Annotated in this window: 51 protein-coding genes and 2 pseudogenes (1 of these 53 only partly in view); 25 read left to right on the forward strand and 28 right to left on the reverse strand. The window is 58.1% G+C overall.

Going from position 1 to position 57,408, the window contains the following annotated elements; translation table 11 throughout:
- Positions 1–195: 195 nt before the first annotated feature.
- Positions 196–1,233 (reverse strand): ferrochelatase, encoded by a 1,038-nt coding sequence (gene hemH, locus GGQ85_RS13485; protein ID WP_309774936.1) that lies wholly within the window; start codon positions 1,231–1,233, stop codon positions 196–198.
- An 86-nt stretch (positions 1,234–1,319) separates the two neighbouring features.
- Between hemH and GGQ85_RS13490 the strand changes: the two genes are divergently transcribed.
- Entirely contained in the window at positions 1,320–1,718 is a 399-nt protein-coding gene (locus tag GGQ85_RS13490) for an MAPEG family protein (RefSeq protein WP_309774937.1), read from the forward strand.
- Between the two features lie 21 nt (positions 1,719–1,739).
- On the opposite strand, the gene GGQ85_RS13495 is transcribed toward GGQ85_RS13490, so the two are convergent.
- Positions 1,740–3,836 (reverse strand): M3 family metallopeptidase, encoded by a 2,097-nt coding sequence (locus tag GGQ85_RS13495; protein ID WP_309774938.1) that lies wholly within the window; start codon positions 3,834–3,836, stop codon positions 1,740–1,742.
- A 149-nt stretch (positions 3,837–3,985) separates the two neighbouring features.
- Here GGQ85_RS13495 and GGQ85_RS13500 point away from each other — a divergent pair, with 149 nt between their 5' ends.
- The 6 genes from GGQ85_RS13500 to GGQ85_RS13525 all read left to right on the forward strand — a co-directional run bounded on the left by GGQ85_RS13500 (position 3,986) and on the right by GGQ85_RS13525 (position 10,339).
- Entirely contained in the window at positions 3,986–4,246 is a 261-nt protein-coding gene (locus tag GGQ85_RS13500) for a hypothetical protein (protein ID WP_309774939.1), read from the forward strand.
- 646 nt (positions 4,247–4,892) lie between these two features.
- On the forward strand, positions 4,893–6,035 hold the full coding sequence (locus GGQ85_RS13505) for a type III PLP-dependent enzyme (protein ID WP_079447762.1): 1,143 nt from the start codon (positions 4,893–4,895) through the stop codon (positions 6,033–6,035).
- Positions 6,036–6,170: 135 nt separating this feature from the next.
- Positions 6,171–6,770 carry a GNAT family N-acetyltransferase gene (locus GGQ85_RS13510; RefSeq protein WP_309774940.1) on the forward strand — a complete coding sequence of 200 codons (600 nt, stop codon included), beginning with the start codon at positions 6,171–6,173 and terminating at the stop codon, positions 6,768–6,770.
- A gap of 398 nt (positions 6,771–7,168) precedes the next feature.
- Positions 7,169–7,621: a nucleoside diphosphate kinase regulator gene (gene rnk, locus GGQ85_RS13515; protein ID WP_079447764.1), complete on the forward strand. Its 453-nt coding sequence runs from the start codon at positions 7,169–7,171 to the stop codon at positions 7,619–7,621.
- Between the two features lie 181 nt (positions 7,622–7,802).
- Positions 7,803–8,759, forward strand: coding sequence for a cation diffusion facilitator family transporter (locus GGQ85_RS13520; protein WP_309774941.1), 957 nt, complete (start codon positions 7,803–7,805; stop codon positions 8,757–8,759).
- A gap of 143 nt (positions 8,760–8,902) precedes the next feature.
- A complete protein-coding gene (locus GGQ85_RS13525) occupies positions 8,903–10,339 on the forward strand; it encodes a homospermidine synthase (RefSeq protein ID WP_309774942.1) in 1,437 nt (478 codons plus the stop codon).
- A gap of 69 nt (positions 10,340–10,408) precedes the next feature.
- On the opposite strand, the gene GGQ85_RS13530 is transcribed toward GGQ85_RS13525, so the two are convergent.
- From GGQ85_RS13530 to GGQ85_RS13565, 7 genes are all read right to left on the reverse strand, one after another.
- Complete coding sequence (locus tag GGQ85_RS13530) at positions 10,409–10,750, reverse strand: hypothetical protein (RefSeq protein WP_309774943.1); 342 nt, start codon at positions 10,748–10,750, stop codon at positions 10,409–10,411.
- A gap of 197 nt (positions 10,751–10,947) precedes the next feature.
- Positions 10,948–11,961, reverse strand: a complete 1,014-nt coding sequence (locus GGQ85_RS13535) for a WD40 repeat domain-containing protein (protein WP_079447766.1) — start codon at positions 11,959–11,961, stop codon at positions 10,948–10,950.
- Entirely contained in the window at positions 11,961–13,037 is a 1,077-nt protein-coding gene (locus tag GGQ85_RS13540; RefSeq protein WP_309774944.1) for a CobW family GTP-binding protein, read from the reverse strand. Before GGQ85_RS13540 ends, GGQ85_RS13535 begins: the two co-directional genes overlap by 1 nt.
- A 120-nt stretch (positions 13,038–13,157) precedes the next feature.
- Positions 13,158–14,087 (reverse strand): metal ABC transporter solute-binding protein, Zn/Mn family, encoded by a 930-nt coding sequence (locus tag GGQ85_RS13545; protein ID WP_309774945.1) that lies wholly within the window; start codon positions 14,085–14,087, stop codon positions 13,158–13,160.
- Positions 14,088–14,098: 11 nt separating this feature from the next.
- Positions 14,099–14,968: a metal ABC transporter permease gene (locus GGQ85_RS13550; protein ID WP_309774946.1), complete on the reverse strand. Its 870-nt coding sequence runs from the start codon at positions 14,966–14,968 to the stop codon at positions 14,099–14,101.
- A 6-nt stretch (positions 14,969–14,974) separates the two neighbouring features.
- Positions 14,975–15,730, reverse strand: coding sequence for a metal ABC transporter ATP-binding protein (locus tag GGQ85_RS13555; protein WP_309774947.1), 756 nt, complete (start codon positions 15,728–15,730; stop codon positions 14,975–14,977).
- 585 nt (positions 15,731–16,315) lie between these two features.
- Positions 16,316–16,921: a superoxide dismutase gene (locus GGQ85_RS13565; RefSeq protein WP_309774949.1), complete on the reverse strand. Its 606-nt coding sequence runs from the start codon at positions 16,919–16,921 to the stop codon at positions 16,316–16,318.
- Positions 16,922–17,203: 282 nt separating this feature from the next.
- On the opposite strand from GGQ85_RS13565, the gene GGQ85_RS13570 reads away from it, so the two are divergent.
- On the forward strand, positions 17,204–17,641 hold the full coding sequence (locus tag GGQ85_RS13570) for a DUF2147 domain-containing protein (RefSeq protein WP_309774950.1): 438 nt from the start codon (positions 17,204–17,206) through the stop codon (positions 17,639–17,641).
- A 28-nt stretch (positions 17,642–17,669) separates the two neighbouring features.
- Here the strand turns inward: GGQ85_RS13570 and GGQ85_RS13575 are convergent, their stop codons facing one another.
- Complete coding sequence (locus GGQ85_RS13575) at positions 17,670–20,147, reverse strand: heavy metal translocating P-type ATPase (RefSeq protein ID WP_309774951.1); 2,478 nt, start codon at positions 20,145–20,147, stop codon at positions 17,670–17,672.
- A 54-nt stretch (positions 20,148–20,201) separates the two neighbouring features.
- On the opposite strand from GGQ85_RS13575, the gene GGQ85_RS13580 reads away from it, so the two are divergent.
- Positions 20,202–20,477, forward strand: coding sequence for a metal-sensitive transcriptional regulator (locus GGQ85_RS13580; RefSeq protein ID WP_079447773.1), 276 nt, complete (start codon positions 20,202–20,204; stop codon positions 20,475–20,477).
- Positions 20,478–21,161: 684 nt separating this feature from the next.
- Here GGQ85_RS13580 and GGQ85_RS13585 read toward each other — a convergent pair.
- From GGQ85_RS13585 to GGQ85_RS13600, 4 genes are all read right to left on the reverse strand, one after another.
- Entirely contained in the window at positions 21,162–22,469 is a 1,308-nt protein-coding gene (locus GGQ85_RS13585) for a type II toxin-antitoxin system HipA family toxin (protein WP_309774952.1), read from the reverse strand.
- On the reverse strand, positions 22,469–22,720 hold the full coding sequence (locus tag GGQ85_RS13590) for a helix-turn-helix transcriptional regulator (RefSeq protein ID WP_079447776.1): 252 nt from the start codon (positions 22,718–22,720) through the stop codon (positions 22,469–22,471). The genes GGQ85_RS13585 and GGQ85_RS13590 overlap by 1 nt, the downstream gene beginning before the upstream one ends.
- A gap of 409 nt (positions 22,721–23,129) precedes the next feature.
- Entirely contained in the window at positions 23,130–25,970 is a 2,841-nt protein-coding gene (locus tag GGQ85_RS13595) for a cation-translocating P-type ATPase (protein WP_309774953.1), read from the reverse strand.
- 137 nt (positions 25,971–26,107) lie between these two features.
- On the reverse strand, positions 26,108–26,947 hold the full coding sequence (locus GGQ85_RS13600) for a universal stress protein (RefSeq protein WP_309774954.1): 840 nt from the start codon (positions 26,945–26,947) through the stop codon (positions 26,108–26,110).
- Between the two features lie 423 nt (positions 26,948–27,370).
- Between GGQ85_RS13600 and GGQ85_RS13605 the strand changes: the two genes are divergently transcribed.
- Positions 27,371–28,066 (forward strand): CBS domain-containing protein, encoded by a 696-nt coding sequence (locus GGQ85_RS13605; RefSeq protein WP_309774956.1) that lies wholly within the window; start codon positions 27,371–27,373, stop codon positions 28,064–28,066.
- A 150-nt stretch (positions 28,067–28,216) separates the two neighbouring features.
- On the opposite strand, the gene GGQ85_RS13610 is transcribed toward GGQ85_RS13605, so the two are convergent.
- Complete coding sequence (locus GGQ85_RS13610; RefSeq protein ID WP_309774957.1) at positions 28,217–28,468, reverse strand: hypothetical protein; 252 nt, start codon at positions 28,466–28,468, stop codon at positions 28,217–28,219.
- 104 nt (positions 28,469–28,572) lie between these two features.
- Between GGQ85_RS13610 and GGQ85_RS13615 the strand changes: the two genes are divergently transcribed.
- The 4 genes and pseudogenes from GGQ85_RS13615 to GGQ85_RS13630 all read left to right on the forward strand — a co-directional run bounded on the left by GGQ85_RS13615 (position 28,573) and on the right by GGQ85_RS13630 (position 31,294).
- Positions 28,573–29,259: a helix-turn-helix domain-containing protein gene (locus GGQ85_RS13615; RefSeq protein ID WP_079447780.1), complete on the forward strand. Its 687-nt coding sequence runs from the start codon at positions 28,573–28,575 to the stop codon at positions 29,257–29,259.
- Positions 29,260–29,293: 34 nt separating this feature from the next.
- A complete protein-coding gene (locus GGQ85_RS13620; protein WP_309774959.1) occupies positions 29,294–29,563 on the forward strand; it encodes a hypothetical protein in 270 nt (89 codons plus the stop codon).
- A gap of 380 nt (positions 29,564–29,943) precedes the next feature.
- A pseudogene (locus GGQ85_RS13625) lies at positions 29,944–30,113 on the forward strand (IS630 family transposase); the annotation flags it as partial.
- A gap of 144 nt (positions 30,114–30,257) precedes the next feature.
- Positions 30,258–31,294 (forward strand): annotated as a pseudogene (locus GGQ85_RS13630) (zinc-dependent alcohol dehydrogenase family protein).
- 215 nt (positions 31,295–31,509) lie between these two features.
- Here GGQ85_RS13630 and GGQ85_RS13635 read toward each other — a convergent pair.
- The 3 genes from GGQ85_RS13635 to GGQ85_RS20880 all read right to left on the reverse strand — a co-directional run bounded on the left by GGQ85_RS13635 (position 31,510) and on the right by GGQ85_RS20880 (position 33,850).
- On the reverse strand, positions 31,510–32,343 hold the full coding sequence (locus GGQ85_RS13635; protein ID WP_309774960.1) for a universal stress protein: 834 nt from the start codon (positions 32,341–32,343) through the stop codon (positions 31,510–31,512).
- Between the two features lie 410 nt (positions 32,344–32,753).
- A complete protein-coding gene (locus GGQ85_RS13640) occupies positions 32,754–33,530 on the reverse strand; it encodes a ZIP family metal transporter (protein ID WP_309774978.1) in 777 nt (258 codons plus the stop codon).
- Between the two features lie 83 nt (positions 33,531–33,613).
- Positions 33,614–33,850, reverse strand: a complete 237-nt coding sequence (locus GGQ85_RS20880; RefSeq protein ID WP_374708892.1) for a hypothetical protein — start codon at positions 33,848–33,850, stop codon at positions 33,614–33,616.
- Between the two features lie 166 nt (positions 33,851–34,016).
- On the opposite strand from GGQ85_RS20880, the gene GGQ85_RS13650 reads away from it, so the two are divergent.
- Positions 34,017–34,343, forward strand: coding sequence for a c-type cytochrome (locus tag GGQ85_RS13650; protein ID WP_079447784.1), 327 nt, complete (start codon positions 34,017–34,019; stop codon positions 34,341–34,343).
- A gap of 223 nt (positions 34,344–34,566) precedes the next feature.
- Here the strand turns inward: GGQ85_RS13650 and GGQ85_RS13655 are convergent, their stop codons facing one another.
- From GGQ85_RS13655 to GGQ85_RS13670, 4 genes are all read right to left on the reverse strand, one after another.
- Complete coding sequence (locus tag GGQ85_RS13655; protein ID WP_079447785.1) at positions 34,567–35,034, reverse strand: hypothetical protein; 468 nt, start codon at positions 35,032–35,034, stop codon at positions 34,567–34,569.
- A 591-nt stretch (positions 35,035–35,625) separates the two neighbouring features.
- Positions 35,626–36,735 (reverse strand): ABC-type transport auxiliary lipoprotein family protein, encoded by a 1,110-nt coding sequence (locus tag GGQ85_RS13660; protein WP_079447787.1) that lies wholly within the window; start codon positions 36,733–36,735, stop codon positions 35,626–35,628.
- Positions 36,736–36,738: 3 nt separating this feature from the next.
- Positions 36,739–37,518: an ABC transporter ATP-binding protein gene (locus GGQ85_RS13665; protein ID WP_079447788.1), complete on the reverse strand. Its 780-nt coding sequence runs from the start codon at positions 37,516–37,518 to the stop codon at positions 36,739–36,741.
- 2 nt (positions 37,519–37,520) lie between these two features.
- The gene (locus tag GGQ85_RS13670) at positions 37,521–38,651 is read right to left on the reverse strand and encodes an ABC transporter permease (RefSeq protein WP_309774961.1); all 1,131 of its coding nucleotides are present in this window, start codon (positions 38,649–38,651) and stop codon (positions 37,521–37,523) included.
- A 161-nt stretch (positions 38,652–38,812) separates the two neighbouring features.
- On the opposite strand from GGQ85_RS13670, the gene GGQ85_RS13675 reads away from it, so the two are divergent.
- Entirely contained in the window at positions 38,813–39,220 is a 408-nt protein-coding gene (locus GGQ85_RS13675) for a hypothetical protein (protein WP_309774962.1), read from the forward strand.
- A gap of 30 nt (positions 39,221–39,250) precedes the next feature.
- On the opposite strand, the gene GGQ85_RS13680 is transcribed toward GGQ85_RS13675, so the two are convergent.
- From GGQ85_RS13680 to GGQ85_RS13690, 3 genes are all read right to left on the reverse strand, one after another.
- The gene (locus GGQ85_RS13680; RefSeq protein WP_309774963.1) at positions 39,251–41,944 is read right to left on the reverse strand and encodes a bifunctional acetate--CoA ligase family protein/GNAT family N-acetyltransferase; all 2,694 of its coding nucleotides are present in this window, start codon (positions 41,942–41,944) and stop codon (positions 39,251–39,253) included.
- A 178-nt stretch (positions 41,945–42,122) separates the two neighbouring features.
- Positions 42,123–42,566: a CBS domain-containing protein gene (locus tag GGQ85_RS13685; RefSeq protein WP_309774979.1), complete on the reverse strand. Its 444-nt coding sequence runs from the start codon at positions 42,564–42,566 to the stop codon at positions 42,123–42,125.
- Between the two features lie 82 nt (positions 42,567–42,648).
- Positions 42,649–43,278 (reverse strand): Hsp20/alpha crystallin family protein, encoded by a 630-nt coding sequence (locus GGQ85_RS13690; protein ID WP_309774964.1) that lies wholly within the window; start codon positions 43,276–43,278, stop codon positions 42,649–42,651.
- 3 nt (positions 43,279–43,281) lie between these two features.
- On the opposite strand from GGQ85_RS13690, the gene GGQ85_RS13695 reads away from it, so the two are divergent.
- Both GGQ85_RS13695 and GGQ85_RS13700 read left to right on the forward strand, forming a co-directional pair.
- Complete coding sequence (locus GGQ85_RS13695) at positions 43,282–44,265, forward strand: zinc-dependent alcohol dehydrogenase family protein (RefSeq protein WP_309774965.1); 984 nt, start codon at positions 43,282–43,284, stop codon at positions 44,263–44,265.
- Positions 44,266–44,277: 12 nt separating this feature from the next.
- Complete coding sequence (locus GGQ85_RS13700) at positions 44,278–45,849, forward strand: bifunctional aminoglycoside phosphotransferase/ATP-binding protein (RefSeq protein ID WP_309774966.1); 1,572 nt, start codon at positions 44,278–44,280, stop codon at positions 45,847–45,849.
- Positions 45,850–45,978: 129 nt separating this feature from the next.
- On the opposite strand, the gene GGQ85_RS13705 is transcribed toward GGQ85_RS13700, so the two are convergent.
- The gene (locus GGQ85_RS13705; RefSeq protein ID WP_309774967.1) at positions 45,979–46,806 is read right to left on the reverse strand and encodes a putative universal stress family protein; all 828 of its coding nucleotides are present in this window, start codon (positions 46,804–46,806) and stop codon (positions 45,979–45,981) included.
- A gap of 220 nt (positions 46,807–47,026) precedes the next feature.
- Here GGQ85_RS13705 and GGQ85_RS13710 point away from each other — a divergent pair, with 220 nt between their 5' ends.
- The 4 genes from GGQ85_RS13710 (at position 47,027) to GGQ85_RS13725 (ending at position 51,141) form a co-directional block, all read left to right on the forward strand.
- A complete protein-coding gene (locus tag GGQ85_RS13710; RefSeq protein ID WP_309774969.1) occupies positions 47,027–47,755 on the forward strand; it encodes a CBS domain-containing protein in 729 nt (242 codons plus the stop codon).
- 785 nt (positions 47,756–48,540) lie between these two features.
- Positions 48,541–50,073, forward strand: a complete 1,533-nt coding sequence (fixL, locus tag GGQ85_RS13715; RefSeq protein ID WP_309774970.1) for a sensor protein FixL — start codon at positions 48,541–48,543, stop codon at positions 50,071–50,073.
- On the forward strand, positions 50,063–50,680 hold the full coding sequence (gene fixJ / locus GGQ85_RS13720; RefSeq protein ID WP_079447798.1) for a response regulator FixJ: 618 nt from the start codon (positions 50,063–50,065) through the stop codon (positions 50,678–50,680). Before fixL ends, fixJ begins: the two co-directional genes overlap by 11 nt.
- Positions 50,681–50,745: 65 nt before the next feature.
- Entirely contained in the window at positions 50,746–51,141 is a 396-nt protein-coding gene (locus GGQ85_RS13725; protein WP_079447799.1) for a response regulator transcription factor, read from the forward strand.
- A 332-nt stretch (positions 51,142–51,473) separates the two neighbouring features.
- Here GGQ85_RS13725 and GGQ85_RS13730 read toward each other — a convergent pair whose 3' ends face one another.
- Together GGQ85_RS13730 and GGQ85_RS13735 are read right to left on the reverse strand one after the other, a co-directional pair.
- On the reverse strand, positions 51,474–52,724 hold the full coding sequence (locus GGQ85_RS13730; RefSeq protein WP_079447800.1) for an MgtC/SapB family protein: 1,251 nt from the start codon (positions 52,722–52,724) through the stop codon (positions 51,474–51,476).
- Between the two features lie 463 nt (positions 52,725–53,187).
- On the reverse strand, positions 53,188–53,472 hold the full coding sequence (locus tag GGQ85_RS13735; protein WP_309774971.1) for a CBS domain-containing protein: 285 nt from the start codon (positions 53,470–53,472) through the stop codon (positions 53,188–53,190).
- 889 nt (positions 53,473–54,361) lie between these two features.
- Between GGQ85_RS13735 and GGQ85_RS13740 the strand changes: the two genes are divergently transcribed.
- The 3 genes from GGQ85_RS13740 to GGQ85_RS13750 all read left to right on the forward strand — a co-directional run.
- Positions 54,362–54,868, forward strand: coding sequence for a sigma-70 family RNA polymerase sigma factor (locus tag GGQ85_RS13740; protein ID WP_309774972.1), 507 nt, complete (start codon positions 54,362–54,364; stop codon positions 54,866–54,868).
- Positions 54,869–54,988: 120 nt separating this feature from the next.
- Positions 54,989–55,993 (forward strand): FecR family protein, encoded by a 1,005-nt coding sequence (locus GGQ85_RS13745; RefSeq protein WP_309774980.1) that lies wholly within the window; start codon positions 54,989–54,991, stop codon positions 55,991–55,993.
- Between the two features lie 209 nt (positions 55,994–56,202).
- On the forward strand, positions 56,203–57,408 hold the 5' portion of the coding sequence (locus GGQ85_RS13750; RefSeq protein ID WP_374708893.1) for a TonB-dependent siderophore receptor. Its footprint extends 1,203 nt past the window's final position; 1,206 of the gene's 2,409 nt are visible here — the first part of the coding sequence; the start codon lies at positions 56,203–56,205; its stop codon lies beyond the right edge, outside the window.

A 57,408-nucleotide genomic window follows, 5' to 3' on the forward strand; every position in this document is an offset into this window, starting at 1 on the left:
CTTCGCCGCCATGATCTGCTCCGTGACGAATCACGGAGCTCTATGAATCAGCGATCAAACCGATTGGGAATCCTGAATGTCGATCGGTTCTAGAGACTTAACACCGTCGTTCCCGAATCCGGCTGCCGAGAACCGCAAAGACCAGTGGTCAGGATCAGCGCTCTGTGTCTTCGGAATGAAGAGCAGTGATGTGGCCTAGATCCAGCCCTGAAGCTCGCGCAGCACCAGTTTCCGGATAACATCCATGCCTGGATCGCTGTCGTTCAGGCAGGGAATCGCACTAAACTCCTCACCGCCATTGTGGCGGAAGATTTCCGCATTCTCCTGCGCGATTTCCTCCAGCGTTTCCAGACAGTCCGCCGAGAAGCCAGGCGTGACAATGGCGATACGCTTAACGCCGTCCTTCGCCAGTTTCTCAACGGTCTTGTCGGTGTAGGGCTGCAGCCATTGATCGAAGCCGAAGCGCGACTGGAACGTCAGCATCAACTTTTTCGCATCAAGCCCCATGCGTTTACGCAGGGCCTCCGTGGTCGCCACGCATTGCGCCTGATAAGGATCGCCCTTGTCGACATACGCCTGCGGCATTCCGTGGAATGACGCCATGATGATCTCGGGCGTGAACGAGAGCGAGGCGATATGCTTCTCGATTGAAACCGCCAGCGCGTCGACATAGTCGGGATCGTCGTAATAGGGCGGCGTCACCCGCAGTGTCGGCTGCGCGCGCATCTCGCCGAGCACGCGAAACGCCTCGTCGCATACGGTGGCCGTCGTCGCGGCCGAATACTGTGGATAGAGCGGCACCACAAGTAACCTGTCGCAGCCCTGTGCCGTCAGCGCTGCGATGCGCGAGTGCATCGACGGATTACCATAACGCATCGCCCAATCGACGACGACGTGCTCGTGGTCCGTGATCGCAGCCCCGAGCTTGTCGGACTGCGCGCGCGTGATGGTCTTGAGCGGCGACTCGTTCCGCTCGGTATTCCAGATCTTCAGGTAGTCGCGCGCCTTGCGGCGCGGACGGGTATTCAGAATGACGCCGTTCAGCGCCAGCTTCCAGATCAGGCCTTGCTTCTCGATCACGCGCGGATCGGACAGGAATTCCTTCAGATAGACCCGCAAGCCGCGCGCATCGGCGGTGTCGGGTGTACCGAGATTGACGAGCAAAACGCCGACGCGCTCGCGCGGCGCACCCGCCGCGGTCCGACCCTTACCAATAGGAATAACGACCGTCATACCGTCTGGATTCGCGCGCCTGCCCGTTCTTGTCAAGCCCGCGCATCTGCCGATACTGTTGCGAATTGACCGCGAAGGGGATTGCCATGACGGTTGCCGAATGGTGCATCTTCGGTACGGTCATTCTGTACCTGCTGACGATCGTACCGTTCAAGGCGCTGGGCTCTCCCGGTTTCGACAACGGCCGCCCGCGCGATCCGGGATTTTACGACGATCCGCTGCGTGCCCGAGCGCTCGGGGCGCACCTCAACGGCATCGAAACCTTTCCGTTTTTCGCGGTAGCCGTGCTGTTTTCGGAGTTTCGCGCCGCGCCTCAGCATCTGGTCGATGAACTGGCGGTCCTGTTCCTGATCGTCCGCGCCGCTTACGTTGTGACCTATATCGGCGACCGACCGACGCTGCGGTCGATCCTCTGGAGCATCGGCTTTGCCATCAACACCGCGATCTTCTTCCTGCCGGCGATCCGGCACTGGCTGCCTTCATGACACGCGCGCAAGTTAGCTCCTCTAAGCCGCCTGCGGCGTTTCCAGCAACCCACGTCGCCGCAACAGCGCCTCCGGCTCCGGTTTGCGGCCGCGGAAGGCGATGTAGGCTTCTGCCGGATCGCGGGAACCGCCCGACGAATAAATATCATCGTGCAGCCGCTTAGCCGTCTGCTGATCGAAGATGTCTCCGGTCTCCTCGAAGGCTCCGAACGCATCGGCGTCCATCACCTCCGACCACATATAGCTGTAATAGCCGGCCGCGTAGTGATCTCCGGAGAAGATGTGGCCGAACTGGGTCGGCCGGTGCCGCATCGCGATTTCCGCCGGCATCCCGATCTTTTCCAGCCCGGCCCGTTCGAACGCTCCGACATCGGAAATCGTCGAGGCCGGCTGGCTGTGAAACTCCAGATCCATCAGCGCCGAGGCGACGAATTCGATGGTGGCAAACCCCTGATTGAACTGGCGCGCCGCAAGGAAGCGCTCAAGCAGATCGTCCGGAAGCGGCTCTCCGGTCTGGTAGTGTTTTGCGAACTGTCGCAGCACTTGCGGCTGTTCCTGCCAGTGTTCGTAGAGCTGTGAGGGCAGTTCTACGAAATCAGTAAACACGCTGGTGCCCGACAGCGAGGGATAAGTGACGTTTGAAAGCATGCCGTGCAGGCCGTGTCCGAACTCATGGAACAGCGTGCGCGCATCGTCCGGCGACAGCAGCGCAGGCTGGCCATCCGTACCCTTGGCGAAATTGCAGACGTTGATCACCAGCGGCGCGATGTCGCCGTCGAGCGTCTGCTGGTCGCGCAGCGTCGTCATCCAGGCGCCGGACCGCTTCGAGGCTCGTGCGAAGTAGTCGCCATAGAACAGCGCCTGATGCTTGCCGGCCGCGTCCATCACTTCCCAAACTTGGACGTCCGGATGCCAGGTCGGAATGTCCTTGCGCTCTGAGAAAGAGAGCCCGAACAGCCGATGCGCGCAATCGAAGGCCGCGGCGATCATGCCCTCCAGTGTCAGATAGGGCTTGATCGCGGCATCGTCGAAATCAGCGCGGATCTGGCGCAGCTTTTCAGCGTAGTAGCGCCAATCCCAAGGCGCGAGGGTGAAGTTGCCGCCCTCCTCCGCGATCAAGCCCTGCAAGGCATCGCGGTCGGCAAGCGCCCGCGCGCGGGCCGGCTTCCAGACCCGCTCCAGAAGACCACGGGCGGCTTCCGGCGTCTTGGCCATCGAATCCTCAAGCCGATAGACGGCGAAGCTAGGGTAGCCCAGGAGTTGTGCGGCTTCCTCGCGAAGCGCGAGGATCTCCACGATGGTTGCGTTGTTGTCGTTGGCGTTGCCGTTGTCGCCGCGGGCGGTGAATGCCTTGTAGACTTTCTCGCGCAGATCGCGGCGGCGCGAGCTCTTGAGAAACGTCTCCACCGAGGAGCGCGAGGTGGTCACGATGGCCTTGCCGGGCAGCACGCGTTCCTCCGCCGCGGCGCGCGCCGCTGCAATGAAGCTGTCCGGCAGGCCGTCTAGATCATCTTCGCCGAGTTCGAGGAACCACTCCTGTTCGTCGCGGAGGAGATGGTGGCTGAAGGTGGTGCCGAGATGAGCCTGCCTTTCGTTGATCGCGGCCATCCGCGCCTTCGCGGCCTCGTCGAGACCGGCGCCAGCCCGGTGGAAGCGCGTGTAGGTGCGCTCCAGCAGCCGTAACTGTTCGGCCGTCAGTCCGAGCGCGGTGCGATTCTCGTGGAGTTGCGCGATGCGGCCGAACAGCACCGCGTTCATCATGATCGGGTTCCAATGCCGCGCCAAACGCGAGGAGACATCCTTGTCGATCTCGAGCAGCTCCGGATTGGAGTGCGCCGACACCAGATTGTAAAATATTGCCGAGACCTTCGCGAGCAGCCTGCCGGAGCGTTCCAGCGCGATGATGGTGTTGGCGAAGTCCGGCGCCGACGGATCGTGGGTGATAGCGGCAACCTCGGCGGCATGGTCGATGAACGCCTGTTCGAAGGCGGGCAAAAAGTGTTCAGGCCCGATCTCGCCGAACGGCGCGGTCTGGAAAGGCGTCTGCCACGCCTTCAGCAGCGGGTTGTCCGGACCTGAGGCGGAAACGATAGGCGACGATTGAGGCGTGTCTGACATGGCGGTCCTGCTTTCGCCCGTTGCTGCACATTTTTGCCGCGATCCAAAGGCACCAAAACTATAACACGCGATGGGGCTCTTTGGGGCCTTTGGCGCTTGCCGCGGCAGGCATTTTCGGAGACATTGCGGTCGCAACGGGATTCTCCGACATGAGCTCTCAACCAACCCCTTCCGCCACACGCCAGATCATCTGGCCCAGCGTCATCACCGTCATTTCGGCTGCGATACTGATCGGCGCGGAAGTGTTCGGCGCAGCGTTCGCTGGCGGCTGGGCGCTCGCGATTCTGTTCGGACTGAGCGAGACGGAGGGCCATATTCTGCAAGCGGTGCTGTTCGTGATCGGCGTGTTCGTCATGATCAATTTCATCCGCGCCGCCCAACGCGTCGAGCCCTTCGTACGGCGAGTCTGAGACAAACCGCTGCGGCACAGGGTCAACCCGCATCCTTCGTACGCATCATCCGACGTTTCATTAAACAACTTTAAACTCTTCATCATCGGCGCACGAACGCGTCTATCGACGACGGCGTGGAGAAACAGCTTCGTTCCAAGAAAAATGTTGCGAAGCCTGATCAAAAGACTTATCTCTGTTCCTGCCCAATTTCGCACGTGCCTGTGGTCGTGTGTCAGTCGGTGGGTATCCGGACAAGAGGCCGGACAGCCGCCAAGGGTGAAGTGGCCGAGGGTCGCTCAGTCGATCGAGACTGAGAGGCCAGCATCTCTCTCCAGGGATGCCATTGAAGGCGCTTTATTCCTTGCAACCGTGACTGGCAGCCGGAGGCGAACCGGTGCACCCCGCTCTCAACGGGGGACGCGACTTAAAGCAACGACGGATCGGGCTTTTTTGGTCTCTACCGGCTTTCCACCGCCGGCGCGGGCTACTGAAAAGGCTTGTCCTTCATTGCCAGGTGTGCGGGCGGGATCATCCCAACCAATCCACGGCAGCACAGTTGATCTGAGCTCAAGGCGTTGTCGCGTCTCCATCGTGCGACGACGCCAGAACGTTCAGGCCGACGTCATTTTGAACGAGTCCGTCGCTGGACCGTTTGGAGGGTGCTATGACCGAACGCATTCGGGAATTCCTGCGCGACCGTCGCAGCAAAGGAGACGATACCGAGCCCTGCCTCGTGGTCGATCTCGACATCGTGCGCGACAACTACCAGACCTTCGCGAAGGCGTTGCCGGACTCGCGCGTGTTCTACGCCGTGAAGGCAAACCCTGCACCCGAGGTGTTGAGCCTGCTTGCCTCGCTCGGGTCGTGCTTCGACACCGCGACCGTCGCCGAAATCGAAATGGCGCTTGCTGCCGGCGCGACGCCGGATCGCATCTCCTTTGGCAACACCATCAAGAAGGAGCGCGATATCGCGCGCGCCTATGCGCTCGGCATTCGTTTGTTCGCGGTGGATTGCAATGCGGAGGTCGAGAAGATCGCCCGCGCCGCTCCGGGGGCGAAGGTGTTCTGCCGTATCCTCTATGATTGTGCGGGTGCCGAGTGGCCGCTGTCGCGCAAGTTCGGCTGCGATCCGGAGATGGCGGTCGAGGTGCTCGATCTCGCTAAACGCCTAAGTCTCGAGCCGGTCGGCATTTCGTTCCATGTCGGTTCGCAGCAGCGCAAGGTGAAAGCTTGGGATCGTGCTCTGACGATGGCCTCGCAAGTGTTCCGCGACTGCGGCGAACGTGGCATCAACCTGACCATGGTCAACATGGGCGGGGGCTTCCCGACGAGGTACCTGAAGGAAGTTCCGCCGGTCGTGCAGTACGGCCGGTCGATTTTCCGCGCACTGCGCAAGCACTTCGGCAATCAGATCCCTGAGACCATCATCGAGCCGGGCCGCGGCATGGTCGGCAACGCCGGCGTGATCGAGGCTGAGGTTGTTCTGATCTCAAAGAAGAGCGTCGGTGACGAGAACCGCTGGGTCTATCTCGACATCGGTAAGTTCGGCGGCCTCGCAGAGACCATGGACGAATCGATTCGCTACGCAATCAGGACGCCGCATGATGGCGCCGAGATGACACCGTGCGTGCTGGCAGGCCCGACCTGCGACTCCGCCGACGTGCTCTACGAGAAGCAGCCGTATCCATTGCCCGTGACGCTCGAGATCGGCGACAAGCTGCTGATCGAAGGCACCGGCGCTTATACGTCGACCTACTCTTCGGTGGCCTTTAACGGCTTTCCGCCGCTGAAGACCTATCACATCTGAGCGCAAGCTCTTCCTCTCCGTTCGCGGAGAGCTGAAAGAGAAACCGGAAGCCGGTCCACCGGCTTCCCCCCATCACAATGATTGCTGACAAACTCCGCGCGGCTATTCGAGTCGCCAGAGTGGGGATGACGCGCCATGAATGCTGTTCTCAAGAAAATCGCCGCCCACTGCGAAATTTCTTCCTTCGCGATCCGCGCCGAGCGCCCTTCCGACGTCGCCGCGCGCGAAACATTGCTCGACGCAAGCTTCGGCGACGGCCGCCATGCGCGGACCTGCCAGCGTCTGCGTGACGGACGGAAACCGGCCGAGGACCTCGCTTTAGCGGCGGTTAATAACGGCAAGCTGATTGGAACCGTGCGGTTGTGGCACGTCAGCGCCGGGGGCGTCGCCGCGCTGGCGCTCGGTCCTCTCGCGGTCGCTGCGTCCCATCGCAAGCTTGGCGTGGGAGCCGCATTGATGGAGCGCGCGCTCGAGCTTGCGCAGGCGCACGGCTATGGCGCCGTGATCCTGCTTGGCGATGCGCCGTATTACGCGCGCTTCGGTTTCTCGGCATTCAAAACTGGCAACCTTCTCCTGCCCGGCCCGTTCGAGCGCGACCGGCTGCTCGCTGTCGAACTGCGCAAGGCTGCGCTTGAAGGCGCTTCTGGCCTGATCGTACCGACAGGCGCTCGGGTTTCGAAAATGCGGCGAGCTCACGCCCGGGAAATTGCGCGACCGATGCCGTGCGCGGCATGAACGCATCACGACGGACAATGCTCGTTTCAAGAGCGGGCGCGTGCAAGCAACGCTCGCGCCGAGGACGGAATTCGACAAACGCCGTGCTCTCGCCGAGGGATATAATGCCCTGGTCCAGCCGGAGTATTGACTTCCACGCGGATCACCCTACGTTGGCATGATCATGTCGAACGTTTGCAATAATCGTTTGTTGCTGCGCGCTGGTCACCTTCACGCAGGAAGGTGACCCGGGCGGACGTGTGCCGTCCGGGATTATTCAAGTTCGACCGCATTTCCACCTGACCATTTGTTTCTTAGGCACATCGAGCGATGCCTTGCATCGCATGTTGTGCCGTCGTCGTCGGTAATCGTCTAATCAACAGACGATCATTCACTACGACCAACTCGCGGTAAAAGACATGCTCGACAATCTGCAGATACGCCTCCCCGCCATCGCCATTAGCACACACGATATCGACCGCTTGCGGCACCTTGCCGAAGCTGCGATGGAGAAACATCCCACGACGGCAGAATTTCTCGCCCGGGAAATCGACCGCGCCGAAATCATTCCCGCCGATCGCTCCGTCATCGACGACATCAGCGGCCTGAGGCGCAAGGTCAATCTCGTGACGATGCAATCCGAAGTGACGTTCGTCGACGACATAAGCGGCGAAAAGCGTAAAGTCGTTCTTGTTTATCCGGAAGACGCCGACGTCGATGCCGGCAAGATCTCGATTCTCACACCTGTCGGCGCGGCCCTTATCGGCCTGTCTACGGGACAGAGCATCGAATTTCAAACCCCCTCCGGCGGATGGCGTTCGCTGACCGTGATCGCTGTCTGGTCGCACTGGCCAATGGCGGACCGTAAATAGCAGTCATGCGCCTGTCTCCACCCTGTTAGGGGCAGGCGCACGACGTTATCAGAATCAGGCCCGGTGACCATGCGCAGCCGTCAGCAGCGTGTTATTTCCGGCTTTGATGGCACTAAAACCGGAATCCAGCTTCCGATCGCCGCGTTGTCCAGTTCGCTTCAAAACGCTATAGACTTGGCGCATGACGGGCGGCCACCATAATGACCATTCCCATCGTGCTTGTCATGGTCATGGCGGGCATACTCATGGTGACCATGGTCAGATCGCAAATTTCGGTCGCGCTTTCGCGATCGGAATCGGTCTGAATGCGGCCTTCGTCCTGATTGAGGCCGGCTACGGCTTCGTTGCAAACTCCACCGCGCTGCTCGCCGATGCGGGACACAATCTGTCCGACGTGCTTGGATTGCTGGTGGCGTGGATCGCAGCCGTACTATCGCAGCGCCCGCCGACGCCGCGTCTGACCTATGGCCTTCGCAAAACATCGATCCTGGCGGCGCTCGCGAATGCGATCCTTTTGCTGATCGCATGCGGAGCGATCCTGCTCGAGGCGATCCAGCGCCTGATCCATCCCGAGCCGATTGAGAGCCTGACCGTGATCGTCGTCGCCGCCACCGGAATCATCATCAACGGCATCACCGCGTGGCTGTTCGCATCGGGCCGCAACACCGATCTCAATATTCGGGGCGCCTATCTGCATATGATGGCGGATGCCGCCGTCTCGTTCGGCGTGGTTCTGGCTGCCACCGCGATCATGGCGACGGGATGGCTTTGGCTCGATCCGGCGATGAGTCTCGTCATCGTTGCGGTCATCGTCGCGGGCACATGGAGCCTTCTGCGCGAAAGTACCGCGATGACGCTGGCCGCCGTACCTTCGGGCATCGATCCGGCCGCGGTACGCGCCTTCCTCACCGGACATTCCGGCGTTGCCTCGATTCACGACCTTCATATCTGGGCGATGAGTACCACCGAAACAGCGCTGACCGCTCACCTTGTCATGCCGGCTGGAAACCCAGGCGATGCCTTCTTGATCAAGACTTGCCATGAGTTGCAGCATCGATTTGGAATCGGCCATGCCACGCTGCAAATCGAAACATCCGTCGACGTCGAATGCGCGCTCGCGCCCGACCATGTCGTATGATTATGACATCTATAATCATATGACCGCGGCATGACATCGCGGAACCGTGCGCGGGGCCTTGATTTCATCGGCGTTTTATCGTTTTCAGGGATGCTCAGCGGCCGCTTTTGCGGGCGCGCAATTTCCCGACAATCTGGAGATATATGATGTCGTCCAATGCTTCGTCCGTGCATGCACGCATCACCGGGCCGATCGTCATGATCGGATTCGGTTCGATCGGAAAAGGCACTCTGCCGCTGATCGAGAAGCATTTCGAGTTCGACAAGTCGCGATTCGTCATCGTCGATCCGCATGCGGACGATACGCTGGCAAAAAAACACGGCGTCAGATTCATCAGGCAGGCCATTACCCGCGACAACTATCATGATGTTCTGGTTCCCCTGCTGACGGAAGGCGGCGGTCAGGGCTTCTGCGTCAATCTGTCGGTCGATACCGGCTCAGTCGATCTCATGACCATGTGTCGCGAGATCGGATCACTCTACATCGACACCGTGGTCGAGCCGTGGCTCGGATTTTATTTCGACAAGAGCGCCGGCCCCGAAAAGCGCTCCAACTACGCGCTGCGCGAAACGCTGCTCGCGGCCAAGCGCAAGAGCGAAGGCGGCACCACCGCGGTTTCCACCTGCGGCGCCAACCCCGGCATGGTGTCGTGGTTCGTCAAACAGGCGCTGCTCGACATCGCGCGCGATACCAACACACCGTTCAACGAACCGAAGAGCCGCGAAGGCTGGGGCCAGCTCGCGCACAAGCTCGGCGTCAAGGGCATTCACATCGCCGAGCGCGACACCCAGCGCTCGAAGACGCCGAGGCCGATGAATGTGTTCGTCAATACCTGGTCGGTGGAGGGATTCGTCTCCGAAGGAATGCAACCCGCCGAACTTGGCTGGGGCACACATGAAAAGTGGATGCCCGAAAACGGCCGCAAGCACGACACTGGATGTCAGGCCGCGATCTATCTGCTGCAACCCGGTGCCAACACGCGCGTACGTTCATGGTGCCCGACGCCGGAAGCCCAGTATGGTTTTCTGGTCACGCACAACGAGTCGATCTCGATCGCCGACTACTTCACGGTGCGCGACGGCCAGAAGGTGATCTATCGCCCGACCTGCCACTATGCCTATCACCCGGCGAACGACGCGGTGCTGTCGTTACACGAGATGTTCGGTGCGGAAGGCAAGATGCAGCCTGAGTGGCACATCCTCGATGAAACGGAGATCGTTGACGGCATAGACGAGCTTGGCGTGCTGGTGTACGGCCACAGCAAGAACGCCTATTGGTTCGGCTCGCAACTCTCGATCGAAGAAACGCGCCGCGTTGCGCCTTATCAGAACGCCACCGGCATGCAGGTCTCATCCGCGGTGCTGGCCGGCATGGTTTGGGCGCTGGAAAATCCGGAAGCCGGCATCGTCGAGGCCGACGAGATGGACTTCCGCCGCTGCCTCGAAATCCAGCGCCCCTATCTCGGTCTTGTAAAGGGCTATTACACCGACTGGACACCGCTGACCGATCGCCCCGGACTCTTTCCGGAGGACATCGATACAGCGGACCCGTGGCAGTTCAGAAACGTTCTGGTTCGGTAATCCGTGCGAGATACGGGAGAACAAACAGCCCATGCGCAGGCAGGAGAGGTTTCGTCCGGCCTGCGGCTCTTAATGTCCGTTAATCGGTGGAGCGACCTTCTCTGCCGGCGCGGGAGGCAGCGCCGGTTGAGGGTTTGCGTGCCCCGCCTCATCAGCATCGGGCCGTGCAGGTTCAGGCGCGGGCGTCGTCGGACGGGTACCGCCCGGCTTTGATTCAGCCGGACCATTCTCTTTGCCGGCGGGCACAGGCTGGGTTTGCGGTGGCGACGTCTGCGCGATCACTATCTCTCCCTGCGCGAACGACAGGGAGATACCGGGCACCATCAAACCGATAGCGGCGATGAGCACGGTCGCCAGACCGGCTTTCGCATCGTTGTCTTTTTTCGTATCGCCGTTGCGTTTGCTCGCCATCATGAGGCTCCCCACCGCTATGGTCAGAGACCAACAACTCGCCACGCGCAAAGTTCCCTCTCGAGACCTTAAGAGCGAGCCGGCCTCAACAAGTCTATCGCGTAGAGCGTTTAGCGAAGTGGATACCGGTTCGCGCCAAGACAACGCGTCACAGCAGAATAGCCCCGCTTCTGATCCTATCAGAAGCGGGAAGGTTCTTAGAGATCGACCAGCCCCGCGTCGCCGTTCTGCAGGGCAAAAGCCAGCATCGAGCCCTTCGCATTCCATGCCAGCGCCGTGACAGCTGCATCACCGTCGTGGCGGACGACAACCTTGGCGCCGTTTGTGATCCGCACCATCAAGATGATGCCGTTCTCGTATCCGGCGGCGAGAAAGTCCTGGGTCGGATGGCAAGCGACCGCAGTGACGCGGGTCTGCAACGGAGCCAGCATAACCGGCTCCTTGTCCATCGGGCCGTCTTTGCTGGCAAAGGGCCAAACCACCACCCGGTCCGCGCCGGATGTCGCCAGAAATTTTCCAGCCATGGCCCATGACATGGATTTGACGCGGCTGGGATAGCCGGTCATTTGCATATGCTGCGCATCGGCCAGCCGCCAACCATGCAGCGCCGGCTCGTGCATGGTGGTGACGATAAATCTGCCGTCGGGACTGAAGGTGACGCCGAGATGCGAGCCGGCCCATTCCAGCCGCTCTGGCGCAGCCGTCATGTTCGGAAACCACAGTGACACGCCGTTGTAGTGCGCAAGCGCGAGTCGTAAGCCCTTCGGCGCGAACGCAAGTCCTCCAACACTCGAAGGTGCTTCGATCGACTTTTCCTCACCCTTAAGGCCGCGCAAGAAAGCGGTCTTGCCAGCGGACCATGCAAGCGCGCCATCGTGATGGACCGCAACGTTATCGATCCAGCGGCGTTTTGCGTCGGTCACGAGAACCGAACTCTCGCCATTCATGTCGAGCGCAACAACCTTGCCGTCGTCGCCACCCGTGACGATCCGTTTACCATCCGAAACCGACGACAGGATCGCGCCGCCATGAACGGTCACCGCGACCTTCTCGCCGTCGCCGGAGACGAGCGTGATTGTTTCCTCGTCGCCGACGAACGCGGCGCGATCACCGATGAAGTAGAGGGCTGCCACCGGTGAACCGATGGTGACGGGACGCACGCGCTCGCCAATTGAGGCCATCGCGTGCTGCTGCTGAGCGGTGTCTTTCATCACGCGGCGATGCAGTTCTGAAAGCCTTCACGGATCAAGGCTTCCGGCAATTCGCGGCCAATGAAGACGAGACGACTCTCCCGCTTCTCGTCAGGCTTCCATGCACGCTGGCGGCTGCCCTCCAGCATCATGTGGACGCCCTGGAAGACGTAGCGATCGTCGTCACCGCTAAACGCCATAATACCTTTCGAGCGCAGAATCTTTTGTCCCTCCGCCGCCAGGAGCTCCTGCAGCCAAGGCATGAACTTGTCCTGCTCGAGCGGCTTGTCCGAACGCAGAGACAGCGACTGCATCTCCTCGTCGTGATAATGCTTCGAACCGTGGCCATGATCGTGATCGTGATGATCGTGACCATGATGGTCGTGGTCGTGATGGTCATGATCGTGGTGGTCATGATGGTCGTGACCGTCATTCTCGAGGAAATCCGGCTCGAGCTCGAGGATCCGGTCAAGATCGAACGCACCGCGTTCCAGAACATCCGACAACGCCACCTGGCAGCGCTCGGTACGATGCAGCTTGGCATAGGGGTTGATGCCGCGAATCCGCGCTTCCACCTCGGCCAGCTCCGGTACCGACACCAGATCGGTCTTGTTCAAAACGATGACGTCGGCGAAGGCGATCTGGTTTTTTGCCTCGGGCGCATCCTTCAGCCGCTCGCTCAGCCACTTGGCGTCGGCCACCGTCACCACGGCATCAAGGCGCGCATTGTTCTGCACGTCTTCGTCAACGAAGAAAGTCTGCGCTACCGGCGCAGGATCGGCAAGACCCGTAGTCTCGACGATGATGGCGTCAAACTTGCCCTTGCGTTTCATCAGTCCTTCGAGAATACGCACCAGGTCGCCGCGCACCGTGCAGCAGACGCAGCCATTGTTCATTTCGAACACTTCCTCGTCGGCACCGATGATCAGATCGTTGTCGATGCCGATTTCGCCGAATTCGTTGACGATCACAGCGTATTTCTTGCCGTGATTTTCAGACAGGATACGGTTCAAAAGCGTGGTTTTGCCGGCGCCGAGATAGCCTGTCAGCACGGTTACGGGAATTTTTGTCGAGGCGGAGGCGTTTATATCAGACATCAATGAACTCGGGGCTGTTCCGCACTCCTTGCGGAGGGAGGTGGGGTTCAATAGCACGCGCAGCACTCGGCGACCACACGAGCCGCTTCGCGATCCTTCCTGGGGAAGGCAAGCCCGCGACTATTCCGCCAGCGCGCTCATCAACGCCTTTATATTATGCCGGACCATGGCAATGTAAGTGGGGGCGTCGCCCTTTTCATCGCTCAAACTGTCAGAATAGAGCGTCCCCCCGACCCGTGCCCCGGCCTCAGTGGCGATTTGGCTGATCAGCCGCGGATCGCTGAGATTTTCCAGAAACACGGCCGGGATTTTTGCGGTCCTGATCTGGGTGACGGTGGCGGCGATATCGCGCGCGCTCGCCTCGCTATCGGTCGATACGCCCTGCGGAGCGATGAAAGCGATGCCATAGGCCGCCTCGAAATAGGTGAAGGCATTGTGGGCCGAGATCACTTTGCGACGCTCTGGCGGAATCCGGGCCACTGCCTCGCGAACCTCCTGATCCAGCGCATCCAATTTCGCGAGATAGTCGGCGGCGTTGTCCCGATAGACCGCTTCGCCCGCGGGGTCGGCCGCAATCAGTGCATCTCGAATATTAACGACGTATATTTTGGCATTGGCAACGGACTGCCATGCATGAGGATCTGCCGAACCCTCACCGTGCACCGTTTGACCGGCATCGGCCGCGCGAAGTGGGACACCTGTGGTCGCAAATACGATCGCCGCGTTGCCGCCAGAGGCCTGCACCAGCCGCGGCAGCCAGCCTTCGAGGCCGAGGCCGTTGACAATGACCAGTCTCGCGGCCGCGACCTTTTTGGCGTCTGCCGGCGTCGGGGTAAACACATGCACGTCGCCGCTCGTCCCGACCAGGGTTGTGACACCGGTCCGCGCGCCTCCAACAGCCCGCGCGAAATCGCCGAGAATCGAAAAACTCGCAACCACCGCAATCCGGTCATCGCTGTGGGGGTCATCGCTACGGTCTTGGGCGCGGACGGGCGCGAGCGCTGCCAACACGATCGCGACCACCCATATTCCGAGACGAGACCGCGCCATGACGTCCACCATCACGCTTCGAGATGGGGCGCGGGAAAAAGCTGTCGCAGAATCCCGCCGACGCGTCCGAACAGCACAGACGCGACATAAAACGCCGACGCCACCAGGATGATTGCCGGTCCCGAAGGCACCTTGCTGTGAAACGACAGCACCAGTCCGGCATAACCGGACAGCAGTGCGCTAACGACAGCGATCATCATCATGCCGGTGATGTCGCGCGACCAGAACCGGGCGATGCCCGCCGGCAAAATCATCAACCCGACTGCCAGCAGGGTGCCCATGGCATGGAAGCCGTTGACGAGGTTAACGACGACCAATCCGAGAAACGCCAGGTGCGCCGGCGCACCGGCGCGGCTCACCGTACGCAGAAACACGGGATCGACGCATTCGATCACCAGCGGGCGGTAGATCACCGCGAGCACCACAAGTGTCACGGTGGCATTAATCGCGATCACCATGAGCGTCTGGTTGTCCATCGCAAGGATATTGCCAAAGAGCACATGAAGCAGATCGATGTTGGTGCCTTTGACCGACACGATGGTGACACCCAACGCCAGCGACGCGAGATAGAAGGTTGCCAGCGACGAATCCTCTTTCAATTCGGTGACGCGCGATACCACCCCCGCCAGAATCGCCACTGCGAACCCAGCAATTAATCCGCCGACGGTCATCGCGAACAGATTGAGGCCCGACAGCAGGAAACCGATGGCCGCTCCCGGCAGGATCGCGTGCGCCATCGCATCGCCGACAAGACTCATCCCCCTCAACATCAGGAACACGCCGATTGGCGCCGCCCCTAGCGCAAGCGCGATCGCCGCCGCCAGCGCACGGCGCATGAATTCGAAATCAGCGAAGGGAGCGACCAGCGCGTCGTAGATCATGATGCCTCAAGCTGCGCGCGGCGGAACGTGCGCTGCGCAGGCAGCAGCGCCATCATCGAAAGCTTCACACATCTGCCGGGCCAGCGACAGGTTGTCGGCCGTCAACGCCTGCGCCGTCGGTCCCCATGCCACCGCGCCGCGCGCAAGCAGCAGGGTCTCCGGAAAATTCGCGCGCACCAGATCCATGTCGTGCAGCGCCGCGACCACCGTGCGCTTCTCCTCATGCCAACGCCGCACCAGAGCGAGCAAATCGGCCGAAGTCTTGGCGTCAATGGCGTTGAAGGGCTCGTCCAGGACGATCACGCCGGCATCTTGCAACAGCACCCGAGCGAACAGCATGCGCTGCATCTGCCCACCCGACAGCGTGCCGATGGGGCGATTTTCAAATCCGTTCAGGCCGACGACCGCAAGAGCTTCAACGATCCGCCGGCGTTCCCGCCTGCCGAGTCCGCCGAACGCGCCGGTGGTTCGCCACAACCCGGAACCGGTGAAATCGAACACCGAAATCGGAAAGCTGCGATCGATCTCTGCGCTTTGTGGCAAATAGGCAATGTCGCGGACGTCGAGGTCGCCGAAGGCGATCGATCCCGCCAGCGGCTTCAGGATGCCGACGATGCCGCGAAACAGCGTGGATTTACCCGCGCCGTTTGGACCGACCACCGCCAGCAGCGCGCCGGACGCGATCTCACCGCTCAGATGATGCACGGCCGGATGCCGCTCATACCCCAGCGTGACGTCACGAAATTGCAGTTGCGCTACCATCTCACGGTTGTCAGCAGTACGGCCGCCCAAAGCCCGGCGCTGACCGCAAGCGCCGTTCCCAGCCGAGCAACCAGCGCCATCCGCAGGATCGACCATGGCACTGTCTGGGCCGGATGCGGCGAGGATGGTCCATGGGCGTGCCCCTTTGGGTGTCCATGCTCGTGAGCTTGACCATGGACGTGAGTGTGAGGAGGAAGCACCTGATACGCTTTCCGGCCCTGGACGAGACCAGGGAGCCAAATTGAGAGGTCCATGACCGTTATATTATAACATCACGGTTGGCTAGCAGGCAAGCCGGCGGCTTCGCGAACGGGGCGTCCAGCAGTCGTCGCCCTATGTCAGGTGGACGGAGCAGCGCGAGGCCGGCAAACAGGCCGAACGACCAATCCCGACCACGTAGATGGCTAGCCAGCCGATCTCGCCGTGTTTGTACAACAGCGGTATCGAGCGATGATGCAAGAAGGTGACGCAGCAGACCCGCTGCGGTCCAACCTGAAACATTGATGAGAAATGTAACGAACGAGCATACCAACAAAAAAAGGCGGCACTGCCATGCCGCCTTTCATGAGATTCTCCGCCTATAGATCAGACGGCCTTGGAGAACAGTTCGTCGACGTAATCCCAATTCACGAGATGATCGAGGAACGCCTTGAGATAATCCGGACGGCGATTGCGGTAGTCGATGTAATAAGAGTGCTCCCAAACGTCGCAGCCAAGAATGGGAGTCGCGTTGTGAATCAGCGGATTCTCGGCGTTCGGCGTCTTGGACACTCCGAGCTTACCATTCTTCACTTGCAGCCATGCCCATCCTGAACCGAACTGCCCGGCGCCAGCTGCGGCGAAGTCAGCCTTGAATTTGTCCAGACTGCCAAAATCCTCGACGATTTTCTTCTCCAGACGACCGGGCAGTTTATTGCCACCGCCATTGGGCTTCATCCAGTTCCAGAAATGCAGGTGGTTATAGTGCTGACCGGCGTTGTTGAAGACGCCCACGGCCGCGCTCTTGCCGTATGAGCTTTTCACGATCTCCTCGAGCGATTTGCCCTCGAATTCGGTCCCCTTGATTGCGTTATTTCCGTTGGTCACATACGCCTGATGGTGCTTATCATGATGATACTCCAAGGTTTCTTTGGACATATGAGGCGCAAGCGCGTCATGGGAATACGGCAGGTTCGGAAGCGTAAAGGTCATGGGTTATTTGTCCGAATTGGTGGGAGATTGAAATTGAGACCAGAGAAAACCCCTGATCAGGAGTTTCCTTCGCCAGTACTACAATAGCCGTTACATACCATAACTTGAGAGTGGTCAACGCTGGGTATGCCGGTCTTGCAGGCCGCATATTCACGAGACGCGCAGCTCGCTGCCACTACGTCCTTTGCCTTCTCCAGGACCGGCCATAGCTCGCTGCACATATAACGTTGCATCACTCGTTTTTTTTGTTATGCACCCCAAGGGACTCTGGAGGTGGTTGTCATGCTCGTGCGATCCGGCTTTGCCATTGCGATTCTTTCCGCCATGTTATCTGTCGCCGGCGCACAGACACCGGCCGACCCCACCGGCATCTGGTTAACACAGGCGGGTGATGCCAAGGTTCGTGTCAGCAAATGCCGCAGCGGAATTTGCGGCGTCATTGTCTGGCTACGCAACCCGATCGATCCCGCGACCGGAAGACCTGCCGTCGACGACAAAAATCGCAACCCCGCGCTGTCCAAGCGACCGATGATCGGACTGCCGCTGTTCCATGGCATGTCGCAAACCGAATCTAACAAATGGTCAGGCACGATCTACAATGCCGATGACGGCAACTCCTATGCCAGCAACGTCTCTGTCGCGGGTCCCGGCGCGCTGCGCGTGGAAGGCTGCGTCGGCGCGTTGTGCAGCGGAGAGGTCTGGACGCGCACTCACCGCTGAAGAACAAACGACCGACCTACCCTCGCCTTCAAAGCCTCGCAGCACGCAGCCGCAGCGCGTTGCCGACGACGCTCACCGACGATAGCGCCATAGCCGCCGCCGCCACGACCGGGGACAACAGCAAGCCAAAAAGCGGATAGAGAACTCCGGCTGCGATCGGAATGCCTGCCGCATTGTAGATGAAGGCGAAGAACAGGTTCTGCCGAATATTGCGCATTGTCGTCTCAGAGAGACGGTGGGCGCGAGCGATACCCATGAGATCGCCCCCGAGCAGCGTCACGCCGGCGCTCTCCATTGCAATGTCCGTCCCGGTGCCCATGGCGATGCCGACATCGGCGGTAGCAAGCGCTGGTGCATCGTTGATGCCGTCGCCGGCCATCGCCACGACACGCCCCTCATCCCGAAGTCTTGCGACGATCGCGCTCTTCTGCTCGGGAAGAACATCCGCCTCGACATCGGCGATGCCAAGCTGCCTGGCGATCGCATGGGCGGTGGTGCGATTGTCGCCGGTCAGCATGATGACCTTAATGCCGTCTTCTGCCAGCGCTTTCAGAGCCGCGCGCGCTGACGCTTTCACAGGATCGGCAATCGCGAGCAGACCCGCCAGCTTGCCCTCACGTGCGATATTGATGACGGTGGCGCCGTCGGCGCGCAGATCTTCGGCCAATGCCGCCATGCCGTGAACGGCAACATTCCGGGATTCGAGAAACGCGGCTGAGCCGATCAGCACAGTTTTTCCCGCGATCTTTCCAGTCACGCCCTTTCCGGCCGGCGCGTCAAATTCCTGCACGTCGTTCAGCACCAGATTGCGGTGCTTCGCCGCAGCTACGATGGCGTCCGCCAGCGGATGCTCGCTGGATCGCTCGACGCTTGCAGCAAGACGCAGCAGATCGTCTTTCTCGACACCTTCCGCTACCTCGATGGCGACGACCTTGGGCTTGCCCTCGGTTAAGGTGCCGGTCTTGTCGACCACCAGCGTGTCGACCTTCTCCATGCGCTCGAGCGCTTCGGCGTTCTTGATCAGGACGCCGGCCTGCGCGCCGCGTCCCACGCCCACCATGATCGACATTGGCGTGGCGAGCCCGAGTGCACATGGACAGGCGATGATCAGCACGCTCACCGCAGCAACCAGACCGAACGCCAGACGCGGCTCGGGGCCAACGACGGCCCAGACCGCGAACGCGACCGCGGCCGCAGCGATGACGGCGGGCACGAACCAGCCGGCCACCCGATCGGCCAAACGCTGGATCGGAGCGCGGGACCGCTGCGCCTGCGCTACCATCTGTACGATCCGCGACAACAGCGTGTCGCGCCCGACCTTCTCGGTCCGCATGACGAAGCTGCCAGACCGGTTGATGGTGCCAGCGATCACCCGTGCGCCCGCTTCCCTGGCAACCGGCATGGATTCACCGGTCACCATAGATTCATCGAGCGACGAGCGACCCTCGACGATAACACCGTCCACCGGCACCTTTTCTCCGGGGCGAACCCGGAGCCGGTCACCGACGGCTACGTCGTCAAGCGCCACATCGTGATCCGCGCCTAGCTCATCAATGCGGCGCGCGGTCTTCGGTGCAAGATCGAGCAGCGCCTTGATGGCTCCCGACGTTGCCTCGCGAGCGCGCAACTCAAGCACCTGCCCGAGCAGCACCAGGATAGTGATAACCGCCGCCGCCTCGAAATAGACCGCGACCGCGCCGTCATGCCCGCGAAAGGCCGGCGGGAATATCGCGGGCGCGAAGGTGGCGGCAAGGCTATAGACATAGGCGACGCCAGTGCCCATCGCGATCAGCGTGAACATGTTGAGATTGCGCGTCGTCAGCGATTGCCAGCCACGCAAGAAGAACGGCCAGCCGGCCCAGATCACCACCGGCGTCGCGAACGCAAGCTGAATCCAGTTCGATAATGTTTGCCCGATCCAGCCATGCGCTCCGGCAATATGCGCACCCATGTCCAACGCGATCACAGGCAACGCGAGGATCAACCCGATCCAGAACCGGCGCAGCATATCCGCGAGTTCAGGATTAGGCGCGTCATCCAGGGACACAAATTCAGGCTCCAGCGCCATGCCGCAGATCGGACAGGCGCCGGGGCCAACCTGGCGGACTTCCGGGTGCATCGGGCAGGTGTAGATGGTGCCTTCCGGCACATCCGCCGGCGGCGCCTTGGACTTGTCAAGATATGACTGCGGCGCCGCGGCGAATTTGGTTCGGCAGCCGGCAGAGCAGAAATGATAGGTCGAACCATGATGATCGAAGCGATGTTTGCTGGTCTGCGGATCGACCGTCATGCCACAGACCGGATCCAGAACTTTTACGTCGGCCGCATGGGCGGCCTGACCATGGTGTTGCTCGTGATGATGTGCGTGCGCGTCATGAGCATGTGCCGTCGCAACTTCCTCACCGCAGCAACTCGCCTCACTCGATGCGGCGGGGGGTGATGCAGTCTGCTTCTCCGCACCGCAGCCGCAGCCATCTTGGGACTTTGCTTGCCCTGCTGTGTTCATCCCGATCTCCGCAATCCCCTTGCAGTCTATACCCCACGGGGGTATATATCCGTCATGCGCGACAATATCAAGATATCCTGCCGAAAGCGCCTCAGCCGGATCGAGGGCCAGGTACGCGGCCTATCCCGAATGGTGGACGAAGACCGCTATTGTATCGACATCGTGACGCAGATATCCGCCGTGCGCGCCGCGCTCCGGCGCGTCGAGGAGGAAGTGCTGAAGGATCATGTGGCGCATTGCGTCGAGCACGCGATCACAAGCGGCAACAAGGCCGATCAGCGGCGCAAGATCTCCGAGTTGATGGCCGTCATCGAGCGGACGAACCGATAGTTGAAGAGATACTGCCGGCGTTCACCGGGTGCGCGACATCGGATGCGCCAGATCAGATCGATGCGGTATCTGAATCTTCTCGAAGTCGCACTGCCCAATACGTTCTATGTTGCAGCGGTTGTGAGGAGTTGAAGCCAGCTTCGTCAAACTTCTCGACGAAGCATTTCGGCGCGACCGCCGAAGCGAGGGCACTCGTGCAAACCTCACCGCCCTCCGCCAGGATGACTGGAGGCAGCCGTTCTTGACCGGCTCTAGCATGAACTGATGGACCCGGCCCGCCACATCAAGCGGCCGCATGTCGAACTCAACGCTTCGATTGAAACTTTCGCACCGAAGTGGTCAAGATTCGACAGGAGATTGACGGTGATCTCCCGAATCCGAAAAGCGATCCGTCAAAAAATTTTCGCTACTGATTTCCCAGCAGAAAATCACGATCTTCTTTTGAACATCGTTTCGGACACTATCGACAACGATCGAGTGAATCATCGACAGATCAAGCACAGAAAATCGACGTACGATAGTTTGAACGGCACTCCGCAGACAGACAAGAAAAAGACCGTTAGCACCAGTATCACAAGGCATCTGTATTAGCACTGCAACTATCGCTGACAGTTCGACACTGTCTCATATCGTTTGTTGCGATGATGTTTGGTCCACGCAGAGACTGTCGACTTCACGCGCACCTCATGTTTCAGCCGAAAGAACCCCGAGACGTGCGGCGAAGGCTTTGCTGACAGAAGCATGGATCGCTTTGGGAAACCGGGGCGGCAATTCATCCGCTAACCGCTCCAGCGTCTCGCCTGCGGTGGCAGCGATTTCGTTGATCACGGTTTGAACGGTCGTCTTCGAAAATCGCGCCTTCCGTCCGGTCTCGAAGAAGTGTCGGCCTTGAATTCCATCAATCCTGTAGTGGTTCTTCGCTCCCACGGCCATGGCGAGCTTCATCTGCTTGCGTTCGATCTGGCGGGCGTCGAGACTCGGCTGGGCGGACAGAACGTCGTAAAGCGGCGTCAGGCGGAAAGTGCCGCCTGGTCCGAGGAAGATGCTGAAGTTCTTGGCGTGTCCGTCGGTGGCCCCGATAAGCCAGAACAGGATCTGGGCCTTGAGGACGGTCTTGCGATCCTCGTCGGGCGTGTCGCTGCCCTTGAGGAGGTCGAGAACCTGCACGAGGCCGGGCCCGCCGTCGCTCTGATACTTCCTGCTCGGGGGCACCGACAGCGCCTGACAGCAATCTTCCTGCGGCAAGCGCAGTAGGCGCCCGTCCTGAGTCCAACGCCGGTCGAAGCGTTCAATGACCAGCGCTCTCGTCCTCCCGAACGTCTCGATGGTGGCGTTGTTGACCGGAAGCCCAAAGACTGCGAGCAGCCTCAGGCAAAAAAACTCGTTCTCGACGCTGTTCGACAGATCGATGCCGTTTGGCAGTTCACCGATCTGGGGCTTCAGGATATGGGTCGTGGGTGTCGTCCCGAGAGGCCTGCGCCAACGCTTGCCGTCCCACAGCAGCGCGGTCTTTTCCTGCGCGCCGGCAACGGAAATCCGGAAGTCGTCGTCTTTGCTGAGGCCAAGGGGAGCCTGCTCAAGGTTCCGCAGCAGCTTTTCGATTGCCGCGTCATCGATGGGCTCTCCTTCGATCCCACTGCTGCGCTCATCGACTCCATCGGCAACAAACTGGAGAGCACCGATGCAATCCCGTCCGATGGCTACGAGCAGGCTATAGGCGTCGGCCCCTTCAGCGCCGACCCTTTCTGCGACACGTCGGCGCAGCAGTTCGGAGTCGGGGAGCAGGTTCTCGAAGACAGCAATGACCGGAGCACCGCGCCAGGAGTCCTCCCGTAACGGCAGTGAAAGCGAGACCGGGATGGCATTCTCCCAACCGAGCCAGCTTTCATCATATTGAAAGCTGACCGCGCCGCCCGGATCTTTGAGAAGATGACCGACCAGGCGGTTGTTGAGATAGACGTACAGCGGTGCGTGCTGCCGACGGCGCGCCATCAGAAAATATCCTCAATGGCGGCGGCCCTGCCCTTCGATCGTGGTCCTATCTGTACTTCGAGGTCGAGCGCGGCGAGCACGGCAAGGATCGTATCCAGCCTGGTGGCGGGATTGCCGCTTTCGATTAAGGAGACTGTCTCCTGACGGAGACCCGCCCTCTCGCCGAGCTGCGTCTGGCTCCATCTCCGCTGCTTGCGTGCGCGGCGGATGAAGTTGCCGACCTGCTTTGGACTGCGCGCCAAGTCTGCCATAGCTCAACTATGGCCTAATTCCGATAATTCTTCAATATCGTAATTAGTTCATAGATTCAAATTATGCGTCAAATGCGATAAATAAGTTTTACATGAACCAGCGCATAAAACCTCGCCTTGAGAGGCGTTCTACTTGGCGCCGCATTAGATCGTACCTGTCCACGGTGCCCCGTCCACTTCACTTTCCGGAATGTTGTGGGCACGGCTGCCATGCCGATTGGTAAGGGAACGACGCGGAGGAGATCTCAAGGGAGGTCGTTAAGGCCGTGATAATTTCCGACCCAAAAAGCAAAAGTCCTTTGCTCCGCTTTTAAATCGCCGTCTCAGGCCCACACAACTTACCGTGCTAAGAACGTAACCTAACCTTCGACAGTGCTTCGGCTCGATAATGCACATGACCGCAAAGTGTTCACGAGCGGCAGCACCGCCATGATGATGCTCCGCGCCGTGCCGATCCCTTCCTCCAAGCCGCGAACTTGCTAAGCTCACGCAACCACAATACCGAGCTCGCGACCACCGTACAGATCAACCAGTCGGCCAGACCCAGAGCTGTCGTCGAGAACGCCTCCTGAAGAAACGGCACATAGACGACAGCGATGTGGAGGATCAGGGAAAACACGACGGCCGCCGATAGCCAATTATTCCTGAACAGTCCAACAAATGCGCTCTGCTCATCGGAGCGGGCATTGAACACATTGAATAGCTGAAACATCGTCAACGTGGTGAACGCCATGGTCTGCGCATAGACGACCGATCCCTTGCCTTCGATCAGGCCGCCGGGAAGCGAAGCGTCGAGCACGAAGAGCGTTCCGGCTGCCATCACGGTGCCGATAAAAAAGATGCCTCTCCACATCCGGCGGGTGATCACGCCTTCGCCTCGAGGACGCGGCAGACGAGTCATGGTTCGAGTGTCGATCGGTTCGACCCCAAGGGCAAGCGCAGGACCGCCATCCGTCACCAGATTGATCCACAGGATCTGCGTGGCCATCAGGGGAAGGATGAGCGTGCCATCTTCCCTTCCGGGCGCTGAAAGACCGATCACGCCAGCGAGCAACACGCCAAGGAACATCGTCATGACTTCGCCGATGTTCGACGACAGCAGATAGCGCAAAAATCTTCGGATATTGGCGAAGATTGCCCGTCCCTCCTCCACTGCGGCCACAATCGTCGCGAAATTGTCGTCGGCGAGCACCATGTCGGCTGCTTCCTTGGAGACATCGGTGCCGGTGATCCCCATGGCGATACCGATATCCGCCCTCTTCAGGGCCGGTGCGTCGTTGACGCCGTCGCCTGTCATTGCCACCATCATTCCGCTCCGCTGAAGCGCCTCGACGATGCGTAGCTTGTGCTCCGGATTGACCCGGGCGTAGACTGAAGTCTCCGCGACCGCCCGGTCGAGCGCATCGTCACTCATTGCCTTCAACTCGGTGCCAGCAAGGATGCGGCCATCGGACGCGATGCCAAGTTCGGCAGCGATCACGGCGGCGGTCTTCGGATGATCGCCGGTGATCATGATCAGGCGGATACCCGCCTTTTTCGCCTTGGCGATGGCTTTTCTCGCTTCCTCGCGCGGCGGGTCCATCATTCCGATCAACCCCAGGAAGACGAGATCCTGCTCCACGCTTTCGTCAAAGCCCTCTCGGCCCTCCGGGTCGGGTGGCAGTGAGCGGAATGCCACTCCTAGCGTCCGAAGTGCGTCCGCAGCCAGCGCTCCATTGCTCATCAGGATTTCAGCCCGGCGCGCATCGGTCAGCGGCCTCGCCTCTTTACCCACAAGCTCGTGCGAACAGCGGGTAAGCAAAACGTCGGGCGCGCCCTTCGTCAGGGCGATAAGCCGCTCGCGCTTCTTGGCATCGGAGTGAATCGTGCTCATGAGCTTACGCTCCGACGAGAACGGGACCTCGGCTATGCGGGGAAAACGCTTATCCAGCGCCTCTGCCGTCAGCCCCGCCTTGCGCGCCGCGACAATCAGCGCGCCCTCGGTCGGATCGCCATGAACGGTCCATCGGCCATCGTTCTCCTGGAGAACTGCGTTGTTGGCCCTGTCGGCCGCGCGCAGCGCGCGGTTCAACTCGTACTGAAGGGCATCGTCATTCGACGGCTGATACTGCAGGTCCCCCTCGGGGACGTAGCCGGTGCCGTTCAAATTGGTGCATCCACTGGCCGTAACGATTCGGCGGACGGTCATCTCGTTCTTCGTCAGCGTTCCGGTTTTATCGGAAGCAATGACATTCGCCGAACCCAGAGCCTCGACCGCGGCGAGCTTACGAACGATGGCGTTTCGCTTGGCCATCCGCTGCACACCGAGTGCCAGCACGGCCGTCACGATGGCTGGCAAGCCTTCCGGGATCGCTGCCACGGCAAGCGCAACGCCGAAGATCAAGGCATCGAACACGTCTGACAGATCGCGAATCTCGCTGATGAGCAGGATGATCCCGATCATCGCCACCGCAATGACTATGACGATCATCGCCAGCAGCTTGCCGACGCGATCAAGCTCCTTCTGAAGGGGGGTCGTCTCTTCCGGGGCTCTTTCGAGCAGACCTGCGATGCGGCCTATCTGGGTCTGTATGCCGGTGGCTGTGATCACGGCGCGACCGTGCCCGTAAACGACGGTCGTCCCGCTGAAGACCATGTTGTGCCAGTCACCTAATTCCGCCTCGGTGGTGACGGGCAGCGTATCCTTCGAGACTGGCAGGCTTTCTCCCGTCAGCGCCCCCTCCTGGAGCTGCAGCGCGGTTGATTGAACAAGCCGCGCATCAGCGGGGATCGTGTTGCCTTCCTCGATGAGAATGATGTCGCCGGGGACCAACTCTGCTGCCGCGATCTTCTGCGGCACGCCTTCTCGGATGACATTGGCTCGTGTCGCCGCCATCTGGCGCAGCGCGGCCATGGCCTTCTGGGCTCGAGCTTCCTGGGCATAACCCAGCACCGCATTGATAAAAACGATGGCGAAGATCGCAATGGCTTCATAAGGCAGTGCGGAACGAGATTCATAGAACCAAAGGCCGGAGGAGATCACCGCCGCGACAATCAGAAGGGCCACGAGGATGTTGGCAAACTGGTCGAGGAACTTCAGCCAGGCCGCCCTTGGCGCTTCCGCTTGCAGTTCATTGCGGCCATAGCGCGCGAGGCGTCGCCTTATCTCGTCGTCGCTCAACCCGAACTGCACCGTCGTGCCGAGCGTTTTGAATACCTCATCCGCTGAGAGGCGATGCGGATCTCTTGGTTGCTGCCACTGCTGCTGCAAGAAAACCCCGCTCAGAATTTGTTCGAAATCTTCCTATCAGAACCCTGCAGCAAAGATCGCTGTCCCTCAACGAGGCCGCACGCAATTTTCGCCTGATATGGTGGCGTGGCGTCAAGGTGCGCTTGCGTGACACCTCGTCAACGCGAGAAGAAAACCGGAACAGGCGGTTTTAACAGCAAACTCCTGGTTGCACCTCCAAGTACGACCTCGCGCCATCTGGACTGCCCATAAGCCCCCATGACAAGCAGGTCGATCCCACGGGAAAGTACGTATGCTTCAAGGACCTCGCCGATCGGCCTGCCTTCGGCGTCGACCTCGTCCAAAACGACATCGATACCGTGATGGGCAAGATTTTTTGCCAGTTCTTCGGGGGAATGTTTGGAATCAAAAGATTTTTCGTTCGTGACGATAACAACGCGGACCTTCTTCGCCTTGTCAAAAAGGGGAAGCGCATCCGAAACCGCACGCGTCGCGGTGCGACTGAAATCCCAAGCCACGCCGACGGTATCGAGCTGGAACGGGCGTGATCGCGGGACAGTGGGCAGGATCAGCGTCGGCCTGCCCGATTCGAAGATAATCTCCTCCGCGCACCACAGATCATATGATGCCGGTACCGGCATGATCGTGAGATCGCGAAGCCGCGCATAGTAGACCAGCAGCGTCGGCGTCCGATGCGTTGCGCATTTCTCGAAAATGGTCTCATGCGTAACGCCGGATTTTGCAGCCGCCGCTTCAAACGCGGCAAGCAGATCTTTGGCGCTCTTTCGGCTCTTTGCCGTTTCATGGGCCGCGATTCCGGGTATGTCGATGATCGCCTTGGCAAGGAAGTTGCCCGGCACTTCCACGTGTACTTCGCAAGAAATCGCCGCCAAATGAGCACGGAGAGCGGCGGCTATCGAAACTGCATCGTTCACTATCGAGACGGGCGTTGGTTCCGGATAGCTCGTCAGCGTCAGAAGAACATCCTTGAAGGCCATGAATCCCTCCCTTCTGGAGGTTTTTAACCTAGCCTCTAGGGAACTCCGTGTTTTGATCCATCGCAATGGATCGCGCCTGGATACCTGCGGCTACTCCGTGTAGTCGAATGAATCCCGAGGCATTTCTTGCGACAACGCCTTACGGAAGAAACCAGTCAGTCAACCATCCAGCTGCGAAATTGTAGTGCCTTGGGAGCCATGAGCTTCGACGCGCACTGGACGGATCGACTTATATCCTTGTCTTCCAGACGCCAAATCGGTGTTGGGCGCTCCTTGCACGAGTCAGTTCATATCCCTCGTAGTTGATGCTCGAACATTCGTCTCAGGTCGATCGAAAGTCAGGCTTGGATGAAGGTCTTGTTTGAGGTGCGTCAATCATCCGGTTTCATTTCTGGACGAATATTCTCAAAAATGGAGGGTTGAATGCGTGCACATCAGATAATGACCCGCAAGGTGATCACAGTGTCAGCCGACACGTCCATTCTGGATGCTGCAAACCTTATGTTGCAACAGCACATCAGCGGCCTTCCCGTTGTTGACAAGAGGAGCGGGCTGATTGGAGTGGTCTCGGAGGGAGATTTTGTGCGACGCAGTGAGATCGGGACGCAGCGTCCGCGCATCAGATGGCTCGAATTTCTGATGGGGGTTTCGGGAAAAGTGGCCCAGGACTTTGTGCGAGAGCATGGTCGTAAGGTCAGCGAGATTATGACACAAGACGACCTCTGCACCGCAACCGAAGATATGCCGCTTGCGGAGCTTGTGCGTTTGATGGAGCGCCGTAGTGTCAAGCGTCTGCCCGTGGTGCGTGGACGCACGGTAATTGGGATTGTGACCCGCACCGACCTTCTTCGTGCCGTCGCAAGCCTCGCAAAGGATGTTCCGGACCCGACGGCAGATGATGATCATATTCGTGACCGTGTGATCGCCTCCATCGATAAGAATGACTGGCGACCGGCGCAATTGAGCGTCACGGTTCATGATGGAATTGTATATCTTACAGGCGTCATTACGGACGCGCGTTTCCGGCAAGCTGCGATCGTGGCGGCTGAAAACGTCCCAGGTGTCAAGGTGGTTCACGACCACCTCTACCTAGGTTCAGCATTCATCGATAATGTCTAGAAGATGACTGTTGCGACGATGCAGTTTGCGGAGAAGGTGTGGGCGCATCGGTCGTATCGTGTTGCGATGCGCCGCCAGTCTTTAAGCTTTGCGAACAGGTCTTCGACGTTATGGCGCTGGCCGTAGAGAGCCTCGCAGGCGTATGGAACTTTACGACTTCGGTTCGACGGGATGCAAGGCGCCAAGCACAAGGCGGGCGCGCTTGTGGTCGCTCATCTGGCCTTCCGAGAGGAGCACGACGATCGGCCGGCCTTCGCCATGGCAGACAGTATGGAGTTTCAAGTTCAGCTCGCCTTTGGTTCGCCCGATACGACGGGGAACATCGCCACCTTTCCAGGCTTTCACGTAGAAATGCGCTTTGAGCACCATCGGTACGTCGGCGCCACGTCCTGGAACATCCACCTCCGTAACACCCCTTAGGAGGCTCCCCTTAGGATATCGACCGAAATATTCTGGCGCGGACATCTCCGGTAAACCAAGCCATCCCGCATCGAGGAGATGGCGACATGCATACCGAGACGATCACCGGCCTCACTGCTAAGGTTCTCGACATCCCGCACGTCCTGGCGGCCGACCAATTCGGCGAGATCGTCCGCGGCTCGGGAGTGGTTCCAAGCGAATTTTCCTACAGAAAGGATGAAGAAATCTACGGCGAAGGCGAGCCTTCCGAATACCTCTACCAGACTATCGGCGGCGCAGTCCGTACCTATAAACTGCTGAGCGACGGACGACGGCAGATCGGCGCATTCCACCTGCCGGGCGATGTCTTTGGCCTCGACCCCGGCTTGGAGCACCGACTCACCGCCGAAGCAATCGTCGATACCACTGTCCGCCTGGTGCCTCGTCGCAGCCTTGAGAAGGCCGCAGCATCGAACGCCCAAGTTGCCCGCAATCTCTGGACGTTGACGGCAAGCGACCTCCGCCATGCCGAAGATCATATGCTGCTTCTTGGCCGCAAGACCGCGATTGAGCGCGTTGCCACTTTCCTCCTGGAAATGGATCGCCGGCTCGCCAAGACCGGCATGATGGCGCTTCCGATGTGTCGTCGCGACATTGGCGACTACCTCGGTTTGACTCTTGAGACTGTCTCGCGGGCGCTTTCGCAACTCAACGATCAGGGCATCCTGATGTTTTCGAGCGCTCGCCAAATCGCGCTGCGCAACCGACAGAGGCTGACCGCCATGGAGGCTTGAGGTTACCGGCCCACGGTTCACCCGGCGCATCATGATGAATGAGGAGCTTCCAATGAAAAACTATCGCGTCTCGTTCTACAAGGATCTGCTGAATTCAAACGGCCATAATTTCAGGTGCCTTCAGCGTCAGATCGATGTTGTGTCAGATGATCCCTCTCAGGCGCTGATCTTGGCAAAACAGGAAATCGGCAGCGAGCGCCTGAACATCGACTCCGTCAAGGTGGTGCACCTAGCGAATGGCTATTCGCCTCGCACCAGCAGGCAAATGTTTGTCGCCAGTAGGACTTGCGACGATGCGGCTTAAGCAATCGTGAGGGTTCGCACCCATCGAAGCGACGTAAGCGATCGATCAAGCCAGGTTCGTAGCCGTGGAGATCCGTCATCGTCGATCGTCCCTGGGTTGTCGGCAGCGGCTTGCTGCTGTTGGCACGGACCAACGATGACGGTCGTTCGCATTACGCGCGGTGTTGTTGACGACAGTCGGATCAGTCTTTGAACAGCGACGAGCGCAACCAATCGCGGGACACGCCCCGCTCGACCAACTCATTATCCTCCGTTGAAATCTCACGTTCGACGCCAACCTGCTCTTTCTCGACCTGCGCATGCCGGTTGAGAAGCTTTCTGTCGACTTGGATTATGCGTGCAACTCGTCACTTCAATGAAGCGTCCGGCCTGTCAGTTTCGACGGTGCATCGCATCTGGAGCGCATTCTCTCTGTAACCTCATCGAAGCGAGACCTTCAAACTCTCGACCGATCATAGTTCGTTGAGAAGGTACGCGACATCGTTGGCCTCTACCTTGATCCACCGGAGCGCGCTTTGGTGCTTTGCGTCGATGGTCGCTCGCCATCTCAACACGATGTCGAATGATGTTCCACAATAGCATGGCCAACTGATGATTCTCGGCACCCCGAAAGGTCGACCTTGATCAAAGTCAACATGCGACGCTGCGAACCAGATCTTACTAACATCAAGCAACGCATTGGATCGGAGCATTCCATGAAGGCGCTCGTCTACCATGGACCCGGGCATAAGACGCTCGAAGATCGTCCCAAGCCGGAAATACAGTCTGCGGGAGATGCTATCGTCAAGATCGTGAAAACGACCATCTGCGGCACGGACCTCCATATTCTGAAAGGCGACGTGCCGACCTGTACGCCGGGTCGTATTCTGGACACGAGGGTGTGGGTATCATCGATTCAATTGGCGCCGGTGTCACGACCTTCAAACCAGGCGACCATGTCCTCATTTCCTGCATTTCCTCCTGTGGCAAATGCGAATACTGCCGTCGAGGTCTCTATTCCCACTGCACCACCGGCGGCTGGATCCTCGGCAACGAAATCGATGGGACGCAAGCCGAATATGTTCGGACCCCGCACGCCGATACAAGTCTTTATCACATTCCGACTGACCCCGATGAAGAAGCGCTCGTCATGTTGAGCGATATTTTGCCGACCGGATTCGAATGCGGCGTTCTGAACGGCAAGGTGGTGCCGGGATCAACCGTCGCGATCGTGGGAGCCGGGCCGATCGGTCTTGCCGCATTGCTGACAGCGAAGTTCTATTCCCCCGCCAAACTCATCATGATCGATCTTGATGACAAGCGTCTCAAAATCGCCAAGATATTCGGCGCTTCGCAGACGATCAATAGCGCGAGCGGAAAGGTTGCCAACGAGGTGAAAGCATTAACCGATGGTAAAGGTGTCGATACGGCGATCGAGGCGGTCGGCATTCCCGCTACCTTTGTGCTTTGCCAGGACATCATCGCCCCCGGAGGCATCATCGCCAACATTGGAGTGCACGGCAGTAAAGTGGATCTGCACCTAGAGAGATTATGGTCGCATAATATTTCAATTACGACCCGACTGGTCGATACGGTCACGACGCCTATGCTTCTCAAGACGGTGCAATCTAACAAGCTCAATCCTGCCCAATTGATTACGCATCGATTCTCCCTCGACCAAATCCTTAGGGCGTATGACACATTCAGCCGCGCTGCGGACACGGGTGCGCTGAAAGTGATCATCGCGGCCTGACTCCTTTGGCAGTGGCTTGTTTCGTGCCAATCATTCCCGATGGACGCAATAGATAATCTTATCTGCTCGGGAAAGGAACGAGGCAAACGGCCTCTTTAAGATGTAGGAATTTTGTGGAACGTATCGTTCGATACGGCTGCATGCAGATCTGCTTCAAAGACCCTGCCGCTACGGGATAAACACTACTCACGCCGGCGAGCGCAGCCAACAAGATCCTAATGCGACATAAAAACAGGAACCGTCATCGCCGCCAGTATTCCGCGTGTGGCGCCGCCAAGGATAAATTCGCGCAGACGAGAATGCCCATAGCCACCCATCACAAGTAGACTCGCCGAACAGTCAACAACATGCGACAGAATCAGGCTCGGCACATCGATGTCAGCGGCGGGTGTTCTTCTCACTTCGATGTTGATATCGTGCCGGACCAGGTGCCTGCCGATGTCAATAACGCCAACACCACTTTCGTTGGCGGTCTTTTCATTCTCGACAATAAACAATTCGACGGCGTTGGCTTTCCTCAATAAAGGTAACGCATCATTGATCGCACGCACTGCGGCGCGACCTCCATCCCAACAGCACACAACCCGGTCCAGCTTCAACCCCTCGTGCTGGATGTAAGGGACAATAATGAGCGGCCGACCAGAATCAAACAGCGTCGCCTCGATCAAAGTGTCGTTATCGATGCCGTTATCATCGTCCGATTGCATGATGACGCTCAGATCGAAACACCGCGCCATCTCCGAAAAAGTTCTGGACGGTCCAAATTCAGTTTGCAGCAAAAGCCGCGGTTCAGCCAGAAGGTCGCTGCGCTTCATGGCGGACTTAAAACGATCAATTGCGCCGCGCGCTGCTGTTTCACTTTCCGCAAGTAGGTTGGCGAGAGCATCTGCGGGCAAAGTCGGAGCAATATAGTTGGGAATGCTTGCTGCAAAAGCAAAGGAGACACCCGTCAGATAGGCGGAAAACATCTCAGCTATCGAAACAGCAAAATCGCGGCCGATATCCCGGGACGGGTTGCTCTCCAAATGCAGGATAATGTCTTTTATCATAGAATCGCTCCCAATCGATATAATGAAGAATGATATATGATGACATGAAGTCACCGGCTCATTCGAGCGTTGGAATCGCAATCGCCTGTCCTTGTCGCGTGTATGTTTTCAAGTTCGAAGTTTACGATTTTGATGAGGACGGGCGCTATAGTTCTCGGTGAGCTGTCTTCTGCGTCGTGGACACGCCAAATCGTCGCCAGACGTTTCGGCTTTTCGCGAAGGAAAACTCTCTGGTATTCGGCGTGTTGAGGTCAAGTGCCGTCGGACAAGGCGGCGCGCCAAAGTGACGTTAGCTTTCTGCCGACCGCACCGTTTGACGATGTTCATTGCCCACGCTTGCAGCCAGGACAATTTCTCTTAGGGAGAAGAGCTTGAAGCGTCCCGCCTCAGGGATCAGGAGCCAAGTACGATCAGCTTTTGACGAGAATCTGAAAGGTCATCATGGCTACAAGACCAAGTACGACCGATGTGGCAACATTTGAGTGCGGCGCGTCCTTGAAGGCGTCTGATAGAAGCTCTCCGACGGCGACCCAAATCATCGCGCCCGCAGCGAAGCCAAGGCCAAAAGGAAGGACGGGCTCAAAAGCGGCAACGAACATAAAGGCAGGAACAGCAAATAGGGGTTGAGGCATGCTGGAGAAGATGCTCCAAGCTGCTGACTTCCACACGCGCACGCCCTGTGGAATAAGCACCAAGCTAATCGCAAGACCTTCCGGTATGTTGTGGATAGCAATTGCTCCCGTGACAAAAGTCGCAAGCTTTTCGTCTCCGCCGAATGACACCCCAACGCCGATTCCCTCGGCCATCGAGTGCAGCGTCATGACTGCAACGATCAATGCAGCTTTGCTAGCGCCAGCTCCTCTGAGTTCACCGACGTGGAGATCGCTGCGAACCTGTAGCAGACAAGAGCTGACGGCAACGAGCAAAGCACCGATCACGAGGCCCGCAACAGTCCAGGATGCATGGATCGCGCTTCCCTCTGTAATTAGTGCATGGCTCGCACCGAGCATAAGGCCTGCGGCAATCCCATTGGATACCCCCAGCCACCGCCGACTCATCTGCTTGATGAACAGAAACGGTAATGCGCCTAGTCCAGTGGCGATTGCCGTCACCAACGCCGCGAGAAATACAATCCCTACCGAAGCTGTCATAGATATTCCATGCAACTGGGACGATCCATAGGTCAATGCTATTCCGTTCGCATTCGCTCCGTGCCGCCGCTCAATACTGCCCCTAGATCGAGCCATTCCTGGCAGAAGGTTCTCGACAATTAGCCCGAACGGACTCGAGCGCCCCGGTTGTCGATGGCTTGTACGTAGATCTGGTTGACGGTCAACCAGTGCGGCACCGAGTAAAAGATCTTCTTCTCGGACCTCGACGGAATAATCGGGATGAACCCTTGTCGTTTCCACTCGGCATGTTCGAACGGTTCGCTCGGCAGCGGGGCCAGCGTGGTGCATTCGATTTCGTCGAACAGCCACCGGCATGATTTTTCGGTATGGCGCATTCAGCTCCTCGAGCAACCGTCGATCGCTGTATTGAGATCAGTCAGACTGAAAAAACCGCTCAAGAGAAAAGCCGCAAGTTCCTAGGCTCGACGCCTTGACACAAATCAATAAGATGGACCAGCGTTATGGTATCTACTAAATTCAGCTCTTTGCTTAGGAAAAACAATGCGGATTGCTAGCTCATTGTTGTTTTTTGCGTTGTCACTGATCTTCACCTTAGGATCATCACAACGCATAGAAGCCGCCAATGTCGAGCAAGGTCGACGCTTGGCGTTGCTTTATTGCGCAGGATGTCACGCGATTGACAAGGTGAGTCCCAGCCCACTTCGGATTGCACCGCCATTTCGGAACTTGCACCAACGCTATCCCGTCGAGACGCTTGAGGAAGCCTTGGCTGAAGGGATCATAACCGGGCATCCCAGTATGCCACAGTTCCAATTCGAAGCCGATCAGATCAATGATTTCATCGCGTTTCTTAAATCCCTGGAGTAATCTGTAACGCTCATTGCGAGTTAGCATGACGCATGTTTGCGTCTGCCCATAGACCGGGCAAGTTCGAAGACCGTTGAGCACAAATGACATCGAAAACGCGGTTTGCGTAACGGTTGGGGGGCGGTTCGTACGTTGATAGCGCATACTTATCGGCTACGACTCTGGATGGCAGAGTATTGATCGATAGAGTCAACCGCAAAACCTGCGAAGAAGGACTACCGTCTCATGGTCTGGCAGCCGGATCGAAGACTTGATTGCTGAATGGGGACGACGTTGGCACCTTAATCACGATAAATCCGCGACCGATCGATTGGTGACAACCGTTACATGCCGCTGTCATCTCACTGAAAGCGGACGCGAACTTGTTGGGTTCTTTCTTCTGAATAGCCTCGCCAAGCCGTCGAACTGGCTCCGCCATAACTGTCATATCGGAAACCGGGATTCCCGGATAAAGCGTCGCCGCATCCTGAAAACTCTCCTTAATCCGGTCCATCTCATAGGCGGCGAGCTCCCAGTTCCGCAACTTGCCCGCAAATGATAGCTTGAAGTGGCGAAGCTGCATTGTTCCCATGATGTCGCCAAGGTGAGGAATATAGTTCCCATTTGGCAATCCGCCCGTCGATTGCGCAGCAGCGAAAGATGCGAATATCGCGCCGGCGCATGAAACAATAATCAACGTACGAGATGTCATCCCGCCCCTCCATCTGCCAATGATTTTGTCGCCGGCAAAACGCCTATTCGATCGAGAGATCCGTGAAGATGATATCGTCGCTGCTCACGCGCCCAGCGAATCGTACCCGGGCTCGCGAAGCGCGCTGTCATCATAATGAACGCGAGCTCTTCGCCACTATCTGCCTCAGAAGTCGCAATCACGGAATTGCTTTGAGGCAAGCCGGAACCGTGAGCCTACCTGGATAAAATCAACGTCGAGGCATTGGTGTTCTCGTCGGAAATCGCTGAGGCCATCGCACCGAAGATATTCGAGGTGTATCCGCCAACGTCTCTCGGCTGGAGAATAGGTTCCGAAATGATGCTGCGCCTTGGCCGGTCCCTTGCAGATTGTCGCTATATAGTTACGGATCTGGGGCGGCAGTTGATCTATGTGGCGGGGATTATAGGGATGATCCGTAAAAGGGGAACTGACCGCCAGCAGCTTGCTCGCAAGGAGAAGAGAACACGACAACAAGAGGGTACGGACAATCATTCGATCTCCTCCTAACAGAACCTTTCGCCAATCGTGCGCGTACCACCATTATTGATCCAGGAACGTTTGAACCACGCTCTACAACGTCTTAACGGTCCACGCGATCATGTCCTTGGCGATTCGTTCGAATGCATTGTTGAATGCCGTGCTGGCCGCCGCCGGTTCGATTTTGTCCAGCTTCTGCGTGTCCTGGAATAATCGCGCCGCGACTACCTTGCCATTCTTGTTCAGGATACGCGCCGACAATCCGATATCTGCGACTGGTTCTGGATCGACAGTGATCTGAAAGCGCCGGACGTCGATCAGAAGTTGATAATCTGTCTGCACTCCATCCATTGAGCGCAGGGGCGCATGGGCGATGTCGTAATTTTCGAAGCTTTCGAGCAGTTTTGACTGCAGCAGCTTCGGAATGCTGTCTGCCCACATCGCTTCGGCGAAATCCGGATACTCTTTGTCCGACGAAAACAGAAAACGCTGCGTATCGAGCTTAATCACTGCAGTCGGCTCCGGAATGAAGAGCCCGTTCTTGAGAGTCCGGTCGGGCGGGCTGGGAAAGCCGCTCGCCGCACGGAGGTCGTAAGTGATTTTCCGCGCCGGTGAAGCGCTTCCTGCTGTCATGCGTTCAAGGCCGGCCACGATGCCGTCGAGCTTGCCGGTATTGCGGGCCAGGCCTTCGGAAAACACCTGCAGGTTGGCGATCGTGGTTTTCAACGGCTCCGAATTTTCCGCCAGCACGGCATCGACATGCCGCAACGCATCGCGTGCAGCCTGGGTCATGCTCTGACCCGCGCCGGCTTCGGCGATCAATGTCGGGACCGGACCCGAGGCGCCGAGTAGCTGACCACCTTCCAGCGCAATGACTGGAACGCCGGTCAGACCCTGGAATTCGAGGCCGACTTTGGTGTCGGGTCGCACCGGCGTCGTCGATGTCACAGCAATCGCCGCGTCAACGCGGCGCGGATTGTCCGGCGCGAGGCTGAGCTCCGTCACTTCGCCGACGCGAATGCCATTGAAGAGAACGGCCGCACCAACCAGCAGGCCGGGCACAGAGCCCTCGAATTGCACGTGGTAGGTTGTTCGCGGGCCCAGGCCCCCGGTGTTGTGCAGCCAATAGACGAAGCCGAAAACCGCGGCGAGGGCCGCCAGCACGAAAGCGCCGATGACGACAAATGGGGCACGGGTTTCCATCTCTCAACTCGCTTTCGGTTGCAGCATCAACGAGCGCTTGCCATGAAAATAGGCTCTCACCCACGGATGGTCGGATTGGAGCAACTCACGCATCGGCCCGATGGCGACAATTTTGCCGTCCGCCAGCGCCGCGACGCGGTCGCAGACCGTATTCAGGCTGGCGAGATCATGGGTCACCATGAACACCGTCAGGCCCAGGGTTTTCTGCAATGTCTTGATCAGGGTATCGAAGTCGCCTGCCGCGATGGGATCGAGGCCGGAGGTCGGCTCATCGAGAAAAACGATCGCCGGGTCGAGCGCCAGCGCCCGCGCCAGCGCCACGCGCTTAGTCATACCGCCCGACAGCTCGGCGGGAAACTTATCGCCGTCCTCCGGAGTCAGGCCGACCATTTCCAGCTTGGCGGTGGCGATCTCGTCCATCAACGCGCTGGACAACACAAGATTCTCGCGCAACGGAAACTGGATATTCTGCCGCACGGTCAGCGAGGAGAACAGCGCTCCCTGCTGGAACAGGATGCCCCATTTACCAGCGACCCTCTGCGTTCCGAGGTCATGGGTCGAGCCGATCCTGGCGCCCATGACCTTGATCTCACCACTCCGTCGCGGGATCAGGCCGATGATGGTGCGCATCAGCACCGACTTGCCTCCGCCCGAGGCACCGACGAGGCCGAGGATCTCGCCACGGCGTACATCGAGCGAGAGATGATCGATGACGACGCGGCGCCCGAAACCAACGACGAGATCGTTGACCCGAATTGCGAACTCTGCAACCGATGTATCCATCGCTACATTCCGATCGACGCGAAGAACACCGCGAACAACCCATCCAGAACGATCACCAGGAAGATCGACTTCACCACCGAGGTCGTCGTCTGCTTGCCGAGCGATTCGGCACTGCCCTTGACGCGCAGACCCTCGCTGCAAGCCACGATGCCGATCACCAGGGCCATAAAGGGCGCTTTGATCATGCCGACCTCGAAATGCGTCACGGACACAGCGTCGTGCAGCCGCGCGATGAATATCGCCGGACCCATGCCGCCGTAAAACCATGCGACCAGACCGCCACCGTAAAGCGCAGCCATCGATCCGATGAACGTCAGGATCGGCAGCGCAGAAACCAGTGCCAGGACGCGCGGCAGGATCAAAACGACGACGGGATCGAGACCCATAGTGGAGAGTGCGTCGATCTCCTCGCGCATCTTCATGGAGCCAAGCTCGGCGGTATAAGCGCTGCCGGATCGGCCGGCGACCATGATCGCAACGATCAGCACGCCAAGCTCGCGCAGCACGAGAATTCCAACCATATCGACGACGTAGGAATCGGCGCCGAACTTGCGAAAATGAAAAAAGCCCTGCTGAGCGATGATCGCGCCGATCAGAAGCGTGATGAGCAGGATGATGGGAATTGCCTGCCAGCCGACCCGATACAATTGATAGATCAGCGACGTGAGCCGAAGCGACCGCGGCCTGCGAATGATACCGAGCACTGCAACGCAAAGCGAACCGAGCATTTGCAAGAACACGACCACGTCTTCGCGGGAGCCCCAGGCAGCGCGACCAATCTTCTCCACCGTGGCGATCACGGGATTGCGCGCTTTGGGTGGCGGAGGATTGTGCCGGTTGACATGCCTGACCTCCTCGATCAGGCCAACGTAGTTTTCAGAAACCCCGACGACTTCGACCGGACGATCGGCTATTCGCCGCGACAACTTCTCGAGCAGCCAGGCTCCCAACGTATCGAGCTCGCTCAGGCCGCTCATATCCAATCTGAGGGATTTCGCCCGCTCAAGCTGCGGCGTGACGGCGTCTGTGAGCGATTCCAGCGTGGTCACATTCGCCGCAATCCAGGAGCCATCCGGGCGCAGTTCGAGCGCATCACCTCTTGATGAAGCCGCCAATTGAGGTGCTGTCGCCAAATACAAATCTCCAGCTCTTTACGCCATCCATATATTGCACCGAGAAATGGACATTGACCCAAGTCAACGGCACGCAGCGCCACCCGTATAGATTTTCATTCGATTCAGAAAGGCAGAGCTGAGAGCTGGCTCATCATTCGAGTCCCTCAGGCACGAGGACTATGATCATGCATCTCAAACCGATCCTGAATACGTCTCTACCGCAGCAATTTCGGCAAATCCGCCTCGAACTGGCGCGCGAACCGGCTCACCCAGAAGGAGACAGTGATTTCGGTTACATCATTATAGCCCCGCTCGCCCCCGATGGCCGCATCGACCATGAGTCATGGAAGAAGCATCGCGAGGCATGTCGCGTGACACGTCTACGGCCGGACGAGAATAGCGATATCGGCCATCTTATTCATCGTCCCGGCGGCACCTGGGCGTTCCATTACGACGACGCGACCAACCTGCCCGACGAAGCCGGCTATCACTTTGCGGACGAGCGTTTTGTGGCTGGTGAATACGTTTCAATCGAGGAAGGAGACACCATGCATACCTATCGCGTCAGGTCGGTTGCCCGTCTTTGACACAATGAACGATCGGTGGATGCGCGTGGGCTAAAGCATAAGCCTGACATGGTAAACGTCATGCTCGACGGGATCGTTGGCGATCTCGAAGCCGAGATCCCGGCACATCGCCAGCATCACGGTGTTCTCCGCTAGAACATCTCCAGCAATGTACTTTAACCCCTCAGATCTGGCATACTCGATGATCAATTTCATCAGCATCCAACCCAGTCCCCTGCCTTTTAGGTCCGAGCGAATTAGTATTGCATACTCGCCGGTCTCATAAATCGAATCCGAGTGAATTCGGACGACGCCCACCATCTCGTTGGTTGCCTCGTCGAAAGCCACCAAAGCCATTGCACGCGCGTAATCGAGTTGCGTCAACCGCGCAATGAATTCATGGTTTAATGGATTCACAGCAGCAAAGAACCGGAATCTCAGATCCTGCTTGGTGATGTGGCGCAGAAAGTCATAAATCAAAGGTTCGTCATCAGGCCGGATCGGCCGGACCATAATCCGCCAATTATCCTTCAACACAAGATGTCGCAGCCATTGCGACGGATAAGGCCGAACAGCAAAGTTGGCGTTGCCGGGGCCGACAAACTTTCGTACCGGAGACCCCACCGCGACGCGAGCATCGACAGTAAGAACCCCGGTCTCATCGGCGAGCAGCGGATTGAGATCCAGTTCTCTGATCTCGGGAATATCTGCCGCGAGTTGCGCCAGTTTCACCAACGTCAAAGGTATCTCGTCCTGTTTGACAGCAGGCACGTCGCGATAGGCGCGCAACAGCCGGGAAACGCGGGTGCGTTCGACAAGATCGCGGGCGAGCTTGAGATCGAGCGGCGGCAGAGCAAGCGCCTTGTCGTTGATCACCTCCACGGCGGTTCCGCCGTGGCCAAAGACGATAACGGAGCCGAAAGTCGGATCGCTGGCGATTCCCAGGATGAGTTCACGAGCCTTCGGCCGCAGGACCATCGGCTGCACCATGAAACCGTCAATCCTTGCATCCGGCAGCTTCGCCTTTGCATTCGCAAGAATGCTGAGCGCCGCGGCTCGAACCGAATCCGCGTTGGCAAGATTGAGCACCACGCCTCCGACATCAGATTTGTGCGAGATGTCGCGCGAAAGCACCTTGAGAACGACGGTCGCGCCGCGCGCGAGCAGGGCTTGCGCATGAGCAGCGGCCTCATCAGCACTGGCAGCCGCCTGCGTCGGAACGCTGGTAATCCCGTAGGCATCCAAGACGCCCACGACCTCAATCGGATCAAGCCACCGCCTGCCCTGCGCGACCGCCGACTCGACAATTCGCCGCGCCGCCGGGATATCCGGCACGAATTCATGTGTCAGGCTCGGCGGCACCGCCGCAAGCGATTCAACCACCTCGCGGTGATAAACGAGATGCATGAATCCACGCACGGCATCATCTTCCGTTGCATAGTCGGGAATGCCAGCATCGATAAACGTTTTCGAGATCTTTTCGTCGGCGCCGACCCATACCGCCAGCACCGGTTTAGCGGAAATAGTGTGCTTGCGCCGATCAGCGTCAACGACGCGGGTCACCGCCGTGGCGATGGCATCCGAATCGGCAATCGCCGTTTGCACATTCATGACAAGGATGGCGTCACTCTCGTCATCCGCCAGCAGAATCTCGAGCGCCCCGACATAACGCAACGGATCTGCATCACCAATAATATCGACCGGATTGGAACCCGACCATGTCGCCGGCAAAACGGCGTCGAGCTGTTGTTTGACGACAGGATTGAGTGCCGCAGGAATTCCTCCCAACTCGACAAGCCGATCTACTGCAAGAACGCCGATGCCGCCTCCATTGGTGAGGATGGTCAATCGTTTTCCAAACGCAAACTTGACTCGACTCAGTGTCTCCGCACAGTCGAATAGCTCCCGAAGGCTGAATACGCGCAGTATGCCAGCGCGGCCGAACGCTGCATCATAGACGGCATCTGAACCGGCGAGCGCGCCGGTATGTGTCGCCGTCGCCTTGGCTCCTTGCGCCATCCGTCCCGATTTGACGACGACGACCGGCTTGACCCGCGCCGCCGCTCGCGCCGCCGACATGAATTTACGGGCATCCTTGACCGCCTCGATGTACATCAGGATCGCCTTAGTCTGGGTATCGAGCGCAAAAAAATCTAACAGATCAGCGATGTCGACATCGAGCTGGTCACCGATCGATACGATTCCAGAAAATCCGACGTTACGACGCGCCGCCCAATCCACCATCCCGGTTGCGATTGCACCGGATTGGGAAATCAAGGCCAGATGACCCGCGCGCGGCATATGAGCCGCGAAGCTCGCGTTCAGATTTATCGTTGGCATTAATATGCCGAGGCAATTAGGACCGATCAGCCTCATATGATAAGCGCGCGCCGCGCGCTCGGCGGCTTCTGCCAATGAGCCCGCTCCGTGACCGAGGCCAGAGCTGATGATAATCGCACCAGCGGCGCCGATCCTTCCTGCTTCGGCGACGATCTCAGGAACCGTTGCCGCCGGCGTGGTGACAATGACCAGTTCTGGGACAAACGGCAGCTCAGCTAAACGCTTGACCGTCGATATGCCTTCAATTTCCCGATAATGTGAATTGACGACGCCGACCGGATTTTCAAAACGGGCTGTGCAAACGTTCCTTATAATCGCCCGCCCGACCGAGCCGCTGCGCGTGCTTGCACCGATCAACGCCACCGAATTCGGAGCCAGCAGACTATTCAATCGATAGGTCGACATGGAGCCTTCATACCGGAAGATGTCCGGATATGGAAAAATGTCTGCGCTGCAATCTCGAGGGTTTCATGCGGCGCTTGATAAGATATCATCGAAATCCCAGGTCGAGTTGATTATTCTGGGATGCACACACCGGAAGTCTAGCGCGTATGAGCGCTGATGCGAAACTTTCAGACAGACGTTACAAGGCACGCGGCTCGCCACGCGTGCAGTCTCGCAAAGCTCGCATGACATCCTCGCGCGAAATGATGCCGACCAAATGCTGTCCCGTACCCATAACGGGAATGCTGCGAAGTCGATGCTCGACCATCAACTGCAACACACGCACCAACTTCGTCGTTGCACTCACATAGATAAATTCGTGAATCATCACATCGGAAACGGTTCGCTTCATAAGCTCGTCATAGCGCGGAACCATTGAGCTCAGCGTAAGAGCAAAGCATTTGAGGAAGTCGAACTTTGTCACCAAGCCTACGGCTTCCCCCTCGTCGTCGACAACCGGATAGGCATTGAAATCATCACTAGCGAACCGATCATTGAGTTCGTTCATCGTGACTTCGCACGATACCGTCTTGACTTTTCGTGTCATGTAATGGTCGACGGTCTGTTCGAGAAATTGATACAAGATATCACCCAATTTCGTTGCGTCTGGCTATAGCGACCTCGGACGCGCGCAGGTCCATGCCACGCGCGTCCGGCCCTTCAAATCAGGCTGCCGTTTTGACTTCGATTGTTTTGGCCTGCGCGGGTGTCGGCTTCGGTACCGTGACCTTCAGGACACCCTTTGACATCACTGCCTGGATGCTGTCGATGTTCACGCCCGGCGGCAGGTCGACAGTTCGCACAAAGGAACCGTAGCTTCGCTCGACAAGATGGTAGTCCTTTTCTTTTTCCTCTCGTTGGTTCTTTTTCTCGCCGCGAATCGTCAAATGGTTGCCAACGACATTCAGCTGCACGTCTTTCTCTTCCATGCCGGGCAGTTCCGCGGTTAATTCAATCTCCTTATCCGTCTCGGCAAGATCCATGCTAGGTATCAGCGTCCGTGACGACAGACCGGTAAAGCTCCTGCTGAAGCCATCGAACAGCCGGTCCATCTCTCGCTGCAACACCGTCAACGGATTTGCTTCGGAGCGTGTCAGGGAACTATCCCTTCCTACAGGGATTGGCGCCTTCATCATGATCGATCCTCCAAAACAACGATCTCTGAGCGGCGTGATCTGACCACGCGCCAGCGGGACTGTTTTGATCAAGGTCAAACAGGGGTGGCTATTGCACCAATAAATATCCGCGTTACGTTCCAAGCTGATCGGGCGTACGGGCCGGTTAAAAGGAGGCATTCCATGCGCGCGATGGTGCTCTCGGCTCCAGCCACACCGCTCCGGATGCAGGAGCGCGACGATCCAATTCCTGGCGACGGAGAGATCCGCATCAAAATCAGTGCATGCGGGGTTTGCCGCACCGACCTCCATATCGTGGATTCGGAACTCCCCGATATCCGCTATCCAGTCATCCCTGGCCATGAAATCGTTGGCCGCATCGACCTGATGGGTACCGGCGTAACCGGCTATCAGATTGGTGACCGCGTCGGGGTTCCCTGGCTTGGGTCCACCTGCGGCCTGTGCCGCTATTGCCGCCTCGGCATGGAAAATTTGTGCGACCGCCCATCTTTCACCGGCTACACTCGCGATGGCGGCTTCGCAACCCACACCATCGCCGACGCGCGCTATACTTTCGGGATCGGCAGAACCGGCGACGACGTATCAATCGCGCCGCTATTATGCGCCGGCCTGATAGGCTGGCGGTCGCTGGTCATGGCGGGCAACGCCGAACGGCTCGGCATCTACGGATTTGGTGCGGCGGGTCATATCGTCGCTCAAATCGCCCTCTGGCAGGGACGCTCAGTGTTTGCCTTCACTCGCACCGGCGATATCGCGGCCCAAGACTTCGCCAGGCAACTTGGCGCCGTCTGGGCCGGTGCATCCGGCCGGCGTCCGCCAGAGGAACTGGATGCCGCCATCATTTATGCCCCGGTTGGTGAATTGGTTCCGCTCGCCCTGCGCGCCGTCCGCAGAGGTGGCCGGGTTGTGTGTGCGGGAATTCATATGAGCGATATTCCCTCGTTTCCATACAGTCTCCTTTGGGGGGAGAGACAGTTGCTGTCCGTTGCCAATCTGACGAGGCAGGACGGCAGTGATTTCTTCAAGATCGCTCCTCAAGCCGGAATTCACCTCCGCACGACCACCTTTCCCCTCGACAAGGCCAACGACGCGATTGCCATGCTGAGAGCGGGAGAGCTGCTGGGAGCCGCCGTTCTTCAACCTTGACCCAATCCAGACATGACAAGCCCGGCTACACAGGACACAGCCATTCAACGAGAAGTTTTCGCCTTCCTGGCCGCCTCCGCGACACATGGCGGTGCCGACGTTCGCCGCATTGACACCCATGCCGCTGTGGTCTTTCTCGCAGGCGACCGGGCACTGAAAGTCAAACGTGCAATCCGGCTTCCAGTTCTCGACTATTCAACACTGGCAAAACGGAAAGCGTCCTGCGATGAAGAGATCAGGATCAACCGCCAATCCGCGTCACAAATTTACCGCCGCGTTGTTGCAATCACCCAAGGCCATGACGGTTCGCTCAGCATCGACGGTGACGGGCAGCCGGTCGAATATGCCGTCGAGATGAAGCGCTTCGATGAGCGGCTGACGCTGGATCATCTCGCGCAAGCCGGCGCATTGGATCTTGCTCTGATTGTGGATCTTGCCGACGCCATCGCAACATCGCATCGAACAGCATCCGTTGTCACAGCCGACAGATGGATCTGTTCCCTTCCTTCAATTATCGCCAACAATACTTCCGCATTCCACGCTTCAGGCTGCTTGCCTGCGAACACCATCGATAAGCTTGATGCGAGAAGCCGGACCGAGCTCTCGCGAGTCCGAGCGTGTTTGAGAGAGCGCGGCCGGCTCGGGCTCGTTCGACGCTGCCACGGCGACCTCCATCTCGCCAACATCGTGCTGATCGGGCACAAGCCAGTTCTGTTCGACGCGATCGAGTTTGATCCCGTGATCGCCTCAATCGACATTCTTTACGATCTGTCATTCACCGTGATGGATCTTCTGCGCTACGGACGCCGTCTCGAAGCCAATATCCTTTTCAACAGATACCTGACGACAACATTAGAAGACAATCTCGACGGGATCGCGGCACTCCCGCTATTCATGTCGATACGCGCCGCCATCCGCGGCAATGTTCTATTGGCGCGCCTCGGCGGACCCAGCGCCGACAGACCCAATACCGATGAAGCGACCATACGACTGTCCGCTCGATCTTATTTCGATCTGGCTCACCAGTTGATTCTCCCCTCGCCGCCAACACTTGTCGCGATCGGCGGCCTGTCCGGCACCGGGAAAACCGTATTAGCTCGCGCCCTCGCCGCCATTGAACCTCCACCCGGAGCCGTGATTTTGCGTTCAGACATCACACGCAAAGAACATTTTCGGGTCAATGAGACCCAACGGTTGCCTACAACATCGTATCAGCCCCAGGTTACCGCGGCCATTTATCGAATCCTGACTGAACGAGCAGCAAAAATTCTCTCGCAAGGCCACTCAGTCATTGTCGATGCGGTCTTTGCCAAATCCACCGAACGAAACGCGGTTGCCGCGATCGCTCGCAATCTCAACCTGCCATTTTTCGGATTCTTTCTCGTGAGCGATCTAACAACCAGGATGAAACGAGTCAGACAGCGCATGGGCGACGCATCCGATGCCACGCTCGATCTCGTCAAACAACAAGAGGACTACAACATTGGCCTGCTTGATTGGCACGTGATCGACGCCTCCGGAACACCCGAGCACACTCTGCAACACTGCAAGGAGACGCTTGGCATGGCTGAACCCCACCTTTAACCAACATCCCTGGAGCCACCGTGACGGAAGTTCGACAATCTTACGTCGGCTCCGCGAACTTACTTGATGCCGTCACGATGAGGGCTGTCATCTCACATTGACCGTAACAGCTAGAATATCCGATGTGGATCAGCGTGATAGCAGCACGCAACGCGTCGATTCAAACATAAGATGTTGCGTCACGCCACCGAGTATCCACTCGCTCAATCGCGAATGGCCATAGGCTCCCGCAACAACCAAGTCTGCTCCGATACTGGATGCAATTCTATCCAATGCAACCCCGGCATGGGCATTCTCTTCTGGAACAAGTGCGTTTGCTGCAATGTTGTGACGCGACAGCCATGCGACAACATCATCGGTGCGGTTCAATGCGGCCTCGCGGCTGCCATCTTCGGCGATCTCGGCGATCGTGACGTCTTTGGCTTTGCGAAGCAATGGAAGCGAATCAACGATCGCCCGTCGTGCCTCAGCGGTATCTTTCCATGCGACCAGCACACTTCGCAAATCGAACGAACCAGCCTCGTCCGGAACAACGAGCAGTGGCCTGCCCGCCTGCATAACCAGATCACTCGGATTGACCCCTGAAAATGGGTCTGTAAGTACCCCGCCTCCACTTTGCCTGATCACGATAATATCGGCGGCACGCGCTTCCCGCGCAACAAACCGAACGGGGATCTCCATGTCGGAACGCCATTCGACGTCTTTCGTGCTCCTATTCATGGCTGTTCGGAATTCGGACTCTAGTTCTGACAACCTCGTTTTGATTGCGTTCCGACCTCGCTCAATCATTTTGTCGGCTTGCTCACCCGAGGTAAAATAAAGCGGCGGACTGAACTCCGCGGCCGCAACTCCAGCAACCCGCGCATCAAATCGCTCGACCATTTCGCCGGCAATAGCGAGACAACGCTCGTTCGACTGCTCGAACGCAAGGCAAACCATGATCGTTACGTAAGTCATTCGTTACTCCCGATGCGGCTAAATCAACAATCTCAAATGGTGTCACGCACTAATATGCATGGTCTAAGATCCTGAAGCGAAAATGATCCAGATCAAAGAACTTACAAAATGATTCTGACGTGCTGCGAACAATGATGGCGCCTGTTTGACCTAGGTCAATCCGTCTCAACGCATTGGCGATAGCATTTAATACGCTCATCCAAACACGAGGAGCTTCAGCATGCGCGCTCATCAGATCATGACCAGGCGGATCATCACGGTCCACCCTGACACCACCATTGTTGATGCCGCCAACTCCATGCTCAGACAACACGTCAGCGGCCTTCCTGTTGTCAACGCAGAAGGAAAGCTGGTCGGCATCATTTCGGAAGGCGATTTCATTCGCCGCGCCGAAATCGGCACGCAGCGAAGGAGGGCGCGATGGCTGAAATTCCTGCTCGGTGCGGGCACGGATGCATCGGACTTCGTTCGCGAGCAAGGCCGCAAGGTCGGTGAAATCATGACACCGGATCCATGCACCGTTTCAGAGGATACGTTGCTGGAAGACATCGTGACAACGATGGAAAAGAACAGCGTTAAGCGCTTACCGGTGATGCGGGGCGACCAGATTGTCGGAATCATCACACGATCCAATCTACTGCAGGCTGTCGCAGGGCTTGCCCGCGAGGTTCCCGATCCGACCGCGGATGATGACCATATTCGCGACCGCATCATTACGTCCATCGAGAAGAACGACTGGTGTCCATTTGGACTTAGCGTCATTGTACACGGCGGAATCGTTCATCTCAGCGGAATCATTACCGACGAACGTGCTCGGCAAGCTGCCGTGGTCGCGGCAGAGAATGTCGCCGGCGTGAAGGAAGTGGACGATCATCTTTGTTGGGTGGATACCATGTCTGGGCTCTGCTTGATTTCTCCGGAAGATAAACAATTAGCGGCCACGGGTTGATTGCTTCCTAAAAATTACAAAAGTGTAGCTACACTATCGCTCTCGGTTGTGAATCGGACTGATTATTCGCTCACGACCGCTGCCGGACCGCGCTCCGATGCAATCAAGAGGACGAACTGAATGAAATCGGCTCTTGCATCAATCTCAATGTATAGGGCCGCAACTCGACTTGTGCTAACGTAAGGTGGCGAGACAAAGCGAACCGCTGCGCACCATCTCACGATATATGCTTCGACATCCTGACCGAGATCCTTCTCGAAATGTAAATGGATCGAGTGTGGTGAAAGAGCTGCGCGATCCTGTGGACCCGCACTAGGTCATTCTGGACGGCAAGGTCGACAATTGGGTGAACGACGTGCCGCCGAAAACGCCGCCTGGTCTGCAAGCCGATCAAGAACAACCTATTTTTTCGGCAGAGAGAGGCTGCAGTCTCTTTTGCTTCCTCCTCCTCCAGCAATCTTAAAATGATCTTTCGCTTTTCTTCATCCGTCGTCTCCGCAAGCAGCTTGCGGGAGGGAAGAATATTTTCCTCGTGAACATTGCGTTGTTACGCGGAAGCGGGAGCCAAACCAGCGGTTTTACAGACCCCCTACCGGCTACAACAATAACGGATCGATTTTATAATGTTCTTGAGCCGGATAAAGTCTTATCCTTCGGCTTTGGCAGCCTAACGCGCCATAGGTAGCGGTCATGATCCCGGATAGCCTCATTAGCTGGCGATGGTAATACGGGGATACAGTAGATTTTTTTAATGAGCTTTCCTTGCCGCGCCGGGAAGTGAAACCGTGTCGAGTAACGATCAGTTGTCGTCGAACAGCCTGTTCCGTGAGGAGTTGCAACGCGGAATCGACAAATCCGGAGTTGGCATCTGGGATCTCGATCTCTCGACCCGGAAACTGTTCTGGTCCAGCCCAACGCGCAGGCTTTTTGGCGTCTCGGAAAATGCCCCGGTCAGTTACGATCTTTTCCTCTCCTTGCTCCAGCCGGAGGATCGCGCGCGCACGGAATCGGCTATTCAGCGCTCGATCAAGACCGGGTGCAGATTCGACCTTCAGTACCGGGTTCGTGGGACATCAGAAAGAGAGCGCTGGGTTCGAGTACGAGGTGGCCTCGTCACCAACGAAGGCGGAGTGGCACAGCGCCTGAGTGGCGTGATACTCGATATCGACGATCAGAAGCTGATCGAAGAAGCTCTGATTGCGCGCGAAAATCACCTACGTTCGATTCTCGATACCATTCCCGATGCGATGATTGTTATTGATGATCACGGCATCATGCAGCACTTCAGCACTGCAGCCGAACGTCTGTTCGGCTATTCAGAACACGAAGTCATTGGCCAGAATGTCAGCATTTTGATGCCTGAACCGGATAGCAGCCGACACGACCGCTATTTGGCCCGCTATCAATCCACCGGCGAACGGCACATCATAGGCATCGGACGGATTGTCACTGGAAAACGCCGAGATGGGGCCACCTTTCCGATGCACCTGTCCGTCGGCGAGATGCACTCAGGTGGAAAACGGCATTTTACTGGATTTGTCCGCGATCTTACAGAGCATCAGCAAACCCAGGCAAAACTTCAGGAATTGCAATCCGAACTGGTTCACATGTCTCGCTTGAGTGCGATGGGGGAGATGGCATCGACTCTCGCGCACGAGTTGAACCAGCCGTTGACCGCGATCAGCAACTACATGAATGGAGCTCGCCGCCTGTTGACCGCCAATGCAGATCTCAACATCACGAAAATCGAACGGGCGCTCGATTGCGCTGCAGATCAGGCCATTCGCGCCGGTCAGATCATTCGACGGTTACGCGATTTCGTCTCCCGGCGGGAGTCAGAGAAACGCGTCGAAAGCCTGGCGAAGTTGATGGAAGAAGCCGGAGCTCTCGGTCTCGCAGGTGCACGTGAACAGAACGTCATGCTACGGCTTGAACTGGACACAGAATGCGATCGCGTCCTGGTCGATCGCGTGCAGATTCAGCAGGTCCTGGTCAATCTCTTTCGAAACGCCCTGGAGGCAATGGAGGAATCACCAAAACGGGAACTTACCGCCTCCAGCAAGAAGGCATCGGACGAGATGGTCGAACTGTCCATATCGGATACTGGGCATGGCTTCAGCGAGGCCACCGCTGAAAGCCTGTTCCAGACTTTCTTCACGACCAAGGAAACCGGTATGGGCGTGGGTCTCTCTATCAGCCGGTCGATCGTGGAAGCCCACGGTGGCCGGATATGGGTCGAAACGAACGATTCCGGTGGCGCTACCTTCCGACTGACTTTGCCTATAGCTGCAACCGGGGATTTGCCAGATGTCGCATAAGGGAAATGTCTATGTCATCGATGACGATCCAACGATGCGGGACTCGCTCGATTTCCTGCTTGGCGCGGCAAATTTCAACGTCACGCTGTTCGATGCAGCCGCCGACTTTCTCGATGCTCATTCCGGTCTTCGTTTTGGTTGCGTCGTGTCTGACGTTCGCATGCCTGACATCAATGGAATGGATCTGCTTCGACGTCTCAAGGCCACTGCTTCGCCCCTGCCCGTCATCATCATGACCGGACACGGAGATATCTCCCTCGCCGTCGAAGCGATGAAATTAGGAGCGTTCGATTTTGTCGAAAAGCCGTTTGAAGATGAACGGCTGATTGGAATGATCGAGGCCGCCCTCCAACAGAGCCCGAATCGTACGAAAAGTGACGATGTCTCGGCGGAGATCGCATCGAGAATAGCGACTCTCAGTCAGCGCGAACGTCAGGTCATGGACGGCCTCGTCGCAGGACTATCCAACAAGCTGATAGCCCGTGAACACAATATTAGTCCCCGGACGATCGAAGTTTACCGGGCAAATGTCATGACCAAGATGCAAGCTCATAACTTGTCCGAGTTAATCCGGCTTGCCCTGCGCGCCGGCATCTTAAACGATTGAGGTAAGTCAAGTCGCCCCATCCCTACAACCGTATTGTAGGTGATCACTGGAATTCGTGGCATCAGATGACAGGGTCCACAATCGTAAAGCACAGAATCTGCATTCTCGATGACGATCCTGCTGTGCTTCAGTCAATGCGATTTCTTCTTCAAACCCATGGGTTCAAGGTTCGCTCGTTCGGTGCCGCCGTGACGTTATTGGCTTCCATTGGTCCGGACGATGTCGATTGCCTGGTGATCGATTACAAGCTGCCCCACATGGATGGACTGGATGTGGCGGCCCGCCTCCGTCAACAAAATGTCGCGGCACCGATTGTTCTTATTACCGGCTATCCCCCTCAGCATATGGCGGAGAGGGCCGCGGCCGCTAGAATAGACTATATTCTATTCAAACCTCATCTAGAGGACAGCCTCGTGATGCGCGTTCGGGAGGCCATTTCTCGCCAATATCCAAACCATTAGAAAGTTTTTGCAGGGCGCAAAGCCGCCTTTGGACATTCCGCTGCCCGCCTCCCCCGGCACCACCTAAGGGCGAAGCCCTAAGGTATCGGCCGCACCACCTCTCGCGTGAAAGACTCTTCCAAGCCGAAGACGGTACGTGCCTACGGACTCGGTCGGCACTCACGAAATGCTCCGCAATAGGACAAGCTATCTGCGTTGAACCCGACTTCGGCGGCGATTCTCAGACCTTCTTGGGCGCAGACGCTAGCGATTTCGAAGAACGATCCGGGGGCGAGTTATTTGTAGATAAGAGAAGCAGCCGGACTGAAATGCATAGCCGCAACCCCGGGCGTTCAGGCCTCCCAGGCAGCTACTACGAGCCCTCCGGCAAGCGCAACAGCGCTGATTCCTCCAACTAGCAGCCCGACTCTCCTGTTTCCTACCCAACTGGCCATGATGGCCTTGGAGATGGTGTTGACTGCAATTGCGACCATGATCGCACGAGCCGCTGTCTTCAAATCTACATCCCCACCAGCCATGCGAGCGATCGAGATCGTGAGGGCGTCGACGTCCACGATTCCGGAAAGCGCGGCCACAACGAAGATGCCGACGCCGCCGAACATTCGGCGCACCAGTTCTGCGGTCAGCATCACGGCTGCAAGCACCGCGGTCAGTTTGACTGCGGTTCCGATGGCGAGAGGATTTCTGATTTGAAGTTCGGGCGTCTCCTGTTGGACATTTCTGAACAATAAGATAGCGGCCCCGATGCCGAGCACCGCGGCGGTGGTCAAGAGCGCGGGCAAAAGTGATACCAGCAGTACGCCATTGAGCGCCACTGCAATGGTCCCCGCACGCAGCATCATGACGACACCCGCGACCAGAATACCTGCGCTCAACAATCCGGACGATGATGGATGTTCGCGAGCCAGCTTCGCCAAAGCAAGAGTGGTGACTGTAGACGATGCAAGCCCTCCGGCAACAGCCGCCATGACGACTCCAAGCCGATTTCCGAATGCCTTCACTGCCACGTAACCGGCGAATGAAATTGCCGCGATCATGATCGCGAGAAGCCATATCTGATAGGGATTGATCGCTTTCCACGGATCGATCGGCCGATTTGGCAGTAGCGGCAACAGCAGGAATGACATCGCGAGCAAAGTCAGCACGGCGCGGATTTCTTGCCAGTTCAACGAACTGATCCACCGATGCAACGGCTCGCGTAACGCCAGCAGAACCGTCATGCCGACGGTGCAGGCAATGGCAAGTTGCAGATCTCCAACGACAGCCATGGTCCCGAGCAGGAACGTGAGCATTCCCGCGACAACCGACGTCACACTGGCACGACCTTCGTTCTTGGCTTCCAGCCAATGAAAGGCCGCGAATGCCATGATATATCCCAAAAAGACCCATCCAATGACCGAGAAGGTCGTTTGAAGCGCGATGAGACCGGTGACGCCTCCCAATAGTCCGGAAAGCGCGAAAGTACGAAAGCCCGCGGCTCGCCGATTACTCTCCGCATCGCGCGTTTGCCAACCGCGCTCCAGGCCGACAAGGAGCCCAATGGCCAGAGACACCGTAAGGCGACTCAGAGGTTCAGCATCCATGCCATTTCACTTTCGTCCGAATCGATCGTTACAGCTCTGCCCGCCCCAAAACGATCGCTGCTGTTATAGCACTCGACAGCCGCTTTACAGTGTCGACTCAGCCTTCCCCGAGGCTTCCGAGTCGTATGGCATGATCGGTCTCCAGACAATTTCAGTTGCGATACTCAACTCAATCTCAGTATCCATACTGGCACCACAGGTGCAGAGCATGATTTGAGTCAACGAGAGTTCCGGGTGGAGTTTGCTGAAGAAAGCGCATCTTCTCACCCTCCGCGACTGTTCGCTTCCGGCGATGTCAGCCCCGATACGAAATTGCTGCAACCCAACCCCGCAGCAACGCGCCGGTTACTGCCGCGGATGGAGCATGACGAAATACCTGCTGCACCGATCTTCCTCGATTCCCTCTCGCGATTCACGCAGCGGAGGTTTCCGGCAACGTGCTGCGTCATGCAGTCACCGTTCGTTACCACGACGTCAAGGATAGCTCCTGCCGCCCAGCTTTCCTTCCAAATCGCAGCGAGGATGTTGTCGCAAACACCTTGGCCGATGTGGATGCTTGATCGAACCTGTGCGCCACCGTTGCAAGGAGTTCGGCCATCGAGATCATGTCCCGGACAGCCCCTTCAAAAACGACCGGAATCTGCGCAACGTGATGGCTCTCCATCAACGCTATCGCTTCGGTTAAATCCGCATCCGGCTCTACGCACTGTTCGCCATCAGCGCCCTGAGACAAATTGAGGGTCTTCACGAAAGGAGCATTTCTGGTTCATCGTAGCCGACGGCAAGGCCGCGCTTCGGATCGCGAAGCACCACGCTATCAGCCTTACTTCAGCAGTTCGTCGGAGTTCGCCTGCTCCGGGTCGATTTCAGCTCTGGCCGTGTCGTATGATCTCGACCGGATCCTTCTGAGCCTGACGTTGAAAGCTAAACTTGCGCTGAACCTCGAGGGCATCGACCTTACGCATGCTCGATCTCCTCTGCTTTCACGGAGAGATTCCTCTTATCGTATTTGGGAAATCAATCGACTTATACAGAGGCTACGCTTCTCAGCAAGCGACCATCGCTTTGAGCTTTAACCTTGCTTGGGATACGCTTGGAATCTTGGTTGTGGGGAAGCGCAACACTCGATCCCTACGAAATGAACCCAACGCTCTTCAAAATGGGGAATCGTCTGTATCAATGGTTGCGGCGACTGCCAGTGCTCAATTCATGCGATTGATAGAACAAATCGTTCCGAGATTGGCAGCATGACCGTTGCCCTCCGAGGGTGGAGGTCACACGTTCGGATCGTGTCGGGCGCACCGCGCGCGATTCGAACTTCTATGTCGAAAGAATTGCGCCGCTGTGGGCGCTAATTCGGCGAGCTAATGTGGCCTTTGACTCTTCTGGCGCGTAGGAAACATGGACATCGAATACGAAGAAGTCGCGTCATGCTCGCGCTCGTCGTGAGCAGTCACGCCTTTGCGCGTCGTCGGGCTGGCTCGATAGACGACCGTTGCATGCATTCCCCTTTGGAAGGTGGCGTTGCCGTCAGTCCACCTTTCAAATAAGAGAGACAGCAGGATACCAGGCCCTTGTAGAATTTAGACTAACTCTAAAATGTAGCTTGAGAACGCCCGCTCGGAAGGTCGCACGCGTTGGGATATGCCGATAAACATCTGGGTCTTTATCTCAGCCACCGTGGCGAGCTTGTCGATTACGCGACAGCGATCGTCGGAGATCGCGGGCGCGGAGAAGATGTCGTTCAAGAAGCTTTTTTTCGTCTCAGATCGTCTTCGGCCGACCGGCCGCTGGATGAACCTCTCGGTTATGTCCGGCGGATCGTCCGCAATCTTGCGATCGACTGGGTGCGGCGGGTCGCGTCTGAAGGCAAACTTCTCGCGGGGTCTGTGGCCTGTGAGACGGTCGCTGAAGACTGGCCATCGCAGGAAGATGCGGTCATCAAGCGCGACGAGTTGAAGATCGTCATGGAAGCAATGGCGGAATTGCCCGAGAGGACGCGTATCGCCCTGGAGCTGCATCGTTTCGAGGGTCTGAAGCTCAATGACATCGCAGCCCGTCTGGGCATCTCGGTCGCGCGCGTGCATTCCCTGGTCTATGAGGGTTTGGAGCATTGCCGTAAGCGGCTAGCACGGGAACCGTGACGCGCTTTTCTGCGCTTCCTGAAAATCGGCCGGTTTCATTCGTTCTACAATTGAGCCGGTCGATCGGGCGATTCGCCCTCCAGGCTGCTCCGGGCACCTTATTTCTTTGGGAGATAGCTGATTAAACCGGACGACGACCATAACAACCCAAGCCAACAGGCCCTTCATTGGCTGATCGCCCTTCAGGAAGACCCTGACGATCCGAGCCTCCGGGCAAGCCTTGAGCTATGGCGTGCGAGCGATCCGGAGAACGCCCGAGCGTGGGTGGAAGCACAGCATCTCTGGGATGTGCTCGGCGAGGCGCGAGCATCGGTCAAAGTGCCAATACAGGCGACCGCACCAGCGTCAACCCGGCGCTCTCGCCTATCGACGGCCACGGCGCGGCCGACATCGCGCCTCCGGCCCCGCCATCTCGTCATGGCAGCCGCCGGCCTCGCCGCCGCCTGTGCGGTCGTTGTCCTTCAGCCCGCGATCGATGTATGGCTACGCGCTGATTATAGCACGGGCGTTGCGGAGACGCGAGAAATCCGGCTGGAGGATGGCAGCATCGCCTTCCTTGGCGCCGACAGCGCGATCGAGGTCGCCTATGACGCGAGCCGCCGCCGCGTGCGGCTCCTGTCCGGTCAGGCTTATTTCGAGGTTCAGAAGGACAGCATGCGGCCTTTCCATGTCGAGGCGGGCTCAGTCGATACGGTCGACCTTGGAACCGCGTTCGATGTTCGGCGGAGGCCCGACGGCGTATCAGTCGCCGTCAACGAGGGCAGCGTAGCCGTGACATCGCCGATCGCCAGCCAGGCTCTCGCAACGCCCCTGGTTGCTGGCGATTGGGTCCGGGTCGCATGGAGCGGGACAGTCCGACGCGGCAACGATGCGCCCGAGTTGGCCGGCGGTTGGCGTTCGGGGATGCTCGCAGTCAAGGACGAGGCCATCACCGATGTCATTGACGAAATCGGACGGCACTACCGTGGCAAGATCATCATCGCAAGCGGTGAGCTTGGCGAGAAACGCGTGACGGGCGTCTATAATCTCAACAAGCCCATCGATGCCGTTCATGCCGTCGCGCAGGCGCTTGGGGCACGCGCACGTCAGGTCAGCCCCTGGCTGATCATCGTCTCGGGTTCATGACGGCGATTGTCATTTTACAACACTTCTAATCTGCAATCCGTCGCTTTTCGCTAAAAAAATCCGGCTCGGCTTCGTTCCTTCAGCGAGGGTTTATTTCTGCGCAGCCGCGCAGCCCCTTGTACTGAGGAATGAAGGGTTAGGGGATGCAAGCGGAAATGAAGGCGCGGAAGGCGGGTGGACTCGGAAGTAAGGCTTTCGCGGCGCTGCTGATGAGCACCGCACCTGGATCGATAAACGTCGTGACATTAAATGCTGCGCAAGCGCAGACAGCGCAATCCGGTCACGCAACTCAGGAACGGGCATTCGCAATCCGGCCGCAGCCCCTTCCAGGTGCCCTCACGGTGTTCGGTCAGCAGACCGGTCTACAAGTCTCCGTCGATGCTGCGGCGGTGAGAAGTCTGACGTCGCCCGGTGCGACAGGCACCCTGACGCCCGCCACTGCTCTGACACACCTGTTGGCCGGAACCGGCCTTTCCTATCGGTTCACTGGAGCTTCCACCGTCGTGATCGGCACGCCCGGTGCACAAACCACGGGCGGCGCAGTGCCGGCCGGCGCAATCACGCTCGACACCATCGATGTGCAGGGTGGGAATCCTAATTCGACGATGACGCCGATGCCAGCTTATGCGGGTGGGCAGGTCGCAACAGGAGGCCAGCTCGGTATTCTCGGCAATCGCAGTGTGATGAATTCGCCATTCAACATCACAAGCTACACGGACAAGTTCATCCGGGACCAACAGGCGGCAACGGGTGCAGACGCATTGATCCTTGATCCTTCTGTGCGGAGTACCGCCCCAACAGGCGGTACAGTCAGTTCATTCAATGTTCGTGGCCTCCCAGTCAACGAAGGCAACAATGGTGAGTTCGCCTTTGGAGGGCTTTACGGTATAGCGCCGAGCTACCGCATCTTTACGGATTACGCCGAGCGTATCGAGGTGCTCAAGGGGCCTTCGGCTGCGCTCTCTGGCATCGCACCCAACGGTGGTGTCGGCGGCGTCATCAATATTGTGCCTAAGCGCGCGGGAGACGACTTGACTCGTCTCACTATGAGTTACGGTTCGGTCGCGAGACTCGGCGGTTACTTGGACGTCGCGAGGCGCTACGGCGGTAACCGGGAATGGGGCGTGCGGGCCAACGGCAGCATGCGTGGCGGCGACACACCCATTGACCACCAGTCTGAAACGACGGCCGTTGGGTCACTCGCCCTAGACTATCAGGGCGAGCGGTACAGGACTTGGCTCTACCTCCTCGCGCAAAATGATCGATTTACCGCTCCGTCCCGTCCCTTCCGTATGGCTGCCGGCGTGCCGGTACCAACGGCACCAGACGGTCGGTTGAATGTGATCCAACCTTGGGAATGGTCGCGCATCACCGATCAATCTGTCCTATGGCGGAACGAATACGATGTCAGCGAT

This window comes from Nitrobacter vulgaris, assembly GCF_031453995.1.
Classification (GTDB): Bacteria; Pseudomonadota; Alphaproteobacteria; order Rhizobiales; family Xanthobacteraceae; genus Nitrobacter; species Nitrobacter vulgaris.

What these genes read in the sequence shown, in the direction of transcription:
- hemH (WP_309774936.1), bottom strand. Translation starts at nt 1,233, where the DNA reads ATGACGGTCGTTATTCCTATTGGTAAGGGTCGGACCGCGGCGGGTGCG.
- GGQ85_RS13490 (WP_309774937.1), top strand. Translation starts at nt 1,320, where the DNA reads ATGACGGTTGCCGAATGGTGCATCTTCGGTACGGTCATTCTGTACCTG.
- GGQ85_RS13495 (WP_309774938.1), bottom strand. Translation starts at nt 3,836, where the DNA reads ATGTCAGACACGCCTCAATCGTCGCCTATCGTTTCCGCCTCAGGTCCG.
- GGQ85_RS13500 (WP_309774939.1), top strand. Translation starts at nt 3,986, where the DNA reads ATGAGCTCTCAACCAACCCCTTCCGCCACACGCCAGATCATCTGGCCC.
- GGQ85_RS13505 (WP_079447762.1), top strand. Translation starts at nt 4,893, where the DNA reads ATGACCGAACGCATTCGGGAATTCCTGCGCGACCGTCGCAGCAAAGGA.
- GGQ85_RS13510 (WP_309774940.1), top strand. Translation starts at nt 6,171, where the DNA reads ATGAATGCTGTTCTCAAGAAAATCGCCGCCCACTGCGAAATTTCTTCC.
- rnk (WP_079447764.1), top strand. Translation starts at nt 7,169, where the DNA reads ATGCTCGACAATCTGCAGATACGCCTCCCCGCCATCGCCATTAGCACA.
- GGQ85_RS13520 (WP_309774941.1), top strand. Translation starts at nt 7,803, where the DNA reads ATGACGGGCGGCCACCATAATGACCATTCCCATCGTGCTTGTCATGGT.
- GGQ85_RS13525 (WP_309774942.1), top strand. Translation starts at nt 8,903, where the DNA reads ATGATGTCGTCCAATGCTTCGTCCGTGCATGCACGCATCACCGGGCCG.
- GGQ85_RS13530 (WP_309774943.1), bottom strand. Translation starts at nt 10,750, where the DNA reads ATGGCGAGCAAACGCAACGGCGATACGAAAAAAGACAACGATGCGAAA.
- GGQ85_RS13535 (WP_079447766.1), bottom strand. Translation starts at nt 11,961, where the DNA reads ATGAAAGACACCGCTCAGCAGCAGCACGCGATGGCCTCAATTGGCGAG.
- GGQ85_RS13540 (WP_309774944.1), bottom strand. Translation starts at nt 13,037, where the DNA reads ATGTCTGATATAAACGCCTCCGCCTCGACAAAAATTCCCGTAACCGTG.
- GGQ85_RS13545 (WP_309774945.1), bottom strand. Translation starts at nt 14,087, where the DNA reads ATGGCGCGGTCTCGTCTCGGAATATGGGTGGTCGCGATCGTGTTGGCA.
- GGQ85_RS13550 (WP_309774946.1), bottom strand. Translation starts at nt 14,968, where the DNA reads ATGATCTACGACGCGCTGGTCGCTCCCTTCGCTGATTTCGAATTCATG.
- GGQ85_RS13555 (WP_309774947.1), bottom strand. Translation starts at nt 15,730, where the DNA reads ATGGTAGCGCAACTGCAATTTCGTGACGTCACGCTGGGGTATGAGCGG.
- GGQ85_RS13565 (WP_309774949.1), bottom strand. Translation starts at nt 16,921, where the DNA reads ATGACCTTTACGCTTCCGAACCTGCCGTATTCCCATGACGCGCTTGCG.
- GGQ85_RS13570 (WP_309774950.1), top strand. Translation starts at nt 17,204, where the DNA reads ATGCTCGTGCGATCCGGCTTTGCCATTGCGATTCTTTCCGCCATGTTA.
- GGQ85_RS13575 (WP_309774951.1), bottom strand. Translation starts at nt 20,147, where the DNA reads ATGAACACAGCAGGGCAAGCAAAGTCCCAAGATGGCTGCGGCTGCGGT.
- GGQ85_RS13580 (WP_079447773.1), top strand. Translation starts at nt 20,202, where the DNA reads ATGCGCGACAATATCAAGATATCCTGCCGAAAGCGCCTCAGCCGGATC.
- GGQ85_RS13585 (WP_309774952.1), bottom strand. Translation starts at nt 22,469, where the DNA reads ATGGCGCGCCGTCGGCAGCACGCACCGCTGTACGTCTATCTCAACAAC.
- GGQ85_RS13590 (WP_079447776.1), bottom strand. Translation starts at nt 22,720, where the DNA reads ATGGCAGACTTGGCGCGCAGTCCAAAGCAGGTCGGCAACTTCATCCGC.
- GGQ85_RS13600 (WP_309774954.1), bottom strand. Translation starts at nt 26,947, where the DNA reads ATGGCCTTCAAGGATGTTCTTCTGACGCTGACGAGCTATCCGGAACCA.
- GGQ85_RS13605 (WP_309774956.1), top strand. Translation starts at nt 27,371, where the DNA reads ATGCGTGCACATCAGATAATGACCCGCAAGGTGATCACAGTGTCAGCC.
- GGQ85_RS13615 (WP_079447780.1), top strand. Translation starts at nt 28,573, where the DNA reads ATGCATACCGAGACGATCACCGGCCTCACTGCTAAGGTTCTCGACATC.
- GGQ85_RS13620 (WP_309774959.1), top strand. Translation starts at nt 29,294, where the DNA reads ATGAATGAGGAGCTTCCAATGAAAAACTATCGCGTCTCGTTCTACAAG.
- GGQ85_RS13635 (WP_309774960.1), bottom strand. Translation starts at nt 32,343, where the DNA reads ATGATAAAAGACATTATCCTGCATTTGGAGAGCAACCCGTCCCGGGAT.
- GGQ85_RS20880 (WP_374708892.1), bottom strand. Translation starts at nt 33,850, where the DNA reads ATGCGCCATACCGAAAAATCATGCCGGTGGCTGTTCGACGAAATCGAA.
- GGQ85_RS13650 (WP_079447784.1), top strand. Translation starts at nt 34,017, where the DNA reads ATGCGGATTGCTAGCTCATTGTTGTTTTTTGCGTTGTCACTGATCTTC.
- GGQ85_RS13655 (WP_079447785.1), bottom strand. Translation starts at nt 35,034, where the DNA reads ATGACATCTCGTACGTTGATTATTGTTTCATGCGCCGGCGCGATATTC.
- GGQ85_RS13660 (WP_079447787.1), bottom strand. Translation starts at nt 36,735, where the DNA reads ATGGAAACCCGTGCCCCATTTGTCGTCATCGGCGCTTTCGTGCTGGCG.
- GGQ85_RS13665 (WP_079447788.1), bottom strand. Translation starts at nt 37,518, where the DNA reads ATGGATACATCGGTTGCAGAGTTCGCAATTCGGGTCAACGATCTCGTC.
- GGQ85_RS13675 (WP_309774962.1), top strand. Translation starts at nt 38,813, where the DNA reads ATGATCATGCATCTCAAACCGATCCTGAATACGTCTCTACCGCAGCAA.
- GGQ85_RS13680 (WP_309774963.1), bottom strand. Translation starts at nt 41,944, where the DNA reads ATGTCGACCTATCGATTGAATAGTCTGCTGGCTCCGAATTCGGTGGCG.
- GGQ85_RS13690 (WP_309774964.1), bottom strand. Translation starts at nt 43,278, where the DNA reads ATGCCTCCTTTTAACCGGCCCGTACGCCCGATCAGCTTGGAACGTAAC.
- GGQ85_RS13695 (WP_309774965.1), top strand. Translation starts at nt 43,282, where the DNA reads ATGCGCGCGATGGTGCTCTCGGCTCCAGCCACACCGCTCCGGATGCAG.
- GGQ85_RS13700 (WP_309774966.1), top strand. Translation starts at nt 44,278, where the DNA reads ATGACAAGCCCGGCTACACAGGACACAGCCATTCAACGAGAAGTTTTC.
- GGQ85_RS13705 (WP_309774967.1), bottom strand. Translation starts at nt 46,806, where the DNA reads ATGACTTACGTAACGATCATGGTTTGCCTTGCGTTCGAGCAGTCGAAC.
- GGQ85_RS13710 (WP_309774969.1), top strand. Translation starts at nt 47,027, where the DNA reads ATGCGCGCTCATCAGATCATGACCAGGCGGATCATCACGGTCCACCCT.
- fixJ (WP_079447798.1), top strand. Translation starts at nt 50,063, where the DNA reads ATGTCGCATAAGGGAAATGTCTATGTCATCGATGACGATCCAACGATG.
- GGQ85_RS13725 (WP_079447799.1), top strand. Translation starts at nt 50,746, where the DNA reads ATGACAGGGTCCACAATCGTAAAGCACAGAATCTGCATTCTCGATGAC.
- GGQ85_RS13730 (WP_079447800.1), bottom strand. Translation starts at nt 52,724, where the DNA reads ATGGATGCTGAACCTCTGAGTCGCCTTACGGTGTCTCTGGCCATTGGG.